At 58.1% G+C, this 43,848-nt stretch carries 34 protein-coding genes; 22 read left to right on the top strand and 12 right to left on the bottom strand.

Translation table 11 applies throughout. The features are described from left to right. From Q0J85_RS09810 to Q0J85_RS09785, 6 genes are all read left to right on the top strand, one after another. Positions 1–642, top strand: a 642-nt coding sequence (locus tag Q0J85_RS09810; protein WP_294480918.1) for a type II secretion system protein, incomplete at its 5' end; no start/stop codon positions are given. 24 nt (positions 643–666) lie between these two features. After that, the gene (locus Q0J85_RS09805; protein WP_294480917.1) at positions 667–1,788 is read left to right on the top strand and encodes a LacI family DNA-binding transcriptional regulator; all 1,122 of its coding nucleotides are present in this window, start codon (positions 667–669) and stop codon (positions 1,786–1,788) included. Further along, positions 1,788–5,474, top strand: a complete 3,687-nt coding sequence (locus Q0J85_RS09800) for a hypothetical protein (protein ID WP_294480916.1) — start codon at positions 1,788–1,790, stop codon at positions 5,472–5,474. The genes Q0J85_RS09805 and Q0J85_RS09800 overlap by 1 nt, the downstream gene beginning before the upstream one ends. Before the next feature lie 116 nt (positions 5,475–5,590). Beyond that, positions 5,591–6,154, top strand: a complete 564-nt coding sequence (locus tag Q0J85_RS09795; protein ID WP_294480915.1) for a tetratricopeptide repeat protein — start codon at positions 5,591–5,593, stop codon at positions 6,152–6,154. A gap of 13 nt (positions 6,155–6,167) precedes the next feature. Then, positions 6,168–7,070: a peptidyl-prolyl cis-trans isomerase gene (locus tag Q0J85_RS09790; protein WP_294480914.1), complete on the top strand. Its 903-nt coding sequence runs from the start codon at positions 6,168–6,170 to the stop codon at positions 7,068–7,070. A gap of 15 nt (positions 7,071–7,085) precedes the next feature. Beyond that, entirely contained in the window at positions 7,086–8,840 is a 1,755-nt protein-coding gene (locus Q0J85_RS09785) for a beta-galactosidase family protein (protein WP_294480913.1), read from the top strand. Here the strand turns inward: Q0J85_RS09785 and Q0J85_RS09780 are convergent. After that, the gene (locus Q0J85_RS09780; RefSeq protein ID WP_294480911.1) at positions 8,815–9,696 is read right to left on the bottom strand and encodes an AraC family transcriptional regulator; all 882 of its coding nucleotides are present in this window, start codon (positions 9,694–9,696) and stop codon (positions 8,815–8,817) included. The two genes, Q0J85_RS09785 and Q0J85_RS09780, sit on opposite strands and share 26 nt — an antisense overlap. Positions 9,697–9,823: 127 nt before the next feature. On the opposite strand from Q0J85_RS09780, the gene Q0J85_RS09775 reads away from it, so the two are divergent. Next, positions 9,824–11,458, top strand: coding sequence for an alpha-L-rhamnosidase C-terminal domain-containing protein (locus tag Q0J85_RS09775; protein WP_294480909.1), 1,635 nt, complete (start codon positions 9,824–9,826; stop codon positions 11,456–11,458). Between the two features lie 8 nt (positions 11,459–11,466). Here the strand turns inward: Q0J85_RS09775 and obgE are convergent, their stop codons facing one another. Both obgE and rpmA read right to left on the bottom strand, forming a co-directional pair. Continuing rightward, positions 11,467–12,483, bottom strand: a complete 1,017-nt coding sequence (obgE, locus tag Q0J85_RS09770) for a GTPase ObgE (RefSeq protein WP_294480908.1) — start codon at positions 12,481–12,483, stop codon at positions 11,467–11,469. Between the two features lie 111 nt (positions 12,484–12,594). Continuing rightward, the gene (rpmA, locus tag Q0J85_RS09765) at positions 12,595–12,849 is read right to left on the bottom strand and encodes a 50S ribosomal protein L27 (RefSeq protein ID WP_294480906.1); all 255 of its coding nucleotides are present in this window, start codon (positions 12,847–12,849) and stop codon (positions 12,595–12,597) included. A 192-nt stretch (positions 12,850–13,041) separates the two neighbouring features. Here rpmA and Q0J85_RS09760 point away from each other — a divergent pair, with 192 nt between their 5' ends. From Q0J85_RS09760 to gdhA, 4 genes are all read left to right on the top strand, one after another. Next, on the top strand, positions 13,042–14,778 hold the full coding sequence (locus tag Q0J85_RS09760) for an ABC transporter ATP-binding protein (RefSeq protein WP_367274631.1): 1,737 nt from the start codon (positions 13,042–13,044) through the stop codon (positions 14,776–14,778). Positions 14,779–14,875: 97 nt separating this feature from the next. Continuing rightward, positions 14,876–15,157, top strand: coding sequence for an HPr family phosphocarrier protein (locus Q0J85_RS09755; RefSeq protein WP_294480902.1), 282 nt, complete (start codon positions 14,876–14,878; stop codon positions 15,155–15,157). Beyond that, positions 15,132–17,081 (top strand): tetratricopeptide repeat protein, encoded by a 1,950-nt coding sequence (locus Q0J85_RS09750; RefSeq protein ID WP_294480900.1) that lies wholly within the window; start codon positions 15,132–15,134, stop codon positions 17,079–17,081. Before Q0J85_RS09755 ends, Q0J85_RS09750 begins: the two co-directional genes overlap by 26 nt. A gap of 257 nt (positions 17,082–17,338) precedes the next feature. Next, on the top strand, positions 17,339–18,682 hold the full coding sequence (gene gdhA, locus Q0J85_RS09745) for an NADP-specific glutamate dehydrogenase (protein ID WP_294480898.1): 1,344 nt from the start codon (positions 17,339–17,341) through the stop codon (positions 18,680–18,682). Between the two features lie 107 nt (positions 18,683–18,789). Here gdhA and Q0J85_RS09740 read toward each other — a convergent pair whose 3' ends face one another. The 4 genes from Q0J85_RS09740 to Q0J85_RS09720 all read right to left on the bottom strand — a co-directional run bounded on the left by Q0J85_RS09740 (position 18,790) and on the right by Q0J85_RS09720 (position 28,597). Continuing rightward, positions 18,790–19,899: a rhamnan synthesis F family protein gene (locus tag Q0J85_RS09740; protein WP_294480896.1), complete on the bottom strand. Its 1,110-nt coding sequence runs from the start codon at positions 19,897–19,899 to the stop codon at positions 18,790–18,792. 117 nt (positions 19,900–20,016) lie between these two features. Further along, complete coding sequence (locus Q0J85_RS15480) at positions 20,017–26,313, bottom strand: rhamnan synthesis F family protein (protein WP_367274630.1); 6,297 nt, start codon at positions 26,311–26,313, stop codon at positions 20,017–20,019. Between the two features lie 111 nt (positions 26,314–26,424). Continuing rightward, on the bottom strand, positions 26,425–27,768 hold the full coding sequence (locus Q0J85_RS09725; RefSeq protein ID WP_294480892.1) for an ABC transporter ATP-binding protein: 1,344 nt from the start codon (positions 27,766–27,768) through the stop codon (positions 26,425–26,427). After that, positions 27,758–28,597: an ABC transporter permease gene (locus Q0J85_RS09720; protein ID WP_294480890.1), complete on the bottom strand. Its 840-nt coding sequence runs from the start codon at positions 28,595–28,597 to the stop codon at positions 27,758–27,760. The genes Q0J85_RS09725 and Q0J85_RS09720 overlap by 11 nt, the downstream gene beginning before the upstream one ends. Positions 28,598–28,980: 383 nt before the next feature. Here Q0J85_RS09720 and rfbB point away from each other — a divergent pair, with 383 nt between their 5' ends. From rfbB to Q0J85_RS09695, 5 genes are read left to right on the top strand one after another with little or no spacing between them, the layout of a single operon-like run. Continuing rightward, on the top strand, positions 28,981–30,060 hold the full coding sequence (rfbB, locus tag Q0J85_RS09715; RefSeq protein WP_294480889.1) for a dTDP-glucose 4,6-dehydratase: 1,080 nt from the start codon (positions 28,981–28,983) through the stop codon (positions 30,058–30,060). After that, positions 30,057–30,923, top strand: a complete 867-nt coding sequence (gene rfbA / locus Q0J85_RS09710) for a glucose-1-phosphate thymidylyltransferase RfbA (RefSeq protein ID WP_294480888.1) — start codon at positions 30,057–30,059, stop codon at positions 30,921–30,923. The genes rfbB and rfbA overlap by 4 nt, the downstream gene beginning before the upstream one ends. Before the next feature lie 4 nt (positions 30,924–30,927). After that, on the top strand, positions 30,928–31,473 hold the full coding sequence (gene rfbC, locus Q0J85_RS09705) for a dTDP-4-dehydrorhamnose 3,5-epimerase (protein WP_294480887.1): 546 nt from the start codon (positions 30,928–30,930) through the stop codon (positions 31,471–31,473). Positions 31,474–31,486: 13 nt separating this feature from the next. Further along, the gene (gene rfbD, locus Q0J85_RS09700; RefSeq protein WP_294480885.1) at positions 31,487–32,332 is read left to right on the top strand and encodes a dTDP-4-dehydrorhamnose reductase; all 846 of its coding nucleotides are present in this window, start codon (positions 31,487–31,489) and stop codon (positions 32,330–32,332) included. A gap of 8 nt (positions 32,333–32,340) precedes the next feature. Continuing rightward, a complete protein-coding gene (locus Q0J85_RS09695; RefSeq protein ID WP_294480884.1) occupies positions 32,341–33,264 on the top strand; it encodes a glycosyltransferase family 2 protein in 924 nt (307 codons plus the stop codon). A 1-nt stretch (position 33,265) separates the two neighbouring features. Here the strand turns inward: Q0J85_RS09695 and Q0J85_RS09690 are convergent, their stop codons facing one another. After that, positions 33,266–34,144 (bottom strand): AraC family transcriptional regulator, encoded by an 879-nt coding sequence (locus tag Q0J85_RS09690; protein WP_294480883.1) that lies wholly within the window; start codon positions 34,142–34,144, stop codon positions 33,266–33,268. Positions 34,145–34,321: 177 nt separating this feature from the next. Here Q0J85_RS09690 and Q0J85_RS09685 point away from each other — a divergent pair, with 177 nt between their 5' ends. Continuing rightward, positions 34,322–35,104, top strand: a complete 783-nt coding sequence (locus tag Q0J85_RS09685) for a ThuA domain-containing protein (protein WP_294480880.1) — start codon at positions 34,322–34,324, stop codon at positions 35,102–35,104. Between the two features lie 18 nt (positions 35,105–35,122). Continuing rightward, entirely contained in the window at positions 35,123–36,190 is a 1,068-nt protein-coding gene (locus Q0J85_RS09680; RefSeq protein WP_294480878.1) for a Gfo/Idh/MocA family oxidoreductase, read from the top strand. A gap of 67 nt (positions 36,191–36,257) precedes the next feature. Here the strand turns inward: Q0J85_RS09680 and Q0J85_RS09675 are convergent, their stop codons facing one another. Genes Q0J85_RS09675 through Q0J85_RS09665 form a run of 3 tightly spaced genes read right to left on the bottom strand, consistent with a single transcriptional unit; the run spans position 36,258 to position 38,671 of the window. Next, complete coding sequence (locus Q0J85_RS09675) at positions 36,258–36,704, bottom strand: hypothetical protein (protein WP_294480876.1); 447 nt, start codon at positions 36,702–36,704, stop codon at positions 36,258–36,260. Between the two features lie 3 nt (positions 36,705–36,707). Continuing rightward, entirely contained in the window at positions 36,708–37,658 is a 951-nt protein-coding gene (locus Q0J85_RS09670) for a prepilin-type N-terminal cleavage/methylation domain-containing protein (RefSeq protein WP_294480874.1), read from the bottom strand. Positions 37,659–37,684: 26 nt separating this feature from the next. After that, entirely contained in the window at positions 37,685–38,671 is a 987-nt protein-coding gene (locus tag Q0J85_RS09665; RefSeq protein WP_294480872.1) for an FMN-binding protein, read from the bottom strand. A 272-nt stretch (positions 38,672–38,943) separates the two neighbouring features. Between Q0J85_RS09665 and Q0J85_RS09660 the strand changes: the two genes are divergently transcribed. The 4 genes from Q0J85_RS09660 to Q0J85_RS09645 all read left to right on the top strand — a co-directional run bounded on the left by Q0J85_RS09660 (position 38,944) and on the right by Q0J85_RS09645 (position 43,195). Then, positions 38,944–39,348 carry a hypothetical protein gene (locus Q0J85_RS09660; protein ID WP_294480870.1) on the top strand — a complete coding sequence of 135 codons (405 nt, stop codon included), beginning with the start codon at positions 38,944–38,946 and terminating at the stop codon, positions 39,346–39,348. A 70-nt stretch (positions 39,349–39,418) separates the two neighbouring features. After that, entirely contained in the window at positions 39,419–40,834 is a 1,416-nt protein-coding gene (locus Q0J85_RS09655) for a Na+/H+ antiporter NhaC family protein (protein ID WP_294480869.1), read from the top strand. Between the two features lie 24 nt (positions 40,835–40,858). Further along, a complete protein-coding gene (locus tag Q0J85_RS09650) occupies positions 40,859–42,766 on the top strand; it encodes an NAD(+) synthase (protein ID WP_294480868.1) in 1,908 nt (635 codons plus the stop codon). 9 nt (positions 42,767–42,775) lie between these two features. Beyond that, a complete protein-coding gene (locus tag Q0J85_RS09645) occupies positions 42,776–43,195 on the top strand; it encodes a hypothetical protein (RefSeq protein WP_294480867.1) in 420 nt (139 codons plus the stop codon). Positions 43,196–43,205: 10 nt separating this feature from the next. Here Q0J85_RS09645 and Q0J85_RS09640 read toward each other — a convergent pair whose 3' ends face one another. Then, positions 43,206–43,610 carry a hypothetical protein gene (locus Q0J85_RS09640; protein ID WP_294480866.1) on the bottom strand — a complete coding sequence of 135 codons (405 nt, stop codon included), beginning with the start codon at positions 43,608–43,610 and terminating at the stop codon, positions 43,206–43,208. Between the last annotated feature and the right edge of the window lie 238 nt (positions 43,611–43,848).

Below are 43,848 nucleotides of genomic sequence, written 5' to 3'. Positions count from 1 at the left end.
GTTGTGATTGCGATCATCGCGATATTGGCGTCCATGTTGCTGCCGGCCTTGAATCAGGCGCGGGAACGGGCGCGCGAAAGCAGCTGCAAGAACAATCTGAGGCAGATCGGGCTGCAGATCCAGATGTATGCCGACAACAACAAAGATCAGCTGCCCGAGGCGAGTGCGAAATCCAACGGCTGCAGCTGGGAACATCGCCTCGTGAACTCTCTGACGCAATATTCCGGCCGGGTGACGAAACTCTTCAAGTGCCCGAGCGATCAGATTCAGAGAACTGAGGCGGCACTTGCGGTCAGCACGCATCTGAAGAGTTACCGGTGCAACGGTTATCTCTGGGCAGACGCAAATTCCTCCTGCCTCAAGGGGGCTTACATGAAGACGAAGAACCGTCCGTCTCAGCTGATCTCGCTGATCTGTCAGCCGCATTCGGGGATGGTGTTCTACAGCGGGACGGCGGCGTTTCAGTATGAGTTCACCATGCCGGGATCGTCGACTTCCGGGCAGTGGACGCACGGGCCGAAAGGGACTTATCTGTTTCTCGGCGGCAACGTCGGAAACATCTCGTTCAACAGTGCGACGGTATCCGATTCAACGCTTTCAAAGCGTCATTGGCGCGCAAACAAGGCGGAGCATGAAGACTGACCTTGTCGGTTTTGCGGAATCATCATGGAAGCCAAAATCAATATCAATACCATTGCGAAAACCGCCGGGGTATCGACCACAACGGTGTCGAATTTCATCAACGGCACGGAAGTGTTCCCGCTCTCCCGCGATACGCGCGGCCGGGTTCGGGCCGCGATGCGCAAGTTGAATTACCGGCCGCACATCGGCGGTGTTCTGATCCGGCGCAGCGCGGCCGCCCGCCCCGGGAAAGTCGGATTTGTGATGGGGGAGGACTGCAGGCGGCCCGTGCTGTACACCGCGGGAATTCCACTTGTACAGCGGTTTCTGCGGGAGTTGGAAGTCGCGTTGACCGATCGGCTCAATATGGGGCTGGAGATCATCCGCGTGACTGACGAGGATTCGCGCGAGCAGTGGAATTCCCGGCTGCTCGATCTCGACTGCGTCATCAACTACGGGCAGCTTCACAGTTTGTTGTGCGACACACTCTCCCGCCGCAATCTGCCGATGATCGAGGTCTATTCCACCGCGGAATTCCGTCGGCACGGCGACTTCTCCGGTGTGGAGGAGGAGTTTGACTTCCTCTACTGGCGCAATGATCGGCAGATCGAAATGCTGTTCGACCACTTTTACCGGCTCGGTCGGCGCAGCTTCATCTTCGTTTCGAGCTGCAACGTGAAAGCGCTGCGGCCGGATTACTACGGGTATGATGCGGAGATGAAACTCGCGGGATTCAAGCGTGCCCTTGCGGCCCATCCCGATTGTACCGGGGTGATCCTGTCGCCCCGCAACTGCGGAAGTTTCAACATGTTCCGAGAGTTCAGCCTGACGCGGGAGCTGCTGATTCGCGAACGTGACGTTCTGGCCCGCGCCGATGCGGTCATCTGTCATAACGACATTGTCGCGCAGGGGGCCGCCGCTACGGCGCTTGAACTCGGATTCCGTCCGGGGGAGGAGATTCTCTTTTCGGGCGAGGGGGATTTCTGTGAGTTTCAGCACTGGCATCCCGCGATTCTGACCAGCAGCGTGGATTATGCGAAACTGACCGACCGGGTCTGTGAACTGATCCGGCAGCGGGAGAGCGACCGTTCCGGAGCCCCCTGCCGGATGGAGATCCCGACCATTTTGATTCAACACGGATGCAACTCAACCCCGGAGAATATGTGATGATGATGAAACAACGATTCGCCGCTGTTGCCGCCACGGTTTTTCTGGCTGCGGCCGAGGCTGCAACGCCGTCAGGTTTCTGGTTTGAGCGGACCGACCACTTTCTGACCCCGTCCGAATCGCTCTATTTCACCTATGATGCAGTCAAGGAGGATTCCCGTGATCTGGATTCCGGAGTGGAGTTCCGGGTGTTTGACATGATGAACCGGTCCGTGGCTGACGGCACGGTGAAAGAGTACGAAAAACAGGACGGCCTTGCGATCTTCCGACTGCTCGCGCCGGAACAGGTCGAAAAACTTCGGACCGGATGGCATACGCTTGAAATCCGCCCGGCAAAACCGGGGGCCGGGGAGTTTTTCCGGCAGAAATTCCATGTGCGCGGCGGTGAGTTCGGCCGGCGGGTCGTCTATCTGCTCGACAGTGTGACGCCGGAGGGGTTCGCTTTCTGGCTGAACGGCGCGGAGAATCTCATCGAGCCGCTGCGCAATTTCCCGGAGACGGGGAGGCCGGACTGCGTGGTTGTTTCCAGCTATTCCCCGCTGCCGGAGGAGAAGTTCAAGGCGCTGGAATCCTATGTGCGCAACGGCGGAATTGCCATCTTCTTCGGCGTGAACAACGCCCAGCTCGATGCGATGAATCCGCTTGTCCTCAATCGTGCCGATCTCTACCCGAAAAGTGCAAAACGCGACCGCAACGGCAAACTCGCCTATCTGCTGAACGTGAAACTCGCCGACGGAGCCGAACAACTTGCCGCTTCCGCCGACGGCGCACCGGAAATCGCGAGGAAATCGTTCGGTTCGGGCCGGGTGATCGCCTATTCCGGCGCGTTGAAGCCGAGTTCCGCCGAACTTGTCATGGCGTACGGACTCGGACTGGCTGCCGAACCGCGCGAGTTTCCGGTGTTCCGGGCGGCCGCGCCGGATGCGGAGGGATTCCGTGAGGGGATCAGCCGCAACAATTTCGGCCGGTTCGGGTGGCTGAACGATGACCGGGTGAATGCTCTGAGCATCCGTCCCGAACACACGTTCCGGATGTGGGATGTGGAGCAGGATTATTTCGGCGTGAGTTTTTCCGGCAGCCACAAGCCGGGCAAACTCGCGGCATTGAGTGCCAACTGGCTCGGAAAAAGCATGGTCGGTATCGGCGGCCGCTGGGGAAACGCCACGGAGATCGTCTGGGGACTCGGAACCCCGGGCGTTCTGCTGCGCAACCCGGATATGAAACAAGTTTCGATCGAGAGTCCGATGCTCGGATATCTCGCGTTTCCGGTCGCCGGCGGCACCCGAACCGTCGTGCTGGAACCCGGCCGGCCGGTCGACCTCGGGGATCTCGCTTCAAACTGGTTTCTCGTCTGGAACCGCGGGGGAAACTTCGACGCATGGCCGCTGCTTTTCACATTCAACCGCCGGGTCGCCAATGCGAGGATGGAGGGGAAACGGCTTGAAATCACCTTTGAAAAACGTGGAATCGATCTCTCGGTCATGCCGCTGGCGGGTGTCCGTCACTACACATCCGCCGAGACGGCCGCATGGCGCAAATCACTGCCGGAGGAACTCGCGCAGCGCTGTGCGAGCTGGAGCCGGAGACTCGCGGCCAGAACCGTCGGCTGCGTCGAACGTTACAAGCTCGACAAAGAGGCCGGGCGTGTCACGATCCGCAACGATTTCGACTACCTGACCTTGTCGAACGACTGGGGCGTGGAGGCCGAATTCATCGCGCCGGTGCCGCCGCTGCTGCCGCTTTACGCCGAGGTCGCGAAAGTCGATACCGGCGACGCCGCGGACGTCGATTTTGCGACGCTGTACGGGCCGATGCGGGCAGCGCCGGGGCGGCGTTCGGAGTATACGCTTCCGCTGCCGGACGTCGAATACCACATGCCGGTGGCGGCGGCGGATCCGCGGCTCGATCTCGCGGCGAACAAGGCGCTGTTCGAGCGGATCATCGAACACCTCAATGTGGTTCGGTTGCTCTACATCGCGCCCGGCTACAGCGTGGTGGAGCGGAAAAAGGAGCGCATCTATCCGGAACGCGAACTGCGCGAGGCGACCTCCTCGAAATCGGGATTCGAGGCCGCGGGCTGGAATTATATCGATCTGCACCGCACGCTCGGCGGCGTGACCGGCAATCTCATGTTCAAGCCCTATCTCGATGGCGTGCAGGGATACGATGAGGCGCGCGCCCGGCTGAATGAGAAGATCGACCGCAACATCCGGCGCGACATCGAATTCTTCCAGTACAAGACGTTCCTGCGCTACCGGCAGGAGCCGTTCACGGGGGCATGGACGCTGATGGCGTTCATCGCACCGGTCCGCTACAACGACGGATTCTGGATGTTCCACGACATGAATGAAACGGCGGGAATCTTCCTGGAGACGCTCGGTTTGTACAGCCGGATGGTCGGTGATCCGGTCTTTTTCGAGTCGAATGAACCGTACATCGATCTGTTCATGAGCAACTACCTTACCGGGAACGACTGGGCCTGGATGGCGTCGAACGCGGTCGAGTGGGGTATGGGGAACAACATCGACATGCTCAACGCCGAACTCACCGGCTGGTGCGGCATGGTGCGGATCAAAGAGGCGCTCGGACGGCCGGATGAAGCCGACTTCGGCCGTTACATGGCTGCGAAAGCGGCTGTCGCGACCGGGGCGCGGCTGAACCAGGCGAAGTTCTACAACTCGCTGAACTTCCCGGTCCCCCCCCATCTTGCGCCGGTCATTCACGAGATGGCCGATGCCGGACAGGCGGAACAGGGGGAGCGCTATCTGCCGCTCGGAGTCTCCCAGGGATACGGGGAGGGGTGGCCGTCGCTCTGGCCGACTTCGATCTCCAAACGGCTGCTGAAACATTTCGTCGACGGCAAGGATTTTTACAGTACGAGCAAAGGTGTGCCGTTTGAACTGCTGAATTTCTACCGGTCGAACAGGAAGCTCACGGCATCGCTGCGCAGCTACGAGGATCAGTTCCGCGATCTGGCATACCGGACCGGCGCCCCGTATCTGTACAGCCGCATTGCGGGCAACGCTTCGATGCAGCACCCGTATGACCGCGCCGATATCGAGCGCATGCTGTTCCGGACGCTTTCGATGCCGGGCTGTTCCGGGAAAAATCTCGGAGCCGGGGTCGCGGACTGGGAACTTCCCGCCATGGTGAATCTGCTTTCCGTTCTGGTCGAGACCGCCGGGGAGGACCGTTCCGCGCAGTATGTCCCGGCCGGGGACGAGCGCGCGGGAGCGATCCGCTGGGAGAGCGCCGGACCCGGGGCGAAATTCGCGGTCGTCCGGATCGACGCGGAACCGGAAAACGTAGCGGACGGCGCGGCGGCAATGCGGTTTGAATTCGCTCCTCCCGTGGCGGGAGCCGATTCCGCCGTGTTCACCCGGTTTGACCGGGCAGCGGTTCCGGCGAAGAAGTGCCGTGCAGTGAGCTTCCTCGTGAAGTCGGAGACCCCGGGCGCGCTGCGTCTGGTTCTGCCGAACCATGACTGGAGTCGCCGCAGTTCCGCCCTGATCCCGCTCGGCGAAGCGACGAAAGGGTGGACGCGCGTCCGGCTCGAATTCGACCGCGACCTGAATATGGCGAAAAACCGCATGACGGTTGCCGACCTGCGCGGAGAACTCTTCTTTTTCAACGGTGGAGATACCGCGGTGAAAGCGTATGTCGACGATCTGCGTTTCGAGCCGTAGAACGACCATTTCCGATCCGCCGGATTGCGATTCGGCGGATTTTTTTGTTTCCGGCTTTGAAAACCGGGGAAATCGGCGTTATCTTATACGATATGAACAGGAATCTTTTTTCAACGATGATATGCGCCGCTTTCCTTGCTGCGGCTGTGTCCGGGTGCGGGAAATCGCATCCGGCTCCGCCGTCGGAACGCAACGGGTTGATTCTGCGCTTCTTCAACAGCATGCAGGCCGGAGACGCCGCCGCCGCTTCGGAGCAGGGCGAAAAGCTGCGGCGCATGGATGCCGGCAACGAATATATCGGGAAACTCATCACCATTCAGCAGAGCAACGCATTTCTGCAGCGTGCCCAGAGCGAGGTGAATGCGGGAAATCTCGATCGCGCGCTGGAGGCTCTGAACGAAGGAACAAAGACCTATCCGGCCAATCGCGATCTCGCGCGGCAGCGGGCGCGGGTCCGGCAGCTGCGCAATGCCGAAATGCTGCTGCGCGAACTGCGCGAGGCGAAGAATTCCGCTTCGATGTCGGCAGCCCTGACGGCGGCATCGACCGGCCTCTCATCGAATATGACGCCGAAACTCCGGGCATACCTTGAAAGTTACAAACGCCGCATCGCCGTCGTCGCCCGCGAGGAGGCTGCCCGCAACGCCGTCGAACCGGCCGTCGGTTCCGCGGGGAAATAGACGGGAGTTTCGTATGGTGCGGCTGTCGGTCATGGCTGTACTCCTGGGGTGTGTGCTGCCGCTTTTCGCCGCGGGGGAATTCGATTTTCTCCCTGAAATTGTCGCATCGGTCAACGGCGAAGTGATCACGCGCGACAAGGTCGTCGCCCGGTTGCGGAAAAACGGCGTCCGATCCGCCGCGGAGGGCGAGCGCGCAATGCTGACAGCAGCTGCGAAAAGCGCGGCCGAAACCGAAATTTACTTCTATTTGCTCGGACGGCTTCTGGCCGCCGAGGGGATCTCGCCATCCGGGGAGGCCGCGGCGAAAAAACTCCGGGAGTTGGAGCAGGCAGTTCCGGCGGGAGTTCCGGACGGCGTCCGCGGGGAACTCCGGAAACTGGCATCGTCCGAACATTTCCGCTGGAATGTCGCTCTGCAGGAGTATCTCGGCAAAGTCGCACCGGAAGTCATCGCCGTCTCTCCCGTCGAGATCGAACAGCGTTACCGGATCAACCAGGAGCAGTTCCGGCTGCCGGAGCAGTATCAGCTCGGGGTGATCCGCGTGAAGAAGAGCCGCCCGGACGCGAGGGAGGTCGCGGAAGCGGCCCGGGCCCGGCTGCTTCAGGGGGAGGATTTCGACCGGGTTGCCTCCGAGACGGCTCCCGATGCGGAGCCGCTTCCGGATGCGGAACTGCTTGAGATTCTCAAACAGGGAGATCCGGCGCTGCCGGTCAATACCGTGAGCCGGATTCTCGAGAATGAGGACGCATATTTCCTCATCAAGATCAAATCGAAGACACCGGGACGGTTTATCCCGCTGGAACAGGTCGCGCCGTACCTGCAACTTCAGCTTGCTTCGGAGAAAGCGGGCCGGGCGCTGGAACTGCTTTTGCGCGAGGAGCTGCGCAAGGCGAACATTCAATTTTTCATCGAGTAATTCACAGGGGGTGACATGAGCGAGGTTATCATTTCCAACGGTGCGATTCGGATCGACGGCGTTCCGACGCAGATCATTTCCGGAACCATTCACTATTTTCGCGTCTGCCGGGAACAGTGGGCGGACCGGATCGCCAAGGCGAAGATGATGGGGCTTGACGCGATTGAGACCTATGTCTGTCACAATCTGCACGAACCGGAGCCGGGGAAATTCAACTTCTCCGGCATGCTGGATCTGGAGGCGTTCCTCGACGAGATCGAACGTGCGGGACTTTACGCGATCGTGCGGCCCGGTCCGTATATCTGCGCGGAGTGGGAGAACGGCGGACTGCCCGCATGGCTCTGCGCCCGGCCCGGCGTGGAGTTCCGCTGCATGAATCCCGTGTTTCTCGAGGCGGTCGACCGCTTTTTCGACGAACTTCTGCCGCGAGTGAAAAAGCATCTCCACACCGCCGGCGGTCCGGTCATCATGATGCAGATCGAGAATGAGTACGGCAGCTACGGCAACGACAAACCGTATCTGGAACATATGCGCAGCGCATTTCTGCGGAACGGGATCGACGTTCCGCTCTTCACCTCGGACGGGCCGGAGGACTGGATGATCCAGGGAGGTACGCTGCCCGGCTGTTTCCAGACGCTGAACTTCGGCAGCCGCGCGGAAGAGTCGTTTGCGAATGGCCGCAGGTATCGGCCCGACGGTCCGGATTTCTGCATGGAGTTCTGGAACGGCTGGTTCGACCACTGGGGGGAGGAGCACCATACGCGCGCGCCGCAGGATGCGGCCGCGGAACTCGACGTGATGCTGCGGAACGGCGCCTCGGTCAACTTTTACGTTTTCTGCGGTGGAACGAACTTCGGGTTCACCGCCGGGGCGAACGGAAACGGCGACAAGCCGGGAGATTACGCGCCGACCGTAACCAGTTATGACTACGACGCTCCGCTTTCGGAGTGGGGAGATCCGACCCCGAAATTCTTTGCGTTTCAGGAGGTGATCCGCCGTTATCGTCCCGAGGCGCCGTTCGGCACGCCGGAGCCGGTGCGCAAGGCCGCCTACGGAAAAGTCGCGCTCACCGCGAGTGCGCCGCTGCTCGGAGAGCTCGACCGCCTCGCGGAAAAACACGAATCGGTCCGGCCGCCGACGATGGAGGCCTGCGGCCAGAGTTTCGGATTCATTCATTACCGTACCCGGCTCACCGGTCCGTTCCGGGACCGGCTCTACTTCCCGGAAGTCCATGACCGGGTGACGGCCTACGTCGACGGGGTCTATCTCGGAGCGGTCGGCCGCAATGACGCGGACCGGTTTCTCCCGATTGAAGTCGGACCGGACGGCGCGACGCTCGATCTGCTCGTCGAAAATCTCGGGCGGATCAACTACGGACCGCTGGTCGGGCGCGACCCGAAAGGGCTTCCGCTCGGCGTCGGCATCTGCTGGCAGATGCTGAGTCATTTCGAGGTGTGGAATCTCGAACTCGACAACCTCGATCAAGTTCGCTACGGAGCCTTCGGGGAGACGGAGAATCTGCCGGCATTTCATCGCGGAGAGTTTGAGATCGACACGCCCGCCGATACGTTCCTCGAGTTTCCCGGCGTCAAGGGTGTGGTCTGGATCAATGGATTCAACATCGGGCGGTACTGGAACATCGGTCCCGGCAACACGCTCTACGTGCCGGCTCCGCTGCTGAAGCCGGGACGCAACGAGGTTGTCGTGCTCGAACTCCACAAACTCAAGGAGTCCGCCGTGCTTTTCACCGATCGGCCGCAGCTCGATTGAGTCGGCGGTGTTCGCGCGGGGAGCGGCCGTACCGGCGGTGGAAGAGTTTGGTGAAGTAGTTGCTGTCGGGGAATCCGTTCCTCAAGGCGATCTCCGAGATCGGCAGCGCGCTTTTTTCGAGCTGTTCCCTGCCGTGCTCGAGCCGGAATTCGAGCAGGTAACCGATCGGCGTGCTGGCGAACGCATGGCGGAACAGCCGGATGAGTGTGCTCTTGGAGCACCCCCCCAGCGCGGCGAGTGTTTCGAGCGTGATCGGCTCGGCATAGTGCGATTCGATGTAATCGACGACCCGGGAGAGCCGTTCAAATTCCCCCTCGACGGCTTCCGGCTCTTCCGGGCAGGTCCGGCAGACGAGCCCGAGCAGCGTCATGAAATGAAGCCGGACGAAATATTTCCATCCCGGAGTCCGGCGCTGCTGCTCCAGTACCATCGCTCCGATCAGCTCTTCCGCGCGCCGCATTCCCGATTCGGTGAGCTGGATGCCGCCGCGTTCGGAATGGAACTTCCGGATGCGGCTGCCGGGCGAAAAGAGCAGATGGTATCCCTCCGTATCGGCGAGTTCTCCGAGCGGCAGCTGCAGTTCCGCGGGAATGAACAGCATATTTGCGATCTCGAGACCGTTGACGTTGCAGTAGGTGTGCATGACCCCCGGGCGGATCAGAAACACGTCGCCGCGCCGGATTGGAAACTCCCCTCCCTCCGTAAGGTGGATGCCGCTGCCGCGCCGCACCAGTACGAGTTCATGAAAATTATGAACGTGCAGAACGTCGTTCGGCTGCCGGAAGTGGAAAACCCGCAGCGGTACGTCCGGCATGATTTCTGACCGGTCGAGAACCCGGATCGGATCGGTCTGCATGGTGGTATTTCTCCTGTTTTGATCATAATATACCTGTTATTGCTCATTTAATCAAGGTTTTTGGCGCTGTTGTGTCGTATACTTTATGCGCGTAACGGGTATTGTTCCGGTAAATCGAGGAAAGATCATGAAACGAATCACCTATGCCAATTCCATGGCGGATGAGCGTGTCCGCCGATATGTTCCGCCGGTGCGGGTGGTCCGGGAGTCGGGTGGAGTCAGGGATTCCGCCGCGCTGACCGGGCGGCCGCATATTCAGAGTTTTGTACATTTCGATCCGCGGATCTGTCTGCTGCCGCCGGGGAGCGAACTCATTCTCGACTTCGGCGTGGAGCTCAACGGGGCGCTGATGGTGACGACGGGTGACATGGAACTTTCGCACGTCCGTGTTACGTTCGGGGAGTCGGTTTCCGAGACGCTCGGGACGCCGACGCAGGATCATGCGATTCATCAGGAGACGCTTCAGCTGCCGAAACTCGGTCAGGTCTGTTTCGGCCAGACCGCGTTCCGGTTCGTCCGGCTCGAAGTCCCCGCCGAGGCCGGGGCCGTCGCTCTGATCGGAGTCGATGCGATCGCGATTTACCGGGACTGGGAGTATCGCGGCGCTTTCCGTTCCGACGACGAACGGCTGAACCGGATCTGGGAGACCGGTGTCTACACCGTTCATTTGAACTGTCAGGAGTTCATCTACGACGGCGTGAAGCGGGACCGGCTGGTCTGGATGGGGGATCTTTACCCCGAGATCCGCACGCTGCTCGCCGCTTTCAACGAAACCGCGTTGATCGAGAAGAGTCTCGACTTCATTCGCGATCATACTCCCGAAGACCAGTGGATGAACGGCGCGTCGAGCTATTCATGCTGGTGGATCATCAGCCAGCGCGATCTTTATCTTTATCGCGGCAACTATGCCTATCTGAAAGAGCAGAAAGGCACGTTGACCCGACTGCTGAACCGCCTGTTCGCCTGCGTGGGCAGCGACGGGGCGGAAACGCTCACGGAGTGGCGTTTTCTCGACTGGTCCACGGCGGACGACGACAAAATCAAGCATGCCGGACTTCAGGGACTGCTTGCCTGGACGTTCGACTGCGGCGCGGATCTCGCGTCGGAACTGAATGACCCGCGGCTCGCGCTGCGCTGTCGCGTCGCCGCGTCGAAACTGCGCAGTTGCGTCCCGGATTGCTGCGGCAACAAAATCGCCGCGGCCATGCAGATTCTCGGCGGCGTCGCCGAGGCGGAAAAACTCAATGCGGAGATCCTGCGGAACCGCCCCGATCGCGGCATCAGCACGTTTTACGGCTATTTCGTTCTGCTGGCCCGTGCGGCGGCGGGAGACACCGCCGGCGCGCTGGAGGTGATCCGCAACTACTGGGGCGGAATGCTCGACTTCGGAGCGACGACGTTCTGGGAAGATTTCGATCTAGACTGGACACGCAACGCATTCGGCATCGATTCGCTCCCCGTCCCCGGGAAAGATGACATTCACGGCGACTTCGGCAAGCACTGCTACCGGGGGCTGCGCCACAGTCTCTGCCACGGCTGGGCGGGCGGACCCGCGGCGTTCCTCACGGAAAAGGTGCTCGGAATCCGCCCGGTCGCCCCGGGATTCACGCAGGTGCGGATCTCCCCCGAACCGGCCGGGCTCAAGCGGCTCGAGGGAGCGCAGCCGACCCCGTTCGGAGAGATCGAACTCTCACTGCGCGTGGTCGGAAACAAGGTGCGCAGAACCGTGAAGCTTCCTCCGGAGGTCCGCGAACTGCCCTGAGAAGCTGCTCAGAAATCGAACGGCGACTTCCGGCGCGCTTCGACCGCCTGCCGGATCGCCTCTTTCAGATTCCCGAGTTCGCCGTTCCCCGCGCTGACGGGGATGATCTCGAAGAGTTCATGCGCGAGTTCGGCCCGGAGAAGTTCGAGGTTCTCCGCCGCTCCCGGCAGGTCCATTTTGTTCGCCACGATGATCGTTGCGCGTTTCGAGAGACCCGGCATATAGAGTTCGAGTTCCTCGCGCAGATGGGCGAGGTCCTCCCACGGGGTGCGTCCGTCGACACCGCCCATATCGAGCACATAGGCCAGCAGCGTGGTACGCTCGATGTGCTTGAGAAATGCGTGCCCGAGCCCGACGTTTTCATGTGCTCCCTCGATGAGTCCCGGAATGTCCGCCATCGTGATCCGGGTGAAGTCCGGATATTCGATGACGCCGACGACCGGGTGCAGCGTCGTGAACGGATAAGGAGCCACTTTCGGCCGCGCTGCCGACACCGCGCGCAGCAGCGTCGATTTCCCGGCATTCGGATACCCGACCAGTCCCACATCCGCGATGGTTTTGAGTTCGAGGACGATTTCGCGCTCCTCGCCCGGTTCTCCCGGCTCCCACTCGCGCGGGGCGCGGTTGGTCACCGTCACGAAACGCGGGTTGCCGCGTCCGCCGCGTCCGCCGCGGGCGACCACGATTTTCTTGCCGGGTTCGTCCATATCGGCGATGAATTCCCCGGTCCGGCGGTCGGTCACGATGGTTCCGACCGGGACTTTGAGTGTGATATCCGGCGCTTTGCGTCCGTGCATGTTCGAGCCGCGGCCGCCGGGTCCGTTCGCCGCCTGATAGTGGCGGTTGTAGACGAGGGACTGCAGACTCTGTTCGCTGTTCGTCGCCTCGAGGATCACATTGCCGCCCGCGCCGCCGTCGCCGCCGTCCGGGCCGCCGCGCGGGACGAATTTCTCCCGGTGGAAACTGCAGCAGCCGTTGCCGCCGTCACCGGCTTTCACCGTAATGGTCGCTTTATCTACAAACATCTCCGTCCTTTCCTCAAAGACGATTCCTCATTCACGAAAAAGCCCCGAAGAACACAATCCTCCGGGGCTATGCTTTCAGACTTCAGCCTGATTCGGTACGCGATGGCGGGATTACTCGGCCGCGACCGGAACGATGCTGACCTTGCGCTGCGTCTTACGGAACTCGACGGTCCCGTCGCAGAGCGCGAAAAGCGTGAAATCACGGCCGACGCCGACATTCTCCCCCGCATGGAAACGGGTGCCGCGCTGACGCACGATGATCGAACCGGCGGAAACGGTCTCCCCGCCGAACGCCTTAATTCCCAGAAACTTCGGATTGCTGTCGCGGCCGTTGCGGCTGCTGGACTGACCTTTTTTATGTGCCATTTTGTCGATTCCTGTTTTATGTTAAGTTTCCAACAATCATCAAGTGTCGAACAATTACAATACCACAGTTTTGTGAAAATGCAAATCCCAATCGGAAAAATTATTTTTTTTCTGCGTCCGGCGGAGTTGCGAAGGTGCGCCGGAGGCGGTATATTACCTCATTACACAAGAGGTTTTGATACGATGACATTCATGCAGGCGTTCCGGAGATTCGTCCGCTATTACCGCCCTTACCGGTGGCTTTTCTACTTTGACATGGTCTGCGCGCTGGCGGTTTGCGCGATCGATCTGGCGTTTCCGCAGATTCTGAATCTGCTGACCAAAGAGCTTTTTCTCGAGGAACCCGCGGTGATCCTCGGCGCGCTCTGGTACATCGGCGCGGGGCTGCTCGCGATGTACATCATCCGGTACGGCTGTCAGTATTTCATCACGAGCTGGGGACACATCATGGGGGCGCGCATGGAGAGCGACATGCGCCAGGATCTGTTCAACCACTATCAGCGGCTCTCGTTCACCTACTATGACCGCAACAACACCGGTGAGATGATGTCGAAGCTCGTGAGCGACCTCTTCGACATCTCCGAACTCGCGCACCACGGTCCGGAGAATCTTGTCATTTCCACCCTCAAGATCGTCGGCGCATTCACGATCCTCATGTTCATGAATGTGCCGATGACGCTGCTGCTGCTTGCGGTAACGCTCGTGATGGTGGTTTTCAGTCTCTCCAAGAATCGCCGCATGCACCGGATTTTCATGGACAACCGGCGCAAGATCGCCGCCGTGAACGCGCGCGTCCAGGACTCCCTCTCCGGAATCCGGGTCGTGAAGTCGTTCGCGAACGAGGAGGTCGAATGCGGCAAGTTCGACGAATGCAACCGCCGTTTTCTCGACTCCAAGACCGACAGCTATAAAATCATGGGCAGTTTTCACGCCGGCAACAGTTTCTTCCAGGGGCTGCTCTACACGCTTGTGCTCGTTTCCGGCGGCTATTTCATCGCGAAAGGGAAACTCGAGCCGATGGCGCTCGCGATCTACGCATTGTACATCGGGATCTTCCTGAATCCGATCGAAGTGCTCATCAACTTCACGGAACAGTTCCAGCGCGGTTATTCGGGCTTCAAGCGGTTCATGGAGGTGATCCAGACCCGCCCGGAAATCGTCGACGCGCCGGACGCGAAACCGCTGGCCGAAGTGCGCGGACACATCCGTTACGACCACGTGAGTTTCCGTTACGGTCCGGAGGCGGAGGTTCTTTCCGACATCAGCATCGACATTCCGCCCGGGCGGACGGTTGCGCTCGTCGGTCCCTCCGGCGGCGGGAAAACCACGCTCTGTTCGCTGCTGCCGCGATTTTACGATGTGACCGGAGGCTCCGTCGAGATCGACGACCAGGATGTGCGCAGCGTGACGCAGCAGTCACTGCGCAGTGCGATCGGCATCGTGCAGCAGGATGTCTATCTCTTCTCCGGGAACATCCGCGAAAACATCGGCTACGGCAAGCCGGGCGCGACCGATGAGGAGATCATCGCCGCCGCGAAGCGCGCGAATATCCACGACTTCATCATGTCGCTGCCGGAGGGGTATGAGACGTTCACCGGCGAACGCGGTGTGCGGCTCTCCGGTGGACAGAAGCAGCGGATCGCGATTGCGCGGGTGTTTCTGAAAGATCCGAAGATCCTGATTCTCGACGAGGCGACCAGCGCGCTGGACAACGAGAGCGAACGGTTCATTCAGGCGTCGCTCGAGGAGCTGACCCGCGGGCGGACGACGATCGTGATCGCCCACCGGCTCAGCACGATCCGCAACGCCGACGAGATCATCGTGATCACGCCGGGAGGAATCCGCGAGCGTGGCAGCCATGCCGAACTTCTGAAGCTCAACGGGCTCTATGCGAAATATTACAATATGCAGTTCGAGGGGCTCGAGTGAGGTTTTTTTCGGATTTCGATTTGCAATCCGTCCCGGATGGCGCTATTTTGTGAGTGCGGACAATAGATATTCACGAACACGGGGGGAAAAGTCGGCGATGAAAGAGCGTGCTTTCACGGTTAAGAACAAGGCCGGCATCCATTGCCGTCCTTCGAGCGTGATCCTGAATGCGATCAACAAGGAGTTTCCATATCACACTTTCTGCGTGGTGACGGAGGACGGGCAGGAGACGGAGCTGAACAGCATTCTGACGCTGATTTCCCTCGGGCTCACCGTGGGGACCCGGGCCGTCCTGAAAGTCTCCGGACCCGACGAGGAGAAAGCCCTGCAGCGGATCGGCGACCTGTTTGAAAATGAGTTTGACTTCCCTCCCCGGTAGGGGGGCGGCGCTTCTGCGACGGATTCCGGCGCGCGGCTGGTTCTGGATTCTGCTGGCGGCGGGGATTCTGCTTCGCGCCGCTTATCTTCTGGAGTTCCGCGCGTCTCCGCTCTTCATTACGCCGGTCGGGCCTGACGTTCAGGAGTATTACGAGCGCGCGCTCGAGATCCTGAACGGATCGTTTTTCCCTGCCGGTGTGGATCATCATGCCCCGTTGTACAGCTGGGTGCTGGCGGGGATGCTGGCGCTGACCGACGGTTCGGTTCCGGCGGTCCGGCTGCTGCAGCTGCTGCTGAATCTCGGGGGATGGCTGCTGTTGTTCCGGCTGCTCTGCCGGATTCCCGGGATTCCGCGAAGGGTGGCGTGGACTTTTCTGGCGATTGCGATGCTCTATCCGGTCCCGCTGTTTCATCAATCGCAACTGGTTTCCGAATCGATTCTTCTGCCGTTCCTCGCCGGAGCGCTTTCGCTGCTTTATGCGGGGGATGCCGCGCCGGAGCGGCGGAAGCGGGGCGTCTGCTTTGCCGGGGCGGGGCTTTGTGCCGGTCTGGCGGCGATCACGCACCCGCTGACGCTCGCGTTCGGGGCGGCGGTGACCGTCTGGCTGGTGATCCGCAGGACGCCGCGCCGCGCGCTGCTTTTTGCCGTGGGAATCGCGGTCTGCGTGTTTCCCGTCGCGGCCGTCAACAGTTCCCGTGCGGGGCGGATGGTGCTGGTGCAGGCCGGAGGCGGATTCAATTTCTGGCTCGGGAATAACTCCGACGCCACGGGCGGCTGTTATCTGCGTCCCGGCCCGGAGTGGGAACGCCTTCATCTGGAGGCTGACCGCGAGGCGGCTGCGCGCGGAATTTCGGTTGAGAGACTCTGGCTCGGACGGGCGGGGAAATTCTGGATCGAAAATCCGGTCCGGGCGGTGCTGCTGGCCGGGAAAAAGGCGTTCCTGGTCTGGAGTCCGCGGGAGCTGATTTCAGGCGCGGATGCCGATGCGATCGTGCGCGGGACGCGGGTGATCTTTTACGGCTCGTGGCTGACGCTGCCGCTTTTCGCGCTGGCCTGGGTCGGGCTCATCCGTTGCCTGCGACGGAGGCGCGGCTGCTGCTGTTATTTCTATTTGCTGCTCTTTTCGATGTGGGCGGCACAGGTGCTGACGGTCACGTCGGGACGCTACCGGACGGCGATGATTCCGGCAATACTGCTTTTTTCCGCCGTCGGCGCAACGGAGCTGAACCGGAAATGGCGATTGATTTTTCCTGCGGCGTTTCTCGGGCTCTCGCTGATTTTCACGACCGAACTGCGGGAACTTGATGAGATGAGTTCGCTCTGCGGCGAGGCCGCCTACCGGCAGGGAGATTTCAACCGGGCCGTCCCGCTGCTGGAATATGCGATGCGTCACGCGGATTCCCCTGGCCGCTTTGAGAACCTGCTCGGGAGCATCGCCATGAAAAGCGGGCGTCTGGAAGAAGCGGAGCAGCGTTTCCGCCGGGCCGTCAAAGCCGAGCCTGAACGGGTCGAGGGCTGGATGAATCTTGCCAATGTTCTTTCGCGGGATCCCGGGCGTCTCTCGGAGGCGGAAGTGATCTACCGCCGGGCGGTCGCGGCGTTTCCGGACAACGCGGATCTCCCCTACAATTACGCTCTTCTGCTGCAGAATCAGGGGCGTTTCCCGGAGGCGGAACAGATGTTCCGGAAAGCTGTGACGCTGTATCCCGGTCACGCTCCGGCGTGGAACGGACTCGGGACGACGGCGATTCTTGCGGAGCGTCCGGCGGAAGCGATTCCGCTGCTGGAACGGGCGCATCGGATCGATCCCCGCAATCCCGGGTATCTCGGCAATCTCGTTTATGCCTGTCGGGCCGCGGGAGATGCTGCCCGTCTCGAGGTTTACCGTGAGCGGTTGGAGCGTCTGCAGGCCGGAGAAAAATGACAGAAATGTAATATCCGGTCTCTGTTTTTCCGGTTTTTCAGGAGCAGAGCGTTGGAAAAAAATGTAAAATAACAAAAATGGAATTGATCGGAATTGTAATAACAAAAATGTAGCTTTTTGCCGATTCTGCAAAAAAAACGGAGCGATATTTTGCCGTGAGATGAGGGGAATATTGTACTTGGCATGCTTTTTGCTACAACTTTTAAAAATATATTTCTGGCAAAATGCCGAATTCCAAATCACGAAAGGTATGTAAAATGAGCAAGTATGTGGAACGAGTTCTGGCCGGTCTGCAGCAGACGAACGGCAACGAAAAAGAGTTCATCCAGAGCGTGACTGAGGTTCTGGGGTCGCTCTCGAAGATGCTCGATGCCCAGCCGAAGTATGAGAAGAACAAGATTCTTGAGCGCATGGTCATTCCGGAGCGCGCGATCATCTTCCAGGTTCCGTGGGTGGACGACAAGGGTGAAATTCAGGTCAACACCGGTTATCGGGTGCAGTTCAACAGTGCGATCGGTCCCTACAAGGGCGGATTGCGGTTCCACCCGTCGGTGAACCTCTCGATTCTGAAGTTCCTCGGCTTCGAGCAGGTGTTCAAGAACAGTCTGACCACGCTGCCGATGGGCGGCGGCAAAGGCGGCTCCAATTTCGATCCGAAAGGCAAGTCCGACCGCGAGGTCATGGCGTTCTGCCAGAGCTTCATGCGTGAGCTCTTCCGCCACATCGGACCGTCGACCGACGTGCCGGCCGGTGATATCGGCGTCGGCGGGCGTGAGATCGGATATCTTTTCGGGCAGTACAAGCGCATTGTGAACAGCTACGACAGCGTTCTGACCGGAAAGGGTCTGAACTGGGGCGGCAGCCTCGTGCGTCCGGAAGCGACCGGTTACGGTGCGGTTTACTTTGCGGCTGAAATGCTCAAGACGCGCAGCCGCGGCTTCGACGGAGCCCGTGTTCTGATCTCCGGTTCCGGCAACGTTGCGCAGTATGCTGCGCAGAAAGCGACGCAGCTCGGCGGCAAGGTTCTCTCGCTCTCCGACTCGAACGGTACGGTCATTGACGAGGACGGCATTGACGCCGAGAAGCTCGCTTACGTCATGGAGCTCAAGAACGTCAAGCGCGGCCGCATCGCCGAGTACGTGACGAAATATCCGACTGCGAAGTATTACGAAGGGAAGCGTCCCTGGACGCTTGCGAAGTGCGATATCGCCATGCCTTGTGCGACCCAGAACGAGCTGAATCTCGATGAGGCGAAAGCTCTCGTCGCGAACGGCTGCATCTGCGTCTGCGAGGGTGCGAACATGCCGACGACGCTCGACGCGACTGAATTCCTGCTCAAGAACAATGTGCTCTTCTCGCCCGGCAAGGCTTCCAACGCCGGCGGTGTTGCCACGAGCGGCCTTGAGATGAGCCAGAATGCGATGCGTCTCTCCTGGAGCCGGGAAGAGGTCGATGCGAAGCTGCACGGCATCATGATCAACATTCACAACGCCGCGCGCAGTGCCGCCGCCGAATTCGGTGAGCCGGACAACTACGTGATGGGCGCGAACATCGCCGGTTTCCGCAAGGTTGCCGATGCGATGATCGATCTCGGCATCTGACCGGGGAAAAATCTCCCCTCTTCCCGGATTCATTTCCGGGAAGAGAAATGACGACGCGGAGTCTCTCTCAACGAAAGAAACTCCGCGTTTTTCTTTGCCGGGAGGAGTCAATAGATTCTGTAGGCTTTCCCCGGAACGTCGGAGGCGAGAACCAGCAGCAGCCGCTCGAGCGCGTGGGCGGTGGTTCCGTCCGGAGGAATCGGTTCAGCAGGAAAATCTTCAAGTGTGAGCGGCAGTGTGAGCAGACGTTGCAATGCTTCTGAACGAGCCCAGAACATGCTTCCGTGCGGGAAGTCGATGATCGGGAACTGCCGGATATCGAGATCGGTGTAACGAGAGAGCAGCCGCCCGGCCTCGTCGTAATTGCAGCTCCAGCCGGTCACGCTGTCGGGTTCCGCTTTCGGGTGGGAGGCGGGATATATCATTTTTCCGTCGCGCCGAAGCAGCGCCAGGATTCCAGACACCTGTTTCGGGGAGCCAAGGAGCAGCTGCAGAATCCAATCCCGCCATCCCCGCAGTGCCGGATCGTGGGGGCTGCATTTGGTGTGCAGGTGGCAGATGATGTCGTATTGGGTGAACTCCTTCCTCAGCATGGCCAGAAAGGGAGCCATGTCCCGTCCCCGGTTCGGGACCCGGTCAAGTTTGATCCGACCCACATTCGGCAGTGCAGAGCGGAATTCCTCTGTGGAAATTTCGTCCTCACAGCAGGATAAAAACAGATCGAACGGGCGGGGAATGTTGCGCAGTGCCCGGATGAACAGCTCTTTCATTTCCGGATAGAACAAGTGGAGATGGACGGCGATGCTGCCTGTGACCGGCTGTTCCTCCGGCAGTTGTCCGCTTGAGATTTCCTGGATTCCAAGGCGATCCCAACATTCTGTTCGGATGAGATTCAGGCGGGAGATGTTGAGCTCCATGCGTCCTTGGCCGGAACGTCCCTCCGCCGCACCGGATCGGATATAGTGCCAGAATGCGTTCGTTTCAGATTCCCGGATGTCCGGATTGGCCGCCAGATATTTTCCGGCATCAAAGAAGATACAGGGGGTTTTCCCCTCTTGTTCGCCGACTCGGACATAATGCCAGATCGGATGGAGCATCAACCGGGCAAATTTGGAGACGAGCGGTATTGAGCATTTCGCCAATGGCTGCCAGCGGGAGTGATTGCGGCTCTGTACGAAATCCGGATTGGATGCAAGATACCATCCTGTTCCGAACATCCCGCTGTTGCGTATTTTCCGTGTGATCTGCAAATCATGAAAGAAACGGAGTGCTCCAGTCTGGAGCTTTCTGCCGCTTTTTCGTGCCGGTCGGCTTGTGAGAGCATGTGTCTCCACTTATTCCTCGTTTCCTTCCTCCTGAAACGCCAATCGGAGTTTTTTACTGCTGATGATCCTTTTTTCTCTGATTTCAGCGAAAGCGCGATCCGCAAGCTGCCTGCGCAAAGAGACGTTCTCAATAACGCGGGCAAGGGCTTGTTCCCATGCCTCTTCGGAAAAATCAGCCAGCAATCCATTTTCCCCGTTTTCTACGACGGAATCATATACCAGCGGACTGCATACCATGCAGAGCCGGCAAATTCCGCCCTCCAGAAACTTCAGAGGACTTTTATATGCATTCAATCCTTTGCATGGATCAAGAGGTGCCACTCCGATGTCCATAGTCGCCGCCACTGCCCGGAACCATGGAATAAATTTATTGTAACTCATCACTGGAGGCGGAAGCGTCACCCACCCGGCAGCAGCCGGATCTTCATCTTTGCAGCCGCCGATCAGGAAGAATTGGACATCAAGCCGTTTCTTCATGGCCGGAATGATTCTGGAAATGACAGCCAGATCTCGATTGTGAGTAAAGCTCCCATAATAAACAACGTTGACTTTTCTGCGGTTGCGTTCAATCACTTCTGCACTTTTCGCGTCAAGCTGAGGCGTGGGGGTATCAAGCCATAAGTCACGATTCAGGCAGTTTGGTTTTAACATGATATTCGGATTGAAAGGCCGGAATGCCTCCATCAACGGCGGAACCGAAACGATCAGGCCGGCCGCGGCCCGGACCATTCGCTCCAAAGTTGGCCAGATCGCGTCCATCTCCGGAACCAGAAAGAGATGGTCATCCAATTCCATGAAGAATGGAATTCCGGCGGCATTGCATTTGGCCAGAAAACAACCGGTTTGTTCCGCCGGAATCGCGTCTCGGCAGACTACGATTGCATCATAGTGGGTGAAATCATACTGGGGCAAAGTGTCAGCATTGAGAATCTCTGCGCTCCTGCCCTCTTCCGTGTAAGCTTTGAGCCAGTCCAGCAACCTGACGTGGCTGCTGGCAAAATATGTACCCTCCTGTTTGCCTCTGCGGGGAATCGCACCCAGGCGACAACCGGGTTTCAGCAACGATCCGGCTCCTTTGTCTGGTCTTTTCCCGGTTGCAGGAACGGCAAAGCGGTCTCCCGTGAGCGTTCGCATACGGATCAGCTCAGGGATTGCTTCCAACGTTTTACATTCGCGTTCCAGTCGACTCCGCGGATGTTTTTTCAAAAATTTCTGCTGATTTTGCCGGCAGAGCTCCTGCCGGGTCGCGTGGCCGAAACTTTTCGATTTTGCATGGAAAACATAGGTGTCAACTGCCATGGCGGAAACGAAACCGGCATTCACTGCCCGGAAACACAGATCGTCCTCCTCACCATAACCGGTCGGAAAATTCTCTTCGTCGAAAAGACCGATCCGATCGAAGACAGCTTTTTTTACAAAGAAGCAGAAGCCATTGATCAACTGGCATTTAGGGTAAAAACCGGGGCGCGCCGTTTCTTCGCAGATCCGATCCGCATCTGCAATGGTTACTCCCGGCGGCAGGCTGTTGATGCAATAGCCGGAGCCCTCCCGCAATACCGGGATTGTCTGCCAGCTCGCCGCATTTGAAAGAGGACCCACAATGCCGATATCAGGGGAGCTTTCCGCACAGCGCACCAGTTTCCTCCACCAATTCGGCGGGACGATGGTGTCACTGTTCAGAAAAACCAGATAATCCGCAGAAGAGCTACGGGCCGCCTCATTGATCGATATGGTGTAGCCTCTGGCTTTTTCATGGATGATCAGCCGGATTTTCTCCGGAAAGGCAGCGACAAAATCCGTCAGAAATGCGGTCGTATCCTGATCGGAGCCATCGTTGACAAGGATGACATTCTGGCGGTTGCCGAGCGTCGGCATTACAGAAGCCAGGCAATTTTTCAGATCCGGCAGAGCATTGTGAACCGGGATGATCACGTCGAGTTTCGGGTCTCCGGTTGACAGCGCTGCTGCCCGGGCGGCAAGGTCGTCACTGATGGAGCGTCTGCGTTCGGAGATGAACCATGGATACCGATAGATCGAGGGGAACATCAGATTTTCATGGTTCTTGTGCATGAAATATGTGAAATCTGTGAGATTATACCGGGGACCATCTTCATAATTGTCAAATAATGGAGTATAGGAAAGATTATTTTTGAACAGAACATACATGATGCTGAGCTGATCGCGGCGGGACCCGTTCTCCAGCTCCTGCCACCACTCCGCGAACAGGCGAATGGAGCGCGGATCATTTGGTGCGGTCACGTAGATGTTTGTCTCCGGCAGTCCTCCTTTTTCCGGCAGGCCGGCTTCCCGGTAGCGTTCTATTTGTGCGTCAATGAGTTTTGCGTCATCCAACTGACTGCGGCTGCAGATCCGAGCCTCAATGTAGGTGCAATTACGTTCCGGATGCCGGATGGTCGCAATGGGATTTCCGCCGGTTTTGTAGGTTTCAATCAGCTTGTGAATGATGTTCCGCCGGATCAGTATGTTGCTGTCGATCCAGATCACATAATCGTATTGGCTGAAATAAGTGTGCGGATGAAGTTTGTAATAACGGGTGATGCGGGTGCGGTCCGCATTGAAATAATCCAGCGGCCGCATCTCCCACGGGTGTTCTCCCTCCAGAATGGAGTCGGAGAAGCAGATGTAATCGACTTCCGGATCAAGCTCTTCCGGGGTTGGAATGGAATCATATCCGCCTGCCATTGCGGTGTAGACTGCAATCCGGTTTCCCGGCCGTTTCCTGGCCTTGTATTCCCGAATTCGTTCCAGCAACAGCTGATCATCCACCGGCACGTAGGGTTCCGGAGGCGTTTCCGGTTCCGGTGGATAAACGAAAACCGATTTTAACGAATAACCCGCCAAGATCGGGATTGCTCCGAACATTCGCTCCACTGCATGAGCCGGCGAACCGTCCCAGCCTATTGTCCGACTGAAATCATCGTAAGATACGGGCAGAGTCAACAGCTTTTCCATTGCTTTCGTTCTTGCCCAGAACATCGAGCCCGCCGGAAAGTCAAACTTCTTCATCTCACTGAAGTCGAGGTTGACTCGTCGACCCAGTTCACAGGCCGCCTCGAGATTTCCTCCCCAGGCACCCCGGTCAAGAACGGCACTGAGGGCAACCAGAGGCGGTCGCGGATAGATCATTCCTGTCGAGGGATTTTTTTCAAATTCCGCGAGGATGTTCCTGACAAGCTGCTCCGAACCGAGCATGTTCCGCAATGCCAGCGAACGCCACGCAGCGCCGCCTCCACTCAAGTCCTTTTTGGTATGGAACTTGCAGATATAATCATACTGCATGCAGAGCATTCCGAACTCCACCAGGAATGGGCCGATGTCGCGTCCGAAGTTTTTAGCATGTGCCTGATGAACCTTGCGGCATTTCGGCAGTTGCTCTTTCAGAATTTGATCCGCCGGGAATGAGGAGTGTTCCGTCAGGGTAATGGCGATGTCGAATTCGTATGGAATGTTTTTCAGATACCCGATGAATTCCGGAAGCATATCCTCGTAAAACAGGTGAATGACAATGAGGATTTTCCCCGGTTTCCGAGGATTTGCCGTTGAAAGTGTCGTGATGTCACCGGGACGGTATGCTTTCAGGATTTTTTCCAGAGACATTACACGGGGAAAAACTGCGGGAACTATGGCACGTTGTTCCTTTTTTCCCCGTTTGAGATAGTGCAGCAGAGGATTCTCCACATTCCCGTTTTTAAGCAGATCCGGATTTTGCTCAAAATAATATTGAACATCGAACGCGGCGGATGGATTCCGCCCCTCTCTCCAGCCGGATTTCATGAAATGCCGGATCGGATCTGTTCCGCGGCGACGGATATCCGGGTTGTAGCGCAGATAGTAATCCGGATCGAAGAGGGGACTTTCTTTCAGCAGATGATAATCGCGGGCTTCGCTTTGTTTTTGCTCGTCCCGGGCCTCTTTCTGCTTCAGAAAAAGATAGAACGGGTTGAGATCCCGGGCAATCGCATCCGGATTCCGCTGTAGAAACTCCCGTGTATTGAAGCCCAGACAGGGATTTCTCCGCTCCGCCGCACCCAAAAGAACGTAGTGTCGAATCGGACTGACCATATATCGGGCAGCAAAGGAAAGGAGAGGTACATTGCGCAATTTCATCCAGAACGACGCATTTCTGTTCTCGGCAAAATCCGGATTCTGCTCCAGATACCATTGCGTATCGAAGAGTCCGCTTCGTTTGATCGCTCCAATCGCTATGAAAGCCCGCAGTTTGCGGCGCAATTCAAACCAGCGGGGCGGCAATTCCGCAGGTGCCGTTTTACGATGCTCTTTCTGACCGTGGTTCAGATAGTGCAGCAGTGGATTTCGACCTCTGGCCGCAACGTCCTTGTTGACGGTCAGATAGTAAAATGTCGAAAAACGGGGAGAGGGGTCTTTCTCCTCCCTCCAGCCGATGCGCAGATAGTGTTCCACCGGCAGCAGGCCGGATTCCGCCACTTCGGGATATCGTTTCCAATACCAGACCGCGTCAAAAAGATCTGACGATTCCAGCAATCTGCAATCGTCGGAGGACGGCTCTCGAACGTTCGTCTGGGAGCGGTCAAAAAGGCGCCGCAGGAAAGAGCCGAACCGCCAGAAGCGGGAGCTGACGATGGTGTAGTAGGAGGTCAGCAACCAGTGCAGACGCCTCCCCTGTTCTTTGAGAACCTCTTCCTGTTTGGCGTTTTTTCTGCTCAGATCCGCGCATTGGGTTTGTGACTCGGATAATTGTTTTTCCTGTTGCTCTTGTCTTTTCTGCATGGCTCGTTGTTCATTCTGCATGTCCGAGAGTTTCTCCTGAAGCTCCGTGCGCTGCTGTAAGAGGCTTCGGTTGTGCAGATTGGCTTCAGTCAGTGTGTTTCGGGTGCTGTCTAGTTCAATCTGAAGTTTCACAGACTTCTGTTCCAGATCGTTGTTCAGAAAGATTGCGTTGTTCAGAGAATCACGAATAAATTTAAGTTCCTGATGAAGTTTTCCGCACGTCTGTTCAAGATTTTGATTTTGCAGAAGTGTTTTATCCAGTTTTTGTTCCAGATCTGCATTCTTCTCCCGGAGTGCGATTTCAGTCATTTTCCGGATCACCAGATCGGCTTCCCGCTCTCGGGATTCCTGTTCCAATGCTGTCGTCTGCATTTCCTGCTGTTTGCAGCGTTCTGTCAGAATGGCACATTGATTTGCGAATTTCTTTCGTTCCTGAAGTGCCGCAGCCGTTTCCCGGGCGGCGTTCTGTATTTTGACCGGGCGACAGGAGAGACGCAGCCGGCCCGGTTGCCCGGCGGTGAGTTCCGGCAGGAACAACTGCGGATCATTTCCCAGTGTAACATAGAAAATGCGGTTCTCATGGGAGAGAAAATAAGAGCTTGCACAACCGCGGAAAGAATTGGGATTCCCATCCCATTCCCACAGGAGATTTCCGGCCCGGTCGAGAATCTGAATCCCTCCCAGTTCAAATGCCGCGGAACTCGCCCCGAGGTCGACGCGCAGAAAATGACCCGCTCCTTCCGGCAGTTCTACTTCCCACTCTTCGAGTGCAGAGTCCAGTACTTTCTGAACCTTGTGCTCCGAAAGGAAATGTACGGGATCATCGGAGAAGAAGACTTCGACTTTATGCAACGTACTTTGCGGAGTTGCGATTTTGTTTTCCAGCGCAGTGATTTTTTGTCGCAAGTCGGCATTGTCGGATTCGAGAAGCTCTCTCTCAAGGTCCGGGAGGGGTCTGCGGGAAACGGGAGCCAGGGCTTCTGCGATATTTCTCGGGTTGTTTTCCCGGATGTTGAGCAGGGAAACCTCTTCGGATTCAATGTCTCCGTATTTCAGCGGCATGAATTCTGCAACGATTTTTTCATAATTCTTTTCCAATGTGTCCGATTCCGGATGCAGACCGGTGATGATTGCCAGACCAGATGGTTTTACATTGACATTGGTGATTTTCAGATCGGGGCGATATTTCTTCAGACCGAGAATCAATTTGAATACATCGCCGCACCAGGAACGTGTGGTTCGTTCCCGAGAGCTCGCGACAGCGTTGATCGGGATCGTATCATGGAGCAGAATCACCGAATCCGGTGTTGCAAATCTCTCGATATGGATGAAGTCGCGCAAACTGAATTCAAATAGATGCATGCCATCGATAAATGCCAGATCGATCTTCCGTCCATTCAGGATTGTATCGGCTTTTTCCTGAAAAAAACGGTCGCTTGTACATTGGAAAATCTCCGCATCCGGATTCAGAGGAAAGCGGATGTCCGGACTGGGGTCAACCCCGAAACACTTTGTCGTTCTGCATGCCAGATTCATTGACTGGCCGTGTTGAACTCCTATTTCAAGATAAGTTCCGGGGGTCAGCAATGCGTGAATATTCGCAAGCAGAGGATAGTGTTCCATCGGCAATAACATCATGGTGTGCACTCACAATTTGATCAGTTTCATGTTCCGCATCGGAATGCCGGCCAGTCCGACCGCAATGGATGAAGCATGGGATTCAAACAAAATCGCCTCGTAAATCCACTGATGCTGAATGTGTTCTTCCTGGGTCCCCTCCGCAATCCCGAGCGTGACGGAATAATTTCCGCGCGGCAGGATCGGCATTGTGAAAGTGAACTCCGCCTGAAAATGCCCCCCCGCTCCAACTTCAAGGGGTTTGTCCTCGTATGTCAGATAGGTGTTGTCTCCGAACAGCTTCTGTCCGAGTTTGTCATTCACGTAAAAGCCGACGATCGGAGAATAGACGTCCTTGTGAACCACGCACTTGACCTGAAGAGTGACCACTTCTCCACCGACGATCCAGGAGAGCGGGCGACCCGCGGCATCTGTGAATTTCGCGGAAACGACCTCGATCTGACGGGGACCGAAGCATTTGGCTTGCTCGTCGAACCGGAAAATCTCCAGATCGTTCCGCAAATTGGTGCGGTTGATGAAATCCTGTCGCATATCGCGCCAGAGATCCGTTTCTTCGGTTTCATCCGGCCCGGTTTCCGAGGCCGATGGTTCGGAAACGGCCTCGACCCCCTGCCGTTTTGCATAGATATCCTTGTGATAAAGATCCGCAACCTCTTTGGCGGAACCGATCATCCGGACCTGACCGTTTTTCAGGTAGATGGCTTTGTTGCACAGGCTCTTTACAGCTCCGATGTTATGGCTGACGAAGAGCACCGTATGGGTTTTCATAAATTCCCTGAGGTGGCGCATACATTTCTGCTGGAACGCTGCGTCGCCGACTGCAAGCGCTTCGTCGACGATCAGAATGTCGGCGTCCACAAACGCATTGATCGCAAAAGCCAGGCGGACGACCATGCCGCTGGAGTAGGTTTTCACGGGTTGATCGATGAATTCCCCGATATCAGCAAAATCGACGATATCCTGGTATTTCGCCGTGATTTCCGCGCGGGAAAGGCCGAGAACGGTGCCGTTCATGTAGATGTTTTCACGTCCGGTGAATTCCGGATTGAATCCGCTGCCAAGTTCCAGCAAGGCGGCAACTCGTCCCCGGGCCTGAACGGAACCTGTTGTCGGAGAAAGTGTTCCGGTGATAATCTGCAGGAGTGTACTTTTCCCCGCACCGTTCTGGCCGATGATGCCGCAGCACTCTCCCCGTTCGATTTCAAAAGAGACGTTTTTCAACGCCCAGAACTCCTTGAAAAATTGCTTGCGACCGGCCAGGAGTGTCTGAAAAAGACGGTGTACGGGTTTTTCATACATCTCAAAACACTTGGAGATGGACTCCACCTTCACTGCGGCATTGTCAGATGACATCAGCAAACCCCCGTTTTGTCCGGATGAACCAGAGCAGTCCCAGTTGCGCTGCCACAATGCCGGCAACCATCGCCAGAACCAGGGCTTTCCAATTCGGAAGCTGGCCGTAAAGAAGAATTCTGCGGGTCTCCTCGACAATCAACGCCAGAGGGTTGATGCGGTGCAGCCAGCGAAATCCCTCGGGAACCGCTGAGGTCGGATAAAAAATCGGCGTCATAAAGTAGAGCATCTGCAGAATCACCGTTACACAATAAGGCGTATCGCGTACGTAAACTCCGAGAGACGCGACAAACCAGCTGCAGCCCAGTGCCAGCAGCAGCAGCGGGATCAAGGTCAGCGGAAGCAGCAGTACCGTCCAGTTCAGGCTGCCCAGGATAAATACCACGCCCAGAAGAATCAGAATAAACCAGGCGCTCCCGAGAATCAAGGCGGAAAAGACCTGCGATACCGGCAGGATCTCAAGAGGGAATTTCACTTTTTTGACGTAATTACGGTTCCCGACGATGATTCGGCAACTCCCGTTTACGCTTTCGCTGAAGATCTGGAAAATCGACATGCCGCAGAGCATAACCACGGCAAATGCGCTCTTTGAATCGACCGGCCCCCCCCAGCGGAGCTGGAAAATCACTCCGAAGACAAATGTATAGATGCAGAGCATCAACAGCGGTTGAATGAAACTCCACAAAAGACCGAACAGGGAACCTCGATACCTCGCGTGGATGTTTCTCTGAACCAGTTGAACCAGCAGATCCCAGTTCTGGCAGATGAGCTTTACGCTTAAAACCGGGTTGAAAATAGGTGTGATTTTTCTGAAAATATTACCGTTCATAACTGACAAATCGTACGTTGCACCATTCATCCTGCTCCGATCGAATTCCGCATATACAGGACAAAATGCTCCCTTTGCAACGGAAAACCATAAAGTTTCTCTATATTCTATAGGATACTTCAAACAGATGTAATATATACCCCATGAGCCCTTTTTTCAATCTCCCAAGTTCATAACAGTTTAATTACTTTCCCTTTTTGTTCCGGTTGGGAGGAGATAATTCCCGGAAATCCGGAAACCCCGTTTTCACGCGAGCGTGGAAAAAACGGGTTTTTTGGGCGGTTGCTCTTGTCGGATCGGGGAAGAGGTGCTATGTTAAATCGACGGGATTTTAAAGGAATAGATTGATTCAGACAGTTCATTCGTAAAAACATAAACGACTCATGCACAGGAAAATCATTGTAACCGGCGGAGCCGGATTCATCGGGTCCGCGGTCGTCCGCATGCTCATCAGGGAAACCCCTCACGAAGTCTGCGTGGTGGATAAACTCACCTACGCCGGCAATCTCGATTCTCTCTCCCCGGTTTCGGGCGATCCCCGATACCGGTTTGAACAGGTCGATATCTGCGACCGCGCCGGACTGGACCGGGTCTTCGCGGATTTCAAACCCGACGCGGTCATGCACCTCGCCGCGGAGTCCCATGTCGACCGCTCCATCGACGGTCCCGGCGACTTCATCCGGACGAATATCGTCGGCACCTACACGATGCTCGAAGCCGCACGGAAATATTTCACCTCACTCGACGGGGCGCAGAAAGAACGGTTCCGGTTCCACCACATCTCGACCGACGAAGTGTACGGGGATCTCGAGGGCCCCGGGGATTTCTTCCGCGAGACTACGCCGTATGCTCCCTCGTCCCCCTACTCGGCGAGCAAGGCTTCGAGCGATCATCTCGTGCGGGCATGGCGGCGGACTTTCGGGCTGCCGACCATCGTGACGAACTGTTCCAACAACTACGGCCCGTACCATTTCCCGGAAAAACTGATTCCGCTGGTGATTCTGCATGCGCTCGACGGCAAGCCGCTGCCGGTTTACGGCACAGGTGCGCAGATCCGCGACTGGCTCTACGTCGAGGATCACGCCCGGGCGCTCATCAAGGTCGTGACGGAGGGCGTCCCCGGCGAAACCTACAACATCGGCGGCCACAATGAGAAGAAAAACATTGAGGTCGTCGAAACCATCTGCCGGCTGCTCGATGAACTCCGCCCCCGGGAGGACGGAAAGTCGTACCGTGAGCAGATCACGTTCGTCGCGGACCGCCCCGGCCACGATCTCCGGTATGCGATCGATGCCGCCAAGATCGGGCGCGAACTCGGATGGAAACCGCAGGAGACGTTCGAGAGCGGCATTCGCAAGACCGTGCAGTGGTATCTCGACAACAAAGACGGCTGGTGCCGCCGCGTCCTCGACGGTTCCTATCAGATGGAGCGGCTCGGACTCGGGAAAGGAGAGGGCAAATGAAAGGCATCGTTCTCGCCGGTGGAGCCGGTTCCCGGCTGCACCCGGTGACGCTCGGAGTGTCGAAGCAGCTGCTGCCGGTCTATGACAAGCCGATGATCTACTATCCGCTGTCGGTTCTGATGTTTGCCCATATCCGGGACATTCTCGTCATCACCACGCCGGAGGATCAGGCCGGATTCGTGCGGCTGCTCGGCGACGGATCGCGGTTCGGCATCAACTTGAGTTACGCCGTGCAGCCGTCGCCGGACGGGCTGGCGCAGGCGTTTCTGATCGGCAAGGAGTTCATCGGGAATGATCCGGTGGCGCTCGTGCTCGGGGACAACATCTTCTACGGGGCGAACCTCCGGGAGCTGCTGCTCCAGGCCGCCCGGCGGGAAAGCGGGGCGACGGTGTTCGGGTATTACGTTTCGGACCCGGAGCGGTTCGGCGTGGTGGAGTTCGATGCCGCAGGCAAAGCCGTGTCGATCGAGGAGAAGCCGGCGAACCCGAAATCCAACTACGCCGTGACGGGACTCTATTTCTACGACAATGACGTGGTCTCGATTGCCGAGGGCGTGCGGCCGTCCGCCCGGGGGGAGCTGGAGATCACGAGCGTGAACCAGGCCTATCTCGACGCCGGGAAACTGCATGTGGAGCGGCTCGGACGAGGATATGCGTGGCTCGACACCGGTACGCACGAGAGTCTGCTTGACGCGGGGAATTTCATCCGGACGATCGAGTTGCGCCAGGGGCTGCAGATCGCGTGTCTCGAGGAGATCGCCTGGGAGAATCGCTGGCTCTCCGCCGATGAGGTGCTCGCCAGCGCAAAGGATTTGATGAAGACCGATTACGGCCGCCATCTGGCAAGAATGATCAGGAATTGAGAATATGAACGTGATTGATACGGAAATCGAGGGCGTGAAGATCATCGAGCCGAAAGTGTTCGGCGATGCGCGCGGTTATTTTTTTGAGTCGTGGAACAAGGCGAGATTTGCGGAAGCCGGGATCGATGTCGAGTTCGTGCAGGACAACGAATCTTTTTCCACCTACGGCGTGCTGCGCGGGCTGCACTATCAGATGCCGCCGTACACGCAGGCGAAACTCGTGCGGGTGATCGAGGGGAAAGTGCTCGATGTGGTCGTCGATATCCGGAAAGGGTCGCCGACGTTCGGCAAGAGCGTGGCGGTGGAGCTTTCCGGGGAGAACAAGCGCCAGCTCTTCGCTCCGCGCGGGATGGCGCACGGATTCGCGGTGCTGTCCGCCACGGCGACGTTCGCCTACAAGTGCGACAACATCTATGCTCCGACGCACGAGCGTTCGATCCGGTTCGACGATCCGAAGCTCGGGATCGAATGGCAGATCCCTCCCGAAAATTATCTGCTTTCCAGGAAAGACCAGGAGGGTGTCCCGTTCGACGAGGCCGATTATCTGTAAGGAGGTGCTGAACATGCGGATCTTGATTACCGGGGCCAACGGAATGCTCGGCCGGACGCTGCAGAAGAAACTTGCGGATTATACGCTCATCCCGACCGACCTGCCGGATGGGGACATCACCAATGAGAGCGCTTTCGATGCGCTGGTCGCCCGGGAAAAACCGGATGTGGTGATTCATTGCGCGGCGATGACCGCCGTCGATGACTGTGAGAGCAAACAGGATCTCGCCTACAAACTCAATGCGCTCGGCAGCGCGAATGTTGCCGGCGCGTGTGCGCGGCACGGGGCGCGGCTCATCGCGATTTCGACCGATTACGTGTTTGACGGCGCGAGTTCCCGGCCGTATCATGAGTTCGATGCGGCGAACGGCGGGGCGACGGTCTACGGGCAGAGCAAATTCGCGGGGGAGGAGGCGGTGCGCCGCCGCTGTCCCGACCATGTCATCTGCCGGATCAGCTGGCTTTACGGGCCGGGCGGCCCGAGCTTCGTCCATGCGATGCTGAAACTTGCCGACGGCAGCCGGCCGGTTCTGAAAGTGGTGGACGATCAACGCGGCAATCCGACCAGTACGCTGGCGGTGGCTGATGCGCTCCGGGGGATTCTCAACCGGCCTCTGCTCACGGGCACCTTTCACCTGACGTGCGAGGGGGAGGCGTCATGGTATGAGTTCGCCTGCGAGATTTTCCGGCAGCGCGGAATTGAGCAGAAAGTGATTCCGTGCACGACGTCGGAGTTCCCGCGTCCTGCGCCGCGGCCGGCCAATTCCCGTCTGGAGAAGAGAATGCTGCGCTTGTGCAATCTCCCGCCGATGCCGGAGTGGCGCGATGCGCTCCGGGAGTTTCTGGCCGGGGAGTTTTGAGTGTCGGCATGACGATCGACATTCTGCTGGCCGTGTTCAATTCGGAGCGGTTTCTCGCGGCGCAGCTCGATTCCATTCTGGCGCAGGAGGACCGCGACTGGCGGCTGCTGATCCGCGACGGCGGGTCGACCGACGGCACCGCGGCGATTCTCGAGGAGTATCGTCGGCGGGATCCCGGCCGGATCGTTCTTCTGCCCGGGGGAAAAGCCACTGCCCGGGAGAATTTTGCCGCGCTTCTCGAGGCTTCCCGGGCGGAACGGATCATGTTCTGCGACCATGATGACTGCTGGCTTCCCGGGAAGATCGGGCACAGCCGTGCCGCGTTTGAGGAACGTGCGTCGGAACTTCCGGCCGGGACGCCGCTTCTGTTGTTTTCCGACCTGGCCGTCGCCGATGAGAAGCTCCGAATTGTCGCCGACTCCTTTTTTCGGCACGAACACATCGATCCGCGGCGTCTGGAGCTGCGGCATCTGCTGTTGCAGAATGCGGCCTGCGGCTGCACGATGCTGTTCAACCGTCCTTTGCGGGAGCTGGCTCTTCCGATTCCGCCGGAAGCGTTTATGCACGACCACTGGCTGATGTTGACCGCCGCGTGTCTGGGCAGAATCGAATACCTGCCGGAATCGACGCTGCTGTACCGGCAGCATGGCGACAACGTGTTCGGGGCGTCGGGATACGGCGTCGGCTATTTTTGCCGGAAGCTGTCGCTCGGAATCGGGGAGGTCCGGGGACGACTTTTCCGGCTCTGCCGTCAGGCGGGGGCGTTCCGGGAGCAGTTCCGCGGGCGTTTGTCGTCAGAGGAGCTCGCTCTGCTTGCGGACGTCGCCCGGCTGCCGGAAGCGGGATTCCTGGAACGGCGGCGGATTTTGTGGCGTCACCGGATTTTCAAGAGCGGATTTCTGCGTAATCTGGGTATGTTTCTGGTGGTCTGAGTCAGATATCCGGACGGAATCCGCTGTTGCGCAGCTCGTCCGGCGAGACCCCGAGCCTCTGGCGGAAGAGCCGGTAGAGCACGGAATATTCCGCATAACCGCATGAACCGGCGATCTCCTTGGCGGTCATGCGGGTCTGGAGCAGCAGATCCACGGCCGTGCGCAGCCGCGCCCGGGTGATGTAGTCGTGAAGCGTGCTGCCGGTCTGTTCCCGGAAGATGCGGGACAGATGTTCGCGCGAGATCCGGAATCGTTTTGCCAGCGAACCGGCATCGAGTTTTCCGGCGAGTTCGGCGGCGATGACGGTCTGGACGTCCCGGATGAGTGAGCTCCGCGGCGATTCGCGCAGTTCGTTCTCTTTCGATGAACAGAGCATTCCGATCGTTTCGAGTGCGAGCGTCCCGGCCTCAAGCGGCGAGAGCACGAGGATCTCATTTTGATAGTTTTTGTAGGACATCAGCTTCGCCACCAGCGGCGCGTTCAGCGGTACGTCGAAGAGATAACCGTATTTCCGGTTGACTTCCGAGATCAGTTCCTGCGCGTACTCCCCGTCGTAAGCCATCCAGAGAAAGTTCCACGTTTCCGTTCCGTCGGGCGGGTAGTAGTAGCAGACATCGGGGTCTTCGTGATTGTGCAGAAATGCCCGCCCCGGCGTGAGGGGGTGATCGACTCCGGCGATCCGGATTCCCCCGCGTCCCCTGAGCGTGATCGAGAGCTGTCCGCCGGAGTCCCCGCGCAGCCGCCCGTCCATCCGGTAGGAGGGCGTGTTCTGCACCTCCTCGACCACCACATCCGGCAGCGGCAGCGTGGCAAAGGGACGGTGCACTTCAAACTGCACCTGCCACTTGCGTACTTTGGAAAATCTCAATTTGCCGGGCATTCGATTCCTCTGCGTTTTTCATATTTTACTGTTTCGGGAGGATTTTTTCAAGCCAAACTCACAAAAGGTTTCCCAAAATCACAAAATGCAATCTTCACGTCCCTTGTTTTTCAGAAAATCGCAGTTATACTTAATTAAGAATAGAGAACCCTTTCACAAAAAAACAAGGAGTTTGCGATGAGCAAGATCAACGTCACCATCTGGAATGAGTTCCGTCATGAGAAAGAAAATGAAGGTATCAAGGCGATCTATCCCGAGGGGTTGCATGCCGCCATTGCCAAAGGCATCGCGGCCGACGACCTGAACATCCGGCTTGCGTCGCTCGATGAGCCCGAGCACGGCCTCACCGATGAAGTCATCGGTTCGACCGACGTGCTGATCTGGTGGGGACACTGCGCCCATGCCGAGGTGCGTGACGATATTGTCGCAAAGGTGCTCAAGCGCATCCATGAGGGAATGGGGCTGATCGTGCTGCATTCGGGTCACTTCTCGAAGATCTTCAAGGCGGTCACCGGCTGCTCCGGATCTCTGAAGTGGCGGGAAGCCGCCGAGAAAGAGCGGCTCTGGAACATCGCCCCGTGGCATCCGATCACGCAGGGCATCGGCGAATACTTCGAGCTCGCGCACGAGGAAATGTACGGCGAGCGTTTCGACATTCCGCGCGATGCGGAGCTGATCTTCATCTCCTGGTTCGAGGGCGGCAACGTCATGCGCAGCGGCTTCACGCTCGAGCGCGGTTACGGCAAGGTTTTCTACTTCCAGCCCGGCCATGAGTCTTATCCGAACTACTACAACAAGGACGTTCTGCGCGTGATCGGCAACGCGGTCCGCTGGGCGAAACCGGCTTTCTTCCGCGAAATGTGCGCCCCGTGCTACCCGGCGCTCGAAGAGATCCGTTCGGTCGATCCCGGCGCCCCGAAAGCCGGTGTTCTCCAGAATGCCGACGGCTCCAACAAGTAAGATCGGGAGACGCGCATCATGGCAAAATTGAAAGCCGGCGTCATCGGTCTCGGCATGGGTTATGGACACCTTGCCGGATACATGTCGCACCCCGACGTTGAGGTCGTCGCGATTGCGGACCGCATTGAAGAGAAACGCGAGCGGGCAAAGGCGGAGTTCCATCTGCCGAAAGTCTACTCCGAGGGTATCGACATGATCCGGAACGAGAAGCTCGACATCCTTTCGGTCGCCGTTCCGAACAACCAGCACAAAGAGTTGACCATCGCCGGACTCGAAGCCGGAGCGAACGTCCTCTGCGAAAAGCCGATGGCGATGAACACCGCCGAGGCGCAGGAGATGCTTGACACCGCGAAGCGGCTCGGCCTGAAGCTCGGAATCGACTTCAGTTACCGGTTCAACCCGCAGTCCCGCGCGATGAAAGATCTCGTCGATGCAGGCCGTCTCGGCAATATCTACTACGGGCGCAGCGTCTGGCTGCGGCGCCGCGGCGTCCCCGGTCTCGCCTCCGGATTCAACACCAAAGGCGGCGGCGCGGGCAGCTGGTTCTTCGACAAGAGCCAGTCCGGCGGCGGTCCGCTGATCGATCTCGGCGTCCACCGGCTCGATCTGGCGCTCTGGCTCATGGGATATCCGGAACCGGCGTGGGTTATGGGCAGCACCTACTGCGCGCTCGCCGGAAAACTTGCCGCCGAACGCGGTTTCAACTACACCGTTGAAGATCTCGCCTGTGCGATGATCAAGTTCAAGAACGGCGCAACCCTCGAACTTGACGCCGCCTGGGCATCGAACATCCGCGAGAATGAGCAGATGTCCACCCGGATTCTCGGGGATAAGGGCGGGCTCTATCAGTACAACCTGAATGAGGGCTACTCCTGGGATGTCGAGTTCTATCAGGAGATGGAGGGGCGGCAGTTCGACTGCAAAATGCACTCGGCCCCCGAAACCCGCAATGCATTCCTGCTCTTCGCCGACGCGGTGCGGGACAACACCCCGTTCCTCGTCCAGCCCGAAGAGGGAGTCACCGTCATGCGGCTGCTCGATGCGATCTACGAATCGGCCGCAACCGGAGCCCCCGTCAAGTTCTGAGGGGTGTTTCGGACAAAAAGAGCGGGCGTCGTCCGGATGGTTGCGGACGGCGCCCGTTTTTTCTCCGTCAGCGGACGACAACCTCATTGAGGCGCAGTCCGCGTTTCGTCCGGTTCAGCGTGAACCGGACTGTGCGGCCGTCGCAGAGATCGCCCGTTATATAGAAACGTGCGGGCATCCGGTCGACGGCGAGAAACGCGGCGTTTTCGACTTTCAGCTTGCGGCCGAATCCACCGAGCAGTTCCATCCCGGCACGTACCGGATCGATTCCGGTTTCGCACTCGGCGGCTTTTCGTTCCCGATCGGAAAGCCCATAGAGTTGCGAAACCGTCGCTGTGTTGTTGCTGCCGAACGCCTGTTCGATGACGCTCAATGCGGTTTGAAGTTCCTTTTTCTGCTCGGGGGAGGCGGGGATTTCGCGCGGTGTTTCCACGCTTTTTCCGCTGACCTGGAAGAACCAGAGTCCCGTCGCGCAGATCGCAAGCAGAATCACGATCATGATTTTTCGTTTCATGATTTACCGGCTCCAGAACAAGCTGTTTTCCGTGTTGCAGTCGGCCTCGTCCGGATTCACGCAGCCGATGTTGTTGGCTTCATCCGGGTTTGATGTTCCGAATCCCGAACCGCACGAGTGCGTGTAAAAGCCCGGCAGTGACGTGACGTGTCCGTCGGCGTACGCGAAATTCCCTCGCTTCCCATGACGGAAATGAACCTTGTTTCCGCTGATCAGGTTGTTCACCTTAAGCTCCGAACCGCTGCTGGTGGCCGAGTCGCCGTAACCGATGGTCTGCGACGGTTTCGGAATCTGGCCCGGGCGCAGCAGCGGATAGGCCGATTTCATGCTGGGGGAGGCCATGAAAAGCGTCCCGTGCACGTTCCGGTTCACCCCGTAACCGCCGCCGTTCGCAGCCGTCACTTTCTGGCCGGTCAGCATCCCCTGGACGACTCCGGACGGACAGATGAAGGCATTTGACGAAAGCTCGGAACCGATGTCGTTGCTGCCGGTTGCTCTCTTGATGTAGGGGGTCAGATAACCTTCCGCCGTGAAATCGATCGAATCTCCGCTCCCGCCGCCGCTGGAGGAGGTGTCGCCGCACCAGTACAGCCCCCGGCTTCCGGCAAGATACTCCCGCGCGGGCGAGATGTAACCGAAATCATTCTGATAAAGCGCATCCGCCTGTCCGATGCTTTTCAGCCTGCCGATGCAGGAGGCCCCCACCCCTTTTTCCCGAGCCTGATTCAGCGCCGGCAGCAGCATTCCCGCCAGAATCGCAATGATCGCAATCACGACCAGAAGTTCAATGAGTGTAAATGCTGTCCTGATCGTGGCGCGGGTGCGGATAACGGACCGCGCGTCCGCCGCGTTCAGCGTCCGGCGGCCGGTTGACGTTGCGTTGCGGAACGACGCAGAAGTGTCGTTGCCGATGTTGTGATTCTGCATGGAAACAAGTTCGATGGATGGTTTCATTTTTCCGTTGACTCCGTGATTGAGGTTTATTCGGTAATGGCCGGAGAGCCGGTCTGGTCGGCATATCCGAGTTTTTTCTTCAGCAGTTCCACCCGTTCCTGCGAAGCCTTCATCGCTTTCAGGTGTTCCTCGTTGTGCGGCGGAACCCGTAACAGCAGCCCTTCGTAATCCTCCAGAATCGCCGCTTTCAGTTTCGCGAGATCTTCGGCCGAGCGCGAGGATCTGTAGGCCTCTCCGAGCAGTTCCGTCCGGCTCTTTTTTTCCGGACCCCGGCGGGGATGGTTGAAGAACATCATGTCATGTTCTTTCGCGAACTCAGCTGCGGCCTCTTTCCCGTCAACCGCAGCAATGAAGCGGAGTTCCAGCTCCTCTTCCTTTCGTTCCCGGAGCTGTTTCAAAAGCCGTTCGCTCGATTCCCAGATCCGCCTGTGCATTTGAACTTTCCGTTCCAGTTGGACGAGTTCGCGTTCGACGGCAGCCCGTTCTTCCGCGGTAAGTCCGGTTTCTTCCTCTTCGGATCTCTTCCCTTCCGCCAGATAACTTTCCGCCAGTTTTCGCACTCCGGCGCGGATGGCGCTGCTGCTGTACGTCGCTCCGGTTACGGTATCGACCTGTTTGTCGAGGATCTCCTCCATCCGAAGGCCGTTCCACTGGTCCAGAAACTTCGCCGCCCGGACTCTGTTCAGGAACGATGGAGTCTCCTGATTTCTTCCCAGAAGAACACCCGCCACCTTACCTGCCGGGTCGAAGACGACGGCGATTTCGATCGTTCCGGCATAACCCATCTGCCGATCGTCATCGGAAATGCGTTCCAGATAAAGCGTTCCAAGTTTCTTGCCGCTTTTGTCGTTTACAGTGTATATACCATTTTCTACCGGTTCGTACTTCGCCACCCCGGGCAATCGTTTCCGTATCTCCCGGGAAAAATGTTTCACCTCATCCGGTATTTCCAGCGCTCCAGCGGTGATGACTCCGGCCAGAACGGTTCCGATGATCGCGGAATATTTCAGCATAATTCACTCCCTTTTTATTAATTAGATTAAACTAATTTTATGTTGCGGTCAAGCCGTTGTTGCTTTTTCTGAAAATTGAGGCGGCTCACGCAGTAACTGTGGATAATATACCATCTGAAATGAGAATGTCAACAGTTGCCAGTTAGATTAATCTAATTTTTTACAATGGGTTGCAACAGCGGATCTGGCGGAAAAAATAACAGGGGGGATTTACGCTCCCGGGGTTGATATTCGGCACTTTCGGGGCGATATTATCCGAAAGGAGTTTTTTGATGTTTCAGGATCCATTTATTTTGTCGACTCTGGCCGTGCTGGCGGCGATCACGGGGATCTATTTCGGTGTCCCGGGATTGCGCCGCTCGGAGCGTGCCGCCGATACCGGCGTGAAAGTCGCGGCGCCGGGATGTTTCGTCACTCTGCTCGTGTTCGGCTGCGTGATGACGGTGGTTTCCACGGATCTGACCGGCGTGTTTTTCCTCGTGGCATTTCCGCTGATCCTGGTCACGGCTGCATTCATCCTGCTGCCGAACTTGACTCATCTGGTGCAGACGAAGCTCGGGTTGCGGGTCACTCCGAAGCAGAAACTCGCTTCGATGATCAGTTATTTTCTGTTTTTGATTCTGTTTCTGCTGCTGCTCGTGCTTGTGATGTTTCTCTACCGGGCGCGCGGAGAGTGAAGACGGCCAGGGGAATGCGGTCTGTGGAAACGACGTGTAGAAGTATTGATTTGGGAAAGGTTGGAATGGAATGGTCTGGGAGTTGTTGACGAATCCCGTTCTGGTCGCGGTCGCGGTGTTGCTGGCGCTCTCGGCACTGCGGATGAACGTGGTGTTTGCGCTGGTGGTCGCTTCCGTGGTCGGCGGGCTGATGGGGGCCGTCGACGGCGGAGAGGCGTGGGCGATGCTCGGTCACGGCGAGTTCCATGCGTTCTGGAACTGCTGCGTCGGCGGTTTCAGCGGGACGATGAAAGCGTTCCTGAGCAACCTCGACAACGGCGCGGTGCTCGCGATCAACTACGTGATGCTCGGAACTTTCTCGATCGCGATCTCCCGGTCCGGCGTGACGGAACTCATCGCCCGCAAACTCTTCGCCTGGATCGGAACCGAACTGACCGCGCGGCGGCTGCTCTATTTCAAATACATGCTCCTCGGAATCCTGACGCTGATTTCGATCTCGTCCCAGAATCTGATTCCGATGCACATCGCGTTCATCCCGGTTCTGATTCCGCCGCTGCTGCCGGTGTTTGAGAAGCTCAAGCTCGACCGGCGCGCGGTCGCCTGCGTGCTGACGTTCGGTCTCATCACGCCGTACATGGTTCTGCCGGTCGGATTCGGAAAGATCTATCTGAACAACATTCTGCTCGACAACATCACGCGCAACGGTATGGAGGTGCACGCCTCGCAGGCGTCGCCCGCGATGCTGATTCCGGCGCTCGGCATGGTCGCCGGGCTTTTGATCGCGGTGTTCTTCAGTTATCGCCGGCCGAGAATCTACAAGGCTGCGGAAACGGAGAAGATGGTGGAAACGACCGAACCGGTCGAGATCAAACCGTTCAACGTGCTGGTCGGCATTGCGGCGATTCTGATGGCGCTCGTCGTGCAGATCTTTCTCGACTCCCTGCTGGTCGGCGCGCTGCTTGCGGTGATGGTGTTCGTGATTGCCGGAGTGATCCGGCTGCGCGATACGCAGGATGTGTTCGTACAGGGCGTTCATCTGATGGGAGGAATCGGCATCGTGATGATCGCTGCCGCCGGGTTCGCGAATGTCATGAAAGAGACCGGCGGCGTTTCGGAGCTTGTCTCGCTCGTTCAGGGCGCCGCGCTCGACTACAAGGGGGTGACGGTGTTCGCAATGCTGCTCATCGGGCTGATCATCACGATGGGGATCGGCTCGTCGTTTTCGACGGTTCCGCTGATCGCGGCGATTTACGTCCCGCTGTGCGCGGCGATGGGACTCTCTCCGCTGGCGACGATCGCGATCGTCGGTTCGGCGGGGGCGCTTGGAGATGCGGGGTCTCCCGTGTCGGAGTCGGTCCTCGGGCCGACTGCGGGACTCAACGCCGACGGGCAGCACGATCACATTTATGATTCGACGATTCCGACGTTCCTGCACTACAATCTGCCGCTTCTTGTCGCGGGCTGGATCGCCGGAATGGTTTTGTAAAATTTTGCTGGAAAGGGAAAAAAGATGTTTGGATTTTACCGGTTTGCCGCGGTGGTGCCGAAGCTGCGCGTCGCCGACGTCGAGTTCAATGTGGAGGAGCTGCTGCGCTGTTACCGCCTCGCGGAGCAGGAACGCGCTGACGCGGTGGTGTTTCCGGAGCTTTGTGTCACGGGCTATACCTGCGGCGACCTGTTTTTTCAGGAGCGGTTGCTCGTGGCGGCGGAGCAGGCGGCGCTCCGGTTTGCGCATGAGACGGCGGGCAGCCGAACCGTTGCGGTGATTGGATTGCCGCTCCGGGCCAATGAGGCGCTCTACAATGTCGCGGCGGTGGTCGCTGACGGAAGAATTTGCGGCATCGTGCCGAAGAGTGTATTGCCGAATTACCGGGAGTTTTACGAAAAACGCCATTTTCACTCCGGGCGCGGGTCGTGTGGTGGAACGGTGCGTCTCAGCGGAGAGGAGATTCCGTTCGGGACGGATCTGCTGTTCGATTGCGGCGGGCCGTTCCGGTTCGGTGTGGAGATCTGCGAGGATCTCTGGTGTGTGCTGCCGCCGTCGCTGCATCTGGCTCTGGGCGGGGCGCGGGCGATCTTCAATCTCTCGGCGGGCAACGAGCTTGCGAGCAAGGCGACTTACCGGCGCGAACTCGTGAAGCAGCAGAGCGCGCGCTGCCTCGCGGCCTATGTGCTGGCGGGGGCGGGCGTCCACGAATCGACGACGGACCTCGTGTTCGGCGGGCATGCGCTCATTGCGGAGAACGGGCGTCTCGCGGCGGAGAATACGCGATTTGAGCGCGTCTCGAATCTGGTTTATGCCGACGTCGATCTGGAGCGAATCGGAGCGGCGCGGCTTTCCGAGAGTTCATTCAACGACAATGTTCTGCCGGAGAGCGTGAAGTTCCGGACGATTGTTCTGCCGGAGGCGGCAGGCTCGCCGGATTGCCGGTACGCGAAGATCGCGCGTCGCCCGTTCGTGCCGGAAGAGGCGGCGGATCGGCGCGAACGCTGCCGCGAGATTTTCGACATTCAGTGTGCCGGTCTCGCGAAACGGGTCGAACATACGCAGGCAAAGACGATGGTGATCGGCGTCTCGGGCGGTCTCGACTCGACGTTAGCGCTGCTGGTCGCGGCGGAGTGCTGCAAACTGCTGAACCGCCCCGCTTCGGAGATCATCGCTTACACGATGCCCGGCTTCGGGACCACGGGCCGCACCTATAACAACGCCGTGAAACTCTGCAAACTGCTCGGCACGACGCTGCGCGAGGTGGACATCAAGGCCGCGTGTCTGCAGCATTTCCACGACATCGGCCATGATCCTGCCGTGCACGATACGGCGTATGAGAATGTACAGGCGCGCGAGCGCACACAGATTCTGATGGATGTCGCGAACAAGTCCGGCGGGATGGTGATCGGCACGGGGGATCTGTCGGAGATTGCGCTCGGCTGGAGCACCTACAACGGCGACCACATGTCGATGTACGCCGTGAACTGCTCGATTCCGAAGACGCTGATCCGGTTTCTGATCGAGACGACTGCGGAGCGTTCCGAACCGGAGCTCGCCGCCGTGCTGCGCGACGTGATCGATACGCCGGTGAGTCCCGAGCTGCTTCCCGCCGACGGAACAGGTGCGATCAGCCAGAAGACCGAGGAATTGATCGGACCGTATGAGCTGCACGATTTCTTCCTCTACCACTTCATCAAGTACGGGGCGGAGCCTGAGAAGATCCGGTTTCTCGCCGAGACGGCGTTCGCCGGAGTTTACACGCCGGAGGTGGTTGAGCGGTGGCTCGCGACTTTCCTGCGGAGATTCTTCCGCCAGCAGTTCAAGCGCAGCTGCATTCCGGACGGGCCGAAGGTCGGGACGATCGCGCTTTCGCCGCGTGGCGACTGGCGTATGCCGAGCGACGCGAGTGATGCGGTCTGGAGTTTGTGAGGAGACGATATGGGAAAACGCCTCTGGGTGATCGGTCTCGGGCTGTTGTTTCTGGGGATTGCGGCGTTGGCGCTTTCGCCGAGATGGAAATGTCAGGAGATCGTGATGTTCGAGGTGGTGAGCTGCCCGGATGAGGTGGAAAAACGGGAGTTCCTCGCCGCCTTTGAAGCCGCGCTTTCGCGCCTTGACTACGCCCGGACGGCCGACGACGATACGGATGGGAACCGATATGCGCATCGTTCCGGCGACCGGGAGTTCCGGGTTGCCGGGAGCGGGAACGATGTGCTGGTGAGCTACACGACGCGGGCGGAGGTTCGGCTCTGGGGGCTCGTGGACGGCCGCCGGAGCTGGCTGCGTGACGTCGACACGATCAGCAGTGCGTTGCCGCTCCTGCGCGTGCGGGAGGAGAACGTCCCGCACGGGGAGTGAAACTGCGAGATCAGCGAATGCGTTTGATTTTCCGCTCGCCGAATTTCCGGGTGACTTTGCCTCCTTTGAATTCGATGGAGCGGGTGGAACAATCGATCTTGATTTTCGGATTGGCGGAGATTTTCCGCAGTTCGCGGCTCGAAAGAGCTTTGTCCAGATCGATGATCTTCGGCTGACGTCCGTCTTTCGGCAGGTTTGCACCGCCGCCGACGAGGTCCTCGACGCGGACTCTGTCGAGTTTGAGATCGACGTCGTAACTGTATTTTACGATCTCTTCTCCGGAGACATTCACGAGTTCGTAGTGTACTTTTTTCTCTTTCGCATCGTAGCGGGGATTTTCGATTTTCAGTTCATCTTTCGCCCACAATGCGGCAGTGGCGCAGAACAGCGTCAACGCAATGATGAGGATTCTCATGAGATTCGGCTCCCTGTCATTGTTTTCCTTTCAGCGGATGGTGTCGATACAATACTGCCGGAACGACGGAATTGCAACCGGGTTTGAGTCTAATCCGCGTTGTTTCTCCGGGGAGAGGGCGGTTCCGAAAGCATTCCGCGTTCCCGGTAATAGCTGAGGTGGAACGGATTGCGGATCCATTCGGCGGGGATTTTCCTGCCGGAAGCCTTGTATTCGTCGATCTTCTTCTGGAGTTCGC

This window comes from uncultured Victivallis sp., assembly GCA_944389935.1.
GTDB lineage: Bacteria > Verrucomicrobiota > Lentisphaeria > Victivallales > Victivallaceae > Victivallis.
This window is presented reverse-complemented; position numbering and strand designations above follow the sequence as displayed.

What these genes read in the sequence shown, in the direction of transcription:
- Q0J85_RS09805 (WP_294480917.1), top strand. Translation starts at nt 667, where the DNA reads ATGGAAGCCAAAATCAATATCAATACCATTGCGAAAACCGCCGGGGTA.
- Q0J85_RS09800 (WP_294480916.1), top strand. Translation starts at nt 1,788, where the DNA reads ATGATGATGAAACAACGATTCGCCGCTGTTGCCGCCACGGTTTTTCTG.
- Q0J85_RS09795 (WP_294480915.1), top strand. Translation starts at nt 5,591, where the DNA reads ATGATATGCGCCGCTTTCCTTGCTGCGGCTGTGTCCGGGTGCGGGAAA.
- Q0J85_RS09790 (WP_294480914.1), top strand. Translation starts at nt 6,168, where the DNA reads ATGGTGCGGCTGTCGGTCATGGCTGTACTCCTGGGGTGTGTGCTGCCG.
- Q0J85_RS09785 (WP_294480913.1), top strand. Translation starts at nt 7,086, where the DNA reads ATGAGCGAGGTTATCATTTCCAACGGTGCGATTCGGATCGACGGCGTT.
- Q0J85_RS09780 (WP_294480911.1), bottom strand. Translation starts at nt 9,696, where the DNA reads ATGCAGACCGATCCGATCCGGGTTCTCGACCGGTCAGAAATCATGCCG.
- Q0J85_RS09775 (WP_294480909.1), top strand. Translation starts at nt 9,824, where the DNA reads ATGAAACGAATCACCTATGCCAATTCCATGGCGGATGAGCGTGTCCGC.
- obgE (WP_294480908.1), bottom strand. Translation starts at nt 12,483, where the DNA reads ATGTTTGTAGATAAAGCGACCATTACGGTGAAAGCCGGTGACGGCGGC.
- rpmA (WP_294480906.1), bottom strand. Translation starts at nt 12,849, where the DNA reads ATGGCACATAAAAAAGGTCAGTCCAGCAGCCGCAACGGCCGCGACAGC.
- Q0J85_RS09760 (WP_367274631.1), top strand. Translation starts at nt 13,042, where the DNA reads ATGCAGGCGTTCCGGAGATTCGTCCGCTATTACCGCCCTTACCGGTGG.
- Q0J85_RS09755 (WP_294480902.1), top strand. Translation starts at nt 14,876, where the DNA reads ATGAAAGAGCGTGCTTTCACGGTTAAGAACAAGGCCGGCATCCATTGC.
- Q0J85_RS09750 (WP_294480900.1), top strand. Translation starts at nt 15,132, where the DNA reads ATGAGTTTGACTTCCCTCCCCGGTAGGGGGGCGGCGCTTCTGCGACGG.
- gdhA (WP_294480898.1), top strand. Translation starts at nt 17,339, where the DNA reads ATGAGCAAGTATGTGGAACGAGTTCTGGCCGGTCTGCAGCAGACGAAC.
- Q0J85_RS09740 (WP_294480896.1), bottom strand. Translation starts at nt 19,899, where the DNA reads ATGTTCGGAACAGGATGGTATCTTGCATCCAATCCGGATTTCGTACAG.
- Q0J85_RS15480 (WP_367274630.1), bottom strand. Translation starts at nt 26,313, where the DNA reads ATGAATCTGGCATGCAGAACGACAAAGTGTTTCGGGGTTGACCCCAGT.
- Q0J85_RS09725 (WP_294480892.1), bottom strand. Translation starts at nt 27,768, where the DNA reads ATGTCATCTGACAATGCCGCAGTGAAGGTGGAGTCCATCTCCAAGTGT.
- Q0J85_RS09720 (WP_294480890.1), bottom strand. Translation starts at nt 28,597, where the DNA reads ATGAACGGTAATATTTTCAGAAAAATCACACCTATTTTCAACCCGGTT.
- rfbB (WP_294480889.1), top strand. Translation starts at nt 28,981, where the DNA reads ATGCACAGGAAAATCATTGTAACCGGCGGAGCCGGATTCATCGGGTCC.
- rfbA (WP_294480888.1), top strand. Translation starts at nt 30,057, where the DNA reads ATGAAAGGCATCGTTCTCGCCGGTGGAGCCGGTTCCCGGCTGCACCCG.
- rfbC (WP_294480887.1), top strand. Translation starts at nt 30,928, where the DNA reads ATGAACGTGATTGATACGGAAATCGAGGGCGTGAAGATCATCGAGCCG.
- rfbD (WP_294480885.1), top strand. Translation starts at nt 31,487, where the DNA reads ATGCGGATCTTGATTACCGGGGCCAACGGAATGCTCGGCCGGACGCTG.
- Q0J85_RS09695 (WP_294480884.1), top strand. Translation starts at nt 32,341, where the DNA reads ATGACGATCGACATTCTGCTGGCCGTGTTCAATTCGGAGCGGTTTCTC.
- Q0J85_RS09690 (WP_294480883.1), bottom strand. Translation starts at nt 34,144, where the DNA reads ATGCCCGGCAAATTGAGATTTTCCAAAGTACGCAAGTGGCAGGTGCAG.
- Q0J85_RS09685 (WP_294480880.1), top strand. Translation starts at nt 34,322, where the DNA reads ATGAGCAAGATCAACGTCACCATCTGGAATGAGTTCCGTCATGAGAAA.
- Q0J85_RS09680 (WP_294480878.1), top strand. Translation starts at nt 35,123, where the DNA reads ATGGCAAAATTGAAAGCCGGCGTCATCGGTCTCGGCATGGGTTATGGA.
- Q0J85_RS09675 (WP_294480876.1), bottom strand. Translation starts at nt 36,704, where the DNA reads ATGAAACGAAAAATCATGATCGTGATTCTGCTTGCGATCTGCGCGACG.
- Q0J85_RS09670 (WP_294480874.1), bottom strand. Translation starts at nt 37,658, where the DNA reads ATGAAACCATCCATCGAACTTGTTTCCATGCAGAATCACAACATCGGC.
- Q0J85_RS09665 (WP_294480872.1), bottom strand. Translation starts at nt 38,671, where the DNA reads ATGCTGAAATATTCCGCGATCATCGGAACCGTTCTGGCCGGAGTCATC.
- Q0J85_RS09660 (WP_294480870.1), top strand. Translation starts at nt 38,944, where the DNA reads ATGTTTCAGGATCCATTTATTTTGTCGACTCTGGCCGTGCTGGCGGCG.
- Q0J85_RS09655 (WP_294480869.1), top strand. Translation starts at nt 39,419, where the DNA reads ATGGTCTGGGAGTTGTTGACGAATCCCGTTCTGGTCGCGGTCGCGGTG.
- Q0J85_RS09650 (WP_294480868.1), top strand. Translation starts at nt 40,859, where the DNA reads ATGTTTGGATTTTACCGGTTTGCCGCGGTGGTGCCGAAGCTGCGCGTC.
- Q0J85_RS09645 (WP_294480867.1), top strand. Translation starts at nt 42,776, where the DNA reads ATGGGAAAACGCCTCTGGGTGATCGGTCTCGGGCTGTTGTTTCTGGGG.
- Q0J85_RS09640 (WP_294480866.1), bottom strand. Translation starts at nt 43,610, where the DNA reads ATGAGAATCCTCATCATTGCGTTGACGCTGTTCTGCGCCACTGCCGCA.